The sequence below is a fragment of the Bradyrhizobium sp. S69 genome (genome assembly GCF_009766005.1).
In the GTDB taxonomy this organism is placed as follows: Bacteria; Pseudomonadota; Alphaproteobacteria; order Rhizobiales; family Xanthobacteraceae; genus Bradyrhizobium.
In genome coordinates this window covers 1-50,148 of the sequence record NZ_LMUK01000002.1, presented here as the reverse complement: position 1 = coordinate 50,148, position 50,148 = coordinate 1, and the positions used below count along the sequence as shown (strand labels likewise).

Here is a 50,148-nt window from a genome sequence, read left to right as displayed (position 1 = left end):
CCCGCCGATGCCAACGCCGACGTTGCTGAAGACGAAGCGCAATCGCGGCCGACCCAGGCGGTGCAGGTCCAGGGCGCGGTTCAGGTCGCATCCGCCTCTTCCGAGCCCACCGTGCTGCCGCCGACGCGTTCGATCGCGAGACCCTCCGTCCTCGCCGCGGCCGCCGCGGCGATGCCGCCGGCCCAAGCCAAGTTCGATCACGCCAAGCTCGATCAAGCCAAGCCCGAGCCGGCGCCGTTGAGCAGCGGGGTTATTCAAAGCCAGTCAATCGCGGCCATACCGGGTTCGTCCGAGCCGATGAAGCCGGTCAAGGTCAAGACCGTCCAGATCAAGGCCGGACAGGTCAAGGTCGCCTCGGCCGCCACGCCGTCGCAGGCCGGCGCGCCCGTCACCAATTCAATTTCGTCGATGGCGCGTCCGGATGTGCCGGAGACCTCAGGCGCGGTCGTCTCCAAGGCGGAAACCGCCCGGGTTGACGCGGCCGAAATGCCGCCGCAGCCGGCAAGGTTCGGCACCGGAAACGGCGTGCTCGGCGTGTTGCCGGCATCGAGCGTACCGGCCTCCCCGCCCTCGCAGGCGATGGCTTACGCCGCGCCGCCGCAGCCGCAAGCGGTTCAACAGAACGGCGCCATCAGGCCGGTCGCCGCCCACACCGGGTGGATCATCCAGGTCGGCGCGCTCGAGAGCGAAAGCGAAGCGCGCGAGCGCATCGATGCGGCGCGCAGTCAGGCCCGTGGCCTGCTCAGCAAGGCCGACCCGTTCACCGAAGCGGTGGTCGCCAAAGGCGATCGCAAGCTGTTTCGCGCCCGCTTCGCCGGCCTCGACCGCGATCAGGCCGAAGCCGTGTGCCGGACCCTGAAGCGCTCCGAGATTTCCTGCATCACCGTCAAGAACTGATCGCAACGGCTGCGATCGCAGCCAACAAAACACGCGAAAGAACACAAAAGTCGTCTGCGCCTCGCGCCAGACGACTTTTGCGTTTGAGGGGCGGCTTTGTGTTCAACGGTTGAATCATGCGCGTCGGCTATCGCCTTGTTTGCGCATGATCTCCCGGCAAACGCTCCGCGTTTAAGCGGCAGGAAAATCGATCATGCTTAAGGGAAATCCCGGAGCGCAAACCTCTCGTCAAGATTTGGCGGCTACAACTGGAGACACGAAAGATCGACCACGCCGGACAACGGCGGGCGGTAACGGGGCATCGACAGAGCGGAAAGCAGAAGCAACTCTCGGTTTGTAGCGTTTGATAGCGTTGCCGGAGTTATCTGTGATGCGTGCGAAGCAAAGTATCCTTGGCCTCGTTTACCCGGGCAGCGAGATACGTCGAGCCCCCCTGGTCGGGATGCAGTTTCTTCATCAGCCCGCGGTGCGCCCGGCTGATTTCGTCGCGCCCCGCTCCCGGCTGCAGGCCAAGGATCTGATAGGCCTCCTCGTTCGTCATTTTGCCGCTCGCCGCCGCGCGGCCCTGCCCCCCTGCCGCGTTGCCCTGCGCGTTCTGACGCCAGGCGGGAAACCGGCGGTCCAGATAGCTTTCAAATAACGCCACGCTTTCGGCGTCGAAGCCGGAGATCATCGCCGTCAATTGCGGCAGGTCGAACTCGTCCAGCGAATGACCGGCATATGGCCCGGCCACGATCTGGCCGTTCAGCTGGCCGCTGTCGTGGTCCAGCGTCATGTCGAGGAACTGGGATCGCACCCGCGAGGCCTGCCCCGCCGAGCGCTTTGCTCCTAAGCCGCCGAACAGCCTGCCGACCGGACCGAACACCGATCCGCTCATCGGTGCCCAGCCGAGCAGCCCGGCGCCGAACAGGCCGATCGGGATCGCGACCGCAAGCTCGCCCCGCAGACCGGTAAACGCCGCCACCGCGAGCGCCAGCACGCCGCCGGCGATCTTGACCGCCCGCGCCAGCACGGCCGGATTGGCCGCCCGGAACATCTGTAGCAGCGAGTAGAGCAGGATAACGGCGACAGCGCCGGCGATCAGGGTGGGCATGGCCTCAATATAGCGCGGCCAACGCTAAAAAGCATACCGGCTGCGGCGACGTTGCCGCAGGCCCTGGGTCACTTCATCTGCCCGAGCAGCGTGGCCGCTCCGTTGGCGGTTTTCGCCAGCCGGAGCAGCGCCTCACGGCCACCCGCGGCATAGGCCGCAGCCGCGCGCAGCAGGTCGCGCAACTGGGCGGCGGCGCCGGGATCGAACCTGCACCACGCGCCGCCGGTCAGGCGGGCGATCTCGCGAAACGCCTGCTCGGCCGCACCGTCGTGACCCTCCTGGAACATGAAGACGGGAACCTTGAGCAGGCCAAGCTCGCCCGCTTTGGCGCAGAGATCGTCGACCGCCTCCTCCATCGCATCGCCGACGAACACCACCGCACGGATCGCGGAGGCCACCGCCTCACGCCGCGCTTCGGACAGCACCTTGCCGATCTGGGTATTGCCGCCCCGGCAATCGATCTTGCCCATCAGCCGGGCCAGTTGCGCACTGTCGGAAATCCATCCGGAGGCGCGGCATTCGTTGAGGCCGCGATAATAGACGAGACGGATGTCGAGACTGCCGAGCGCTGCCGCCTCGCGAAACATGTCAGCCTGCAGCGCACAGGCCATGTCCCAGGTAGGCTGCCGGCTCATAGTGGCGTCGAGCGCGAACACCAGCCTTCCCTTCGCCCCGGTGGCATGCGGCGACATCGCGCGCGCCCTGGCGACAAAGGCGGCGATGTCCTCCGAAGCCGACGGCAGCGATGGGTCTTTGCCGGATGCCAGATCCTTGCCCGACGCGAAGCCTTTCGCAGCCGACGACTGGTTTGCGGATCTGGGTTTGACGGGTTCGCTGGACATGCCGCACTCGCTGATGGCTGCATGCCTATGTGGAGAGCGGTCGGGCGGCGGTCAATGCGCGGGCGGCCCGCCAATCGTTCCAGGCGAGACGTTTCCGTTCAGCAGACCTGGAAGCAAAGCGCTTCGGATCAGGATCGACCGATGACGCGGAGCGTCGGTTCTTGACGTGGGCGCGGAGCGTCAGTTCTTGACGGGCGAGTAGAGCGCGACCGGCCCCGGCTCGGTGATCTTGGGCATGTCCGTCAGCACCGGCTTGAGCGGGCTGTCATCCTCCAGGAACTTGTCGAGCTGCCCCTGGATATTCGACTTGACCTCGTCCGGTCCGCGATCGCTCATCCAGGTGTGCTGGTAGGCGGTCTGCACGATGGTAATGCCGGATTTCTCGCAGATAGCTTCGTCGGGCACGACGCCAGGATCGGGCTTGAACACCGGATCCTTGGAGCGGAAGGAAAGGATCTTGAACTTGGCGTCGGTCATGAACGGCACCCGCAGATTATCCAGCGTCACGACCTTCTTGATCTCGTCGGGATACATCTTGGCGAAATACATCGTGATATCGCCGCCGTTGGAATGTCCGACCATGGTCAGATGATCATAATCCGCATTCGGCTGCATTTGCTTGATCTCGTCGATGGCAAACCTGATGTTGGCGACGGCGCGCTGATATTGCGGCAAGCGCCCGGCATAGATCTCGCCCACCTTGGTCACCATCGGCGCATCGGTCGGCAGATCGTGCTGAATGCTCACGACGAGATAACCGCGCGCGGCGAAGACGTTTGCGACGAAAGAATATTCGGTGAATTTGACGGTGTTGCCGTGGTTGAGTATTGCGACCGGCAACGTGATCATGTCGGCGTTCGCCAGCATCTCCTTGTCGCGGCGTACCGCGATATCAACTTCGACCGGGCGGTTGTTGCGCGCCGGATCCATCCAGGTGATCGTCTGATGCCGGATCGCCCATTTGCTCGCGGTGAAATAGGCGAGCGTGACCAGCACACAAAGCGAAAGCAGAACGGTTATTCCACGTTTCATGTTCGTCCTCGACGTACCTGGCGAAAACCCGTGTGCGGGGCTTTCAAATCCAAGAACTTCAAACCCAAGAACTTCCCAACCTAAGAAACTTCCAAACCCGCTTGCGGGACCTTGCGATCCGCTGGCACTCGTAAACTATACGTAACAGCGACGTGACAGGAAGGCTAAATGTTGTGAAATGACCGCCTGATCGTTGTGCGATGCACCCATTCCTTGTGCAGGTGCACAATCGACCGATTTGTACTGCCTAGCCTCCAATCCTTAGGACGCCGCCTATGAAGGTTGGGTTCAAGTCTTCAGTAAATGCCGGGTAAAACCCGTCGCGACATATTTAGTTACACAAAACGCCCGGGATATGCGGGCATTGTTCGGCGCTGCAGCAATCTTCGCACTTGCGAAAAGACAAAGGCGGCACGCGGAGCGGCCTCTAAAATGGCCCACGGCGGACTTCAGCGCCCCGCCTGTCCCGGCGGCCTTTGGCTCCAGCTAATTGCCAAGAGGGGCAAGTGACGCGTGGCGCGTCACAGCGGCACCACCATCAGGATAGCGACGTTTCGCGAATCGAGGACGACGATCCGCGCCGCGAATTTCGCCGCGCCTGCGTCGAGCACGACCTCGTCGAGATACTTGCCGGTCGCGCACAGGTCGATGAGCGTCACGGCGATCGGCGTAGTATCACCCGATCAGGCGCCGATGATGTCGTGCAGCTCGAGCGGCTTGTCGAGCTGATTGAACCACTCGGCGCGGTTGGCGGCGCGACGCCGGCCACGCTCGTCGAGCGGCAGCTTCAGTTGACGCAGCAGGCTGGTGACCTCTTCGCGGGCCGTGACATGGCCCATGCTCGGGCGCCTGCCCAGGGTGGCCTCATCGAGATCGTCGAGCGCGGTCAGCCCGCGCGGGAAAAACTCGCGATAGACCACGCGCTCGGCAAAACCGTCGATCGAACGGAAGCCGAGCCGGAACGACAGGTCGTTGAGGCTGTCGGCGACGAGCTGCTTGTTGCGCGATCCCAGCATCGACAACCGGTTGCGGACCACGATCCAGTCGCAGCTTACGCCATCGAGCTGACGGCGCTTGCGCCTGGTATCGCGCACCATCTCGGCATAATGGCTCTCGCCGGTCACGGAATAATTGGCGGGATCGACCGTGCCCAGCACGTCGAAATCGAGGAAACTGTCGTTGATCGGAGTCACCAGCGTATCGGCCATCGAATGCGCCAGGCGCATCAAATAGGAGTCCGAACCCGGCGTATCGATCACGAGGAAATCGAAGGTCCGTTCGATCGCGCTCACCGCATCCATGAACTGCTGAAACTCGGAGGACTCATTGTCGGCGATCTGCATGGTCTCGCCGAGCTTGATGCAGCGGTGCACCGGAACTTCGAGATCGAGGCCGGTGCGGCGCGCCCAGGCACGCCGGTTTTCGATGTAGCGGGTAAAGCTCTGCTGGCGGCAATCGAGGTCGATGGTGGCCACGCGCTGGCCGGCTTTCATCAGGGCGACAGCGATATGCAGCGCGGTGGTCGATTTGCCCGAACCGCCCTTTTCATTGCCCAGCACGACCACATGAGCCGAACCGGACCGCCCTTGCGTAGTCTGCACCAACATGTTTCGGCCCCGGTGGATATCTTCAAATTACGCGCGACGCCGGTCAAGTGAAATGCACGACGAAGACCTCGAAACCTCGACTACCCGCCTTAATCATGAATCGCGGGCGCCGGCTGCGACCCGATTAGCATTGCCATGAGCAGTATGTGTGTGACATCGCCGACAGTCCGCTTGGCGAGGCCGCGTCCGCCTTGATAGAACGGGCCTCCCCGCCCGCGAGCCAGAACCGGCCGCGTTCCCGAGACCCCAGAGATCGAGCCCCTATGTCGCGAAGCCCCATTGTCGCCCGCAATATCCCCGCGTTACATCGCGCGCTCGATCATCTTCGCTTGCGAAAGTCGACGGTGGCGCTGGTGCCGACCATGGGAGCTCTCCATGACGGCCATGTGTCGCTGGTTCGGCTGGCCAAGCGCCGCGCCGCGAAGGTCGTGGTCTCGATTTTCGTCAATCCCGCCCAGTTCGCACCCTCAGAGGATTTTGGCTCCTATCCACGCACCTGGAAGTCCGACGTCGCCAAGCTCGCCGCCGAGGATGTCGACCTGATCTGGAATCCGGACGTCAAGACGATGTACCCGGACGGCTTTGCCACGCGGGTGGTGCCGGAGGGTCCGGCGGTCGCCGGGCTGGAGGATCGCTTCCGCCCGCATTTCTTCGGCGGCGTCGCCACCGTGGTCGGCAAGCTGTTCACGCAAGTGCGGCCCGACTTCGCGATCTTCGGCGAGAAAGACTACCAGCAATTGCGGGTGGTGGCGCGGATGGCGCGGGATCTCGACCTCGGCGTCAAGGTCGTGGGATCGCGAACCGTTCGCGAGCGCGACGGCCTCGCGATGTCGTCCCGCAACGTCTATCTGTCGGCGCAGGAACGGCAGACCGCGCCGGTCTTGCACCGCGCCATGAAGGAAAGCGTCCGGCGCTTGCGGGCCGGCGATGATGTCGCAGCGGCCATGGCCGGCAGCGCCGAGATGATCACGCAAGCAGGCTTCACGCTGGATTATTTCGAGGTGCGCCACGCCGAAACCCTGGCGCCGGTCGGTTCGTTGAAAGACGGACCGATGCGGATTCTGGTCGCGGCAAAACTCGGCAAGACCCGGCTGATCGACAACGTCGCGGTTTAGGGGCTGCCGACACACCGCGCTGCTCCAAGGCGCTCGCGCGGCCGACACTCAGAGCGATGGGTTTTTGGTTTCCAACTCGGGGAGAAGCGCATGCGGTTTCGTCTTCTGGCTTGTGTCCTATCAATCCTTGCAGCTCAGGCTACATCACCGGCAAAGGCCCAGCAGGCCGCCCAAAATCACGCGGCAAAATGGGGGGCGATGTTCCAGTCTCAGGTTGGACGGTGCTGGAAACAGCTCGATGGCGTCAAAGATGGCCCAAGAATCGACGTCGCCTTTGAAATAAAATTGAAGCCAGACGGCACCCTCGACGGATCGCCGGTTCCCGATCCAAAAACAGCGGCATCCCAACCACGCACGTTGCTGGACAGTGCCGTGCGGGCGATTATCGAGTGTCAGCCCTATAAGTTACCAGCGGAGTATTACGACGAGTGGAAATACTTTGCCCCGGTATTTGTCTATGGACAAATAATTCACCGGTAGTCCGGCAGCGGCGAACGTTTTTTGGTCTGCCCGAAGCCGTTTCAAGCCCAAGCGAACGCTCTAAAGCAATCCGAGATCGCGCAGTTCGCGCCGCAACGGCTCGGGCATCGCCGCGACGCCGGCGGCCGCCGAGCCGAGATCCGGCGGGACGTCGTTGTGGGCGAAATAGCGCCAGCCCTGGAACGCCCGCATCGGCCGCTGCATCACCGGGATCACCTTGGGCTGCATCACCAGCCGGCAGCGTCCGATGCCATCCTTGTCGCGGAACGGCTCGATCGCGATGAGCTTTTCGCGCGCCGCGATTTCACCACGGATCACCCAATACAGCGAGCCGCCGTCGAGCACCTCGTCGACGCGCTTGGGCGTCATGCGGGTGATATGAATGTGATGCGGCGGCAGGCCCTTTTGCTTGGCGGTTCGGATGCGCTCCGCGACCCAGCTCTTCAGCTCCTTGACGGACTCACAACCGACGGCAAGCTTGATGATATGAAGCGGCATTACTCTTCTTGTGAATTGAGATTTCGAACCAGCCGAACGTTAACGATCGGCACCGGCGATGGAAAGCATCAATCGTTCGAGGCCGCGGGAGTCGTCGCCGGCGCTGGCGCAGGAGCCGGCGCAACCTGAACCGGTGGACGCGGCTTCGGCGGGGGCTTTTTCGCCACCGCTGCCAGCGTTGGCGCCGCTCCGGGGGCTGCCGCCGGACGCGGTGCTGCGGCTGGCCGTGTCGACGCCGTGTTGGCCGCCGCTGCCGCGGCCGCCGCGCGCGCCGCAGCCTGGCCGGGACTGGGCTCCGGGTTCATGATGCTGACCGGCGGGGTCGAGGCCGCGCTGGGGAATTCGGCATTGGTGGGCTTGCCCGTCGGCATCGATGACGGCAACGCCGCGACCACTCCAACCGGCGCGGGCGCGTTCCACGACGCCGCGTAACGGACGATCAGGCCGTCATAGACCCGCTCGTCCATGTTCGCCACGATCTGGTTGTGGTCGGTCAGCGCCCGGAAGGCCGCGCAATCCGACGGCGTGCAGTGATCGCGGGCAAGCAGCACGTAAGCTGCCAATCCATAGCGGTCGCGCTCGATCGAATGGCGCAGCGCTTGCAGTTCGGGCGTCATGTTGCGGTTCGCGGCGGCGACATCGCCGAGCGCGGTCAGCCGCGTCAGCCGGGATGCCGCATAGGATACCGCCGCGGCGGTCGACTCAGCCGATCCGAACAAGGTCTTTTCGCAGGCCGCCAACACGGTTTCTCCCGCGATATCGTCGACGCAGGACAAGGCCGGCAGCGCGGCGGTGACCTGTACCGCCGATGGCGGTTGCCCGGCAGCGCCGGCTCCGGCCGCGGGACCGAGCCCGCGAACGGTGGTGGCCCATGTGATGCCGATGGCGAGCAGCGCGATCACGGTCAGCGCGCCGTTGGCGACGGATTTATCGGCGCGCAGCAGCGTGACCAGAACGATGATCCCGAAGAATCCCGCCGCGGCCAATGTCAGCCACATCGGAAATGCTGGCGAGCGCCAGACTTGATCGAGCGAAGTTGCCCAAGCCCAGTTCATGTGCGGTGTCCCTCAACGCAGCATCGAACGCATTCTGCGAAACTGAATGTCGATTGTAATTAAGCATAAGCAGAATGGGGCTCCGAACCGGGCCTTTTGACGGCGGTGAAACGGCAATCGCTTCACCACGCCGTCAGTAAACGAGCCGCGCGGTCAGGACATCGCGAGCTGGCTTTCCTTGGCCACCCGCTCGAACGCCTCGGTCGAGCTTTTGATCCGGTACTGGCAGTCATCGCCGTCGGTCGGCAACAGCCGGATCACCTCATAGGTGCCGGTGGCGGCCGGACGCGCGACATTGCTGGCAGTAAAATAGACGGTTTCTCCAACGGTGAATTTGTGTGGCAACGCCCTCTCCATACGGCTGAGAACGCCGGTCAAGCTCACGGTCCCGCTGCTGTGGCCGGCTGAAAAACCCCGCCATAATCTAGCCGATGCCGGCCAAATTGGCCAGTTACATCCGGGCATAGCAAATGCGCGAATTTTGCAGGTTTTTCAGTGCGATAATTGCGTTTCCGGGGGTTCCGGAGGAATCCGCTGGCGGCCCTCCGGAACGGCCCAAATCGGTGGCCTCAGGCGGACGCCGGGAGATGGCCATTGGGGCTCGCGCCGTCGACCGCCTTGGGCAGCATTTGCGCCAGAATCGGACCGAGCTGATCCACCGGAATGTTGAACCGCGCGGCCAGTTGCTTGACGGTGTCGCTGCCCAGCACCTGCTGCAATTGCTCGGCGGTGATCGGCAGGTTCTGGCCGTTGCCGATCCAGGATTTGACCTGATCGCCGAGGCCGGCCTGCTGCAGCTTGGCGACGATCGCCGAGAGCCCGCCCTGGCTGTTATTGCCGAGCACTTCGCTCAACACGGCGGGAAGCACCGCCCCCTCGAGCTGGCCAAGCAGGCCCTTGAACGCGTCCGAGTTTTCCAATGAATCGAGAATTCCCATGGTCAAAGTCCTTTTCGCGTTAAACCGCTTACCGGATTCAGACCGCTTTAGCGGCGATCCGTCAAGGCATCATGACGGCGGGCGCCGTGGTACCGGGCTACGAAAGCCGGCCTCACACCGTCTCGAATTTCTCGATGACGATGGTCTCGGCAAGGCCTGCCTGGGTCCATTCCTGGAAGGCCGGCAGCGCCATCATGGTCTTCATGTAGTCCAAAGCCTGCGGCGCCAGCTCGATCGCAAAGGTGCGAAAACGATGCACCACCGGCGCGAACATCGCGTCGGCGCCGCTGAAGGCGCCGAACAAAAACGGCCCGGATTTTCCATAGCGGTCGCGGCATTCGATCCAGATCTCCTCGATGCGCGCAATATTGGCGCGCGCATCGGCCGACAGCGCTATCGCTTTGACCGGGCGGTGGAGGTTCATGCCGCATTCGCTGCGCAGCGTCACAAAGCCTGAATGCATCTCCGCCGAAATCGAACGCGCATAAGCGCGGGCGGCGCGGTCCTCCGGCCACAGCCTGGCTTGCGGAAACCGCTCGGCGGCGTATTCGATGATGGCGAGCGAATCCCAGATCGTGATGTCGCCATCCACTAGCGCCGGCACCTTGCCGGAAGGCGTCACCTCGAGAATCCGCTGCTTGTCGGCCTCCCCGGTATAAAGCGGGATAAAGACCTCCTCGAAGGCGATGTCATTGGCGCGCAGCGCCAGCCACGGCCGCATCGACCACGACGAATAGTTCTTGTTGCCGATGACAAGCTTCAGCGTCATGTGAAGGAATCCTGTTGCGGCCGATATCATGCCATGCGGCTCACCGGGCATTCAAGCCTCTCCCTTGCCTGGCGCGTTAGAGCATGATCCGGAAAAGTGGAAACCGGTTTTCCGAAAAGATCATGCTCAAACAAAAAGATAGAGCGGGATGACGATTCGAAGATAAGTCATCCTGCTCTGCCGGCCGTTGCCGTGAAGTGTCCTCTCGTGGCAGCATTGCGGCTTCGGGGGACAGCGATATGGCGGCATATACGGTCGATATTCTGGCGGTCGGCTTCTTCATCCTGGAATGGACGGTCTACGCCGTGACCTTGGAGCATTCGGCCTATGGGCGCGACAGCCTGTCCGCGCGCATGCATGTCTACCGCGAGAAATGGATCCGGCGCCTGCTCGACCGCGAGGCCCGCATGGTCGATACGCAGATCATGGCCTCGCTGCAGAACGGCACGGCCTTTTTCGCCTCGACGAGCCTGATCGCAGTCGGCGGCGGATTGGCGCTGTTGCGCTCGACCAACGAGGCGCTGGGGGTGCTGGGCGCGTTGCCGATCGACCTCAGGCCTTCGCCTGCGCTGTGGGAGCTCAAATGCGTCGGGCTGATCCTGATCTTCATCTACATCTTCTTCAAGTTCGCCTGGGCCTACCGGCTGTTCAATTACGTGGCCATCCTGATCGGCGCGATGCCGCTGGCCCAGCAACGCGACACGCCGGAAGCCGAAGCGCATGTCATGAGGACCACCCGATTGTTCGAAGCCGCCGGCCGGCATTTCAACCGTGGCCAGCGCGCCTTCTTCTTCGCGCTCGGCTATCTCGGCTGGTTCGTCAGTCCCTGGGTTCTGTTTCTGACCACCGCCGCCGTGGTGATCGTGATATGGCGACGGCAGTTCGCCTCGAGCGCCTGGCGCGCGATGGAGAGCTAGCGCGGGGTGAGGCTAAGCAACGTTCGAAGCGAAGTACGCGGCTTCGCTGGGTATTAACCGAAGCTATTTATCAGGATCCAGATCGGGGTAGAGCCGTATAATAGGCAATAACAACACCACGCCGCCTGCCATTGCCTCTCCAAGAGGTATTTTAAACTTCTTTTTCAGCGCCTCTTCCGCGATATGGGCTTCGATCAAATCGTTCAGGCGACTGAGATTCTCTCCGATCGCCAATAGTTCATGGACCATTTCTTCCGCTAACGCGCGTTCCATTTTTCTGCTTTCGTGATGCGGCGGCGTACGTTCGCCGTCTCTTGCGAATTAGAACAAGACACCTCAATGTTCGACCCGGTACAGGCGCCATCGCTTGGGCACGCCTTTGAGTTGGTGCGTGCCGCGATCGGTGAAGCGGATTTCGGATTGCGACATCAGATCCTTGACCGCGCTCGAGACCAGGATTTCGCCGGCCCGCGCTTTCGCGGCGACGCGGGTGCCGATGTGGAACGCGAGACCGAACACCTCCGTCCCGCTCACTTTGTATTCGCCCGCGTGCAGCCCTACCCTGATCTCCAGCCCCAGCGTGCGCACGGCCTCGCGGATCGCGGTCGCGCAACGGACCCCGGCAGCCGGCGCGCCGAACGTCGCCAGCAGCCCGTCTCCCGTCGTTACGATTTCCTTGCCGCGCACGGTCTTCAGCTCTCTGCGGACGGCGGCGTAATAGTGCTTCATCACCTGCGTCCAGCGCGAATCGCCGAGCCGCGCGGCTTTCTCGGTGGAGCGGACGATATCGACGATCAGGATGGTGGCGAGCGCTTGTTTGAGTTCGGCGCTACGATCGGCGGTCTTCCGCCGGTTCGCGATATTGCCCGTCAGCGGTTCATAGCGATGGTTGCGTCGCCGCGCGATGGCGTTCTTTGCATAGTCCGTGGCACGCTGCACCGTACCGCAACGAACCGTCTTGTCCCGCGGCGGAAGCGTCCAGTAGACCTTTCGTCCATCGCCGACGCCATGGACCTCGACGGCGCCCCACTTCAGGAAAACCGTCGAGCCGACCCGGCGAATGCACCATGCCTTCGAGGTGTATCCGGAAACGTTCGACTGATGCAGACCGATGCGAAGGAATTTGGGCATGAACGTGCGGCCGATCGACCGTTTGGGTCTACCTGTCGCAAAACCTAGTGATACATTCCCGCGTTGGCAACAGCACGTCCAATCGAAAATTTGCCCATCGAAAATTTTCCCATGGCTCTCGTGTCATCTCGCGTTCGCCATCACTTCAAACTTGTGGCGACGATGGTATGCCGGCCGTCGGCGGTATTGAGGCAGGCTAACTGACCACGCGCGTGGTTCGGATGGCACGTCCAGTCCGCGCTCAGGCCCAAGACGCCCGAGGCCTGAAGTCCGCCTTTTTGTTTGGCATGTACCGCCAAACCAGTCATGCCGAGCATCATGATCGAGATCGCGACAATGATTGCCGTGTCGAGATGCGTCCAAACAATCCTGTTCATCGCCATCGCTCCTGTTTCGATCGCGACAGGCTAGGCCATATTCAGGATGATCTCCGTGAGGTGGATCACTGGGCGCGCGCAGCTTAGGACGCGCCGCCGAAATCCTGCGGCGTGAAGCTGAGGTCGAGCACCTTCCATTCGCTGTATTTGTCCGCTGGCAGCATCGCGTAGGGCTGGCACGACTGTAGCGCGCTGATCGCGTTCTGCATCAACAGCGCCCTTCTCACGGATGCAGAACTCGTAGCAGCGATTGCTTCTGCGAGACTGAACCGGCGACGGCGCAGATTTCGACGAACGATGCTGATCATGCCGGGCCGGATTAGAGCGGCGGATTACGCTCCACTAATCCGCCCTACGGGCTTCAGCCGCCAGCCCCGGCCATGCGGCATAATCTGGCCTTCGGCATTCATGCCAGCGTCGAGAGGGTCGACCCGGGTAAGCCGACCGAGGTCGACCGGGCGGATACCGACGCTGCGGACCCCTCCGCGCTGATCTGACCTGTCGCATAATTGACCAAGAATGTGATCGACGACGATTGGGCGTTCACCGAGCTTGTGGAGATCGAGCCGGCCGATGACGAGGATATCGAGGCGCTGCTTGCAGTGGCTATGTTCCGGGTGACTGTGACGGCGTCCAGGGCCTCATTGTTGTTGACCTCTGCGGTGCTGACGCCGACGCCGGGAGCGGCCCCGGTACCACCGCCGGCTTCGTCCTCCGACCCGAAATGCTTGTCGAGGACCAGAGTGCCGTTGCCACTGAGCGCGGTCCCATAAAACTGCGTGCTGGCGTTGGTATCGACCGTCAGGGTGAAGCCATCGACGGTCAAGCTGTTCGACAGGCTCTTGCTCGGTACGAATGACTGGAACGGCGGCGGTTCATTGGCGTTGGCGAGCGTCTTGATCTGCGCCACAATCGCTTCAACGTTCGAGCCGGTTGTCGGCTGTGCGCTCGCAGGCGGTGTGTCCGTCGATTGCGCCACTGTCTCAAGGATACTCTGCAAGCTGACGGGCGCGCCTGTCTTGGTGCCGGCGTTGTTAGCGCGCTGTTCATCGACATAGGCTTGCAAACGGGTGGCCGCGTCCTGATCGGACTGGATCTTGGTGGCGGCTGCCGCTTTCGCTTGATCGGATAGAGTGACGAAGACTGCCGCTCCGGAGTCGGCGCTCGGTGTCGCCGTGGACGAGGAAGCAGAGCCAGTGCTGGTGGCTGCCGGCGCCGGGGGCGTGCTGGAACCGCCGGAAATCAGCTGAGCCAGGAGATTACCAATCGATGGCGCCGCTGTGGAAATCGTCGCCAAGAGCCCTACTCCCCGCAGATTGCGCAATGCAATGCCGGGTGCAGCTTCATGGAATGGAGTTAAGAATGTCCAAACTTTTGCCAGTCTGCAATCCCTGGCACTACAGTTACTCTTAGCATTTGACGGGTTTGGCGACGCCGCATTAATTGATGAATCTGATGAATCGACCTAAAATAACTCCCCTGCCATCGCCAGACGCAGGTTTTGGACTTACCGGTGTGGGCCATGATCGCCGAGGTGCCCAGGCCATCACCACTCAGCAGCACAATACGGGCTCGCCAAACGTGCTTCTGCGGGCGCCGGGGCGCCGCTGCGATCTCATTCAATCGCTGGCGGTCAGCGGCGGATAGGGTGAAATTGATGCCATCGCGCATCCACCCGGACTCGCACATCAGCGATCCGCTGAGAATCCCCTTTCGGACTCTTTCGTCCCGGTCAATCCACTAGGACGCGCCGCCGAAATCCTGCGGCGTGAAGCTGAGGTCGAGCACCTTCCATTCGCTGTATTTGTCCGCCGGCAGCATCGCGTAGGGCTGGCACGACTGTAGCGCGCTGATCGCGTTCTGCATCAGCAACGCGCCTTTCGCGGATGCAGTGCCCTCGATCAACTGCGGGTCCGCGGCGAGCCGGCCATCGGGCCGCATCATCACGCGCAGCTTGATCGCGACCTTGTCGGAAGGCCCGACCTCCTTCGGCAAGGTCGAACAGGTCTTGATGTGGCGTCTGAATTCCGCGATCGGACTGGATGCAACATCGGCATTCTCGATGGCCGGAGCATCGTAGGTGTCGCTGTGCTTGTCCTGCGGCAAGTCCAGCGGCAGGCCGAGCACGACGCCATATTTGATCGAAAGATCAGGCTGCGCGGGAACGTAGGCGGGCACCGGCGCCGGCGGTTCAACTGATGACGCCGGCGAAGCTTGCCGACCGGTCGCGGGCGCGGGAATTGGTGCGGCGATTGACGCCGAACCTGACGCAGGATTCGACAGGGTATTCGACGCAGGACTTGTAGAAGGACTTGTTGCCGCAGGACTTGTCGCGGAACTTGCGTCGGGACCTGGTTGGGGCGTTGGCGCCACGCTCGGCTGCGATAACGCCGCCTGCTGTTGTGGCGGCGTTGTCGGTTGCGATGGGCTTGCGCCCGGTTGCGAGCCGGCGGGCGCTGGCGCGGCAGCCGACGACGCACTCGTGTTCACCCCGGTCGCGGACGGGTCAAGCGAGTCGGACGAACCTGACTTCGATGTCGGACGTTGCTCCGAGGCCTTTTCCGTCACCTCGTCCGGCGCCACGATATCGACCGCGATGGTTTCAGCCGTGACCGCACCGAACGGATGAACCTCGGCAAAGAAGATCACAAGCGCCAGCAACGACAGATGGACAACCGCCGATGCCGTGATTCCCGAACGTAGGATCTGCTGCGCTTCCACCGTACTCAATCGACGTTTTGATGCCGCCCCTGCCCGCCGGCACCATATCTCAATCCCATTTCGGTGCGAAACCGAAATTGGTCAGCCGCCCCTCGGCGCTCCCCATCGCGGAAAGCTCGGCCATCTCCTGATCCGACAGCGCAAAGTCGAAAATGTCGATATTTTCCGACAGCCGCTCGATCCGCGAGGTCCGTGGGATCGCAGCCACGTTCTGTTGCACCAGCCAGCGCAGGCACACCTGCGCGGCGGTCTTGCCGTAAGCCTGCCCGATCCGGGCCAAAGTCTCATCGTTCTTGATCCGGCCCTTGGCCACCGGACTATAGGCCACCACCGCCATACCGTTCCGCGCGCAGGCCTCCCTGACCTTGGTCTGGTCGAGATACGGATGGAATTCGACCTGATCGCACACCAAAGGCTCCGGACAGGCCGCCACCGCCTCCTCGATCAGCGCCACGGTAAAATTCGAAACGCCGATGTGCCGGGCCAGACCGACTTGCTTGACATGCGCCAGCGCGCCCAAAGTCTCCTGTAGCGGCACCCGTGGATTGGGCCAATGCAGCAGCAACAGATCGACCGCGGCAAGATGCAGCTTGCTCAGGCTCTCTCGGGTGGAGCGTTCGAGGTCATTCGGCGCGAAATGCGTGGTCCACACCTTGGTCGTCACGAACACTTCGTCGCGCTTGATCCCGGAGGCGCGCAGGCCCTCGCCGACCTCGCGTTCGTTCTCATAGACTTGCGCGGTGTCGATGTGGCGATAGCCGAGCCGCAGGGCCTGCTCGACCAGACGCGCGCAGGTTCGGCCACGCAGTTCCCAGGTGCCGAGCCCGATGGCCGGGATTTTGGCACCATTGGCTTCGATCACGTTCATGCCGCCCATTATGCGCTTCCGGGCCGGCGCTGCCAACTCAACCCCGCGTGGGTTCAGTGGACAGCGCAACAGCCCGCATAGTCCGTTCGGTCGCGCCAGAACTCTAAGCGGCGATGCCGTCCGATCTCGGCCGGGCCCCCTCCTCGCCCCGCCGGCTCTCCGGCTCAGGCCCGGCGAACCGGCGCAAGGCTTCCGCCATCCGCACGCGCCCGCCGACACCGGTGATCACCACATCGACCATGGTGTAGGACGAGTGCATCTGGCCGCGCGCGTTAAAGTGCTCGACCGGCACACCGGCGGCCGTGAGCGCCTGCGCGTAAGCGATGCCCTCGTCGCGCAGCGGATCGAACTCGCAGGTCACCACGAACGCCGGAGGCAGCCCGGAGAGTTTGCCGCGCAACGGCGAGGCGCGTGGATCGGTGCGGTCGCCAGGCGGACAGTACATGTCCCAGAACCACGTCATCAGCGACTTCGTCAGGAAGTAGCCTTCGGCGTTGTCGCGGTAGGAGGCGCGCTCGAAATCGCAGTCGGTGACCGGGCAGACCAACAACTGGCCTGAAATCTTCGGGCCACCGCGGTCGCGCGCCAACTGGCAGGTGACGGCGGCGATATTGCCGCCGGCGCTCCAGCCCGCGACCATCACGGGTTCCGGTCTGCCGCCGAGATCGGCGGTGTGCTCGGCGATCCATTTCGCCGCCGCGTAGCCATCCTCTGCCGCCGCCGGGAACGGGTGTTCGGGCCCATGCCGGTAACCGACGCTGACGAAGATCATGCCGGTGCGCCGGCACATGTCGCGGCAGAACGGATCGTCGGACTGCTCGTCACCGAGCACCCAACCGCCGCCGTGGAAATAGACCACGACCGGATGCGGCCCCGGCGTCGCCGGCCGGTACAGCCGATAAGGCAACGGGCCGTCGGCGCCCGGCAGTGACCCATCGACAACTTCGCCGACCGGCCGCCCGGCGGGGCGCCCGGCATTGAATTGAGCCACAAAGTCCCGCGCACCTTGGGCGCCCATCGTTTCGATCGGCGGCAACTTCATCTCCGCCAGCATGTTCAGCACCAGCCGCACATCCGGTTGCAGGCGAACGATCTCGCCATCGTTGCATTGCTGCGCGCCATTGGCGCCGGTGAGCCGGAAACCGAGCATGCCGCGGCCGACGATCTCGTTGCAGATGCTGCGGTACGGACCGACGCCGCCGGTATAGGGCATTACGCCTTGTGCCTTGCCGGGAACGTTGGCGCCGGTGTACCAGGTATTGGCCAGTCGATGCAGCGTGATCGTCGAACAGTCGGCCATGTGTTGTGCCCACGCGGCCTGCGCCGTCGCGGTCGGCTCGATCGTGGAGAACCCGGCCTCGCGCATCGCCTGGAGACGGTCGACCACCCAATCGACGTGCTGTTCGATCGATACCGCCATGTTCGACAGCACCGACGGGCTGCCCGGGCCGGTGATCATGAACAGGTTGGGAAAGCCGGCCACGGTGAGCCCGAGATAGCTTTGCGGACCCTTGGCCCAGACGTCGGACAGCGATTGTCCGTCGCGGCCGGTGATCGGATGCACGGCCATGATCGCGCCGGTCATGGCGTCGAAGCCGGTGGCGAACACGATGACATCGACGTCGACGCTGCGCTTGCCGGTGTTGATGCCGGTGGCCGTGATCGATGTGATCGGTTCCTGCCGCAGGTTCACCTGCGTGACGTTGGGACGGTTATAGGTCGCGTAATAATTGGTATCGAGGCAGGGACGCTTCGAGCCGAACGGATGATCGTTCGGGCTCAGCGCCGCCGCGGTCGAGGGATCCTTGACGATGCTGCGGATTTTCTCGCGGACCAGTTCGGCGACCAGCGCGTTGCCGTCGACATCGACGCCCTGGTCGGCCCACAGCTGGGTCATCATGTGGACGAGATCGCCGGCGGCCCACGCCTGCTCGAAGCGTTCGCGGCGCTCGGCATCGCTCAACTGCCAGCTCACCGCCGTTGCCGGCGGCAACGGTACGCCCGCCAACGACCAGCGGGCCTGCTCACGGTAGCCGGCGCGGTCGCTTTCCACCAACGCCGTGCGATCCGCCGAGGCAGGGCCGTTGTGGGCGGGAAGCGCAAAACTCGCGGTGCGCTGGAACACGGTCAGATGCGCCGCCTGCTCGGCGATCAACGGGATCGCCTGGATCCCGGACGATCCGGTGCCGATCACCGCGACGCGCTTGCCGGCGAGCTTGACCTCGTGGTGCGGCCAGCGGCCGGTGAAATAGATATCGCCCTTGAAGTCCTTGACGCCCTCGATTTCCGGCGGCTTGGGCGTGGAGAGACAGCCGGTGGCCATGATGTAAGTGCGGCAGGATATCGCCGCGCCGGTGTCGGTGGTGAGCCGCCAGCGCTCGGCGGCGGCGTCCCATGTCGCGTTTGTCACCTTGGTGCCGAAGCGGATGTCGCGCCGCAGATCGTAGCGGTCGGCGACGAAACCAAGATAGCGCAGGATTTCCGGCTGGGTTGCGTACTTCTCCGACCATTTCCAGGCGCGATCGAGTTCCGGATCGAACGTGTAGCTGTAGTCGATGGTCTGGATGTCGCAGCGTGCGCCGGGATATCGGTTCCAGTACCAGGTGCCGCCGACGTCGCCGGCCTCCTCGATCACTTGTGCGGTGAAGCCGGCCTTGCGCAGCCGATGCAGCAGGTAGAGACCGGCGAAACCGGCGCCCACCACCGCGACGTCGACCTCGTGCGCCGCACCGCCGCGCGCGGCCATAGAAGCAGAATCCGCAACCATTGCGTCTGGCATGCCATTCCTCCCATTTGTTTTATTGTCCAGGAGGCTATCGCCGCCTCTGCCGTTTGTCATTCATGCACTGCACGCGCGACGCCTGCGTTTTGACGCATTTGCATCGTTGCGAAGCCGAAAGGCGCGCAGCCGCAAATGTTTCTGGATAACTCCGGCATGCTTTGCGAACGCGAAAATCCCAAAGAACGCTGCCGCGCCTTTACGGAAGCTTGAAGTTTACACGCGTGGGAGGCGCATTCGTTCCGCAGAACGGTCACGACCGATAAAAATTTCGCCAATTCGCGATGAAATAAGCATCACGTTCTCTTCGCTTATGATTTGTTGGGAGTCCCTCGCGCGGCAGACTCAAGAATCATATCGCAATCGTCACAACCTCCCGCAATTTTGAAGCGGTTGCACAACGGACTAGCTTTCCTTTCGTCCTCGCGCGAACTATCGTGCCTCTGCATCGGTTGGAAGGTCGCATGATAGTCAAGCAGTTCGTCAAAACGTTTGCGATCGTCGGCGTTTTTTTCCTTCAGCAGATCGCGGCTCCGCCAAGCGCGCACGCCGAGCCTGATCTCAGCGGCCTCTGGCTCCCGGACATCAAGGATCAAAAGCGCCAGGAGGCTTCGAACATGCCGCCCTGGAAGCCTGACATCCTGCAGCAGGTTCAGCACCTTGTCGCCGAGGAAAAGGCAGGACGGCCGTTCCTGGTCCTGAGCCATTGCCTGCCGCACGGCATGCCAAGTTGGATGCTGATGACGCACAACGCATTCGAGCTTTTGGTCACGCCTGGCCGGATCACCATGCTTGGCGAGGTCGACGGCAACCGGATGCGGCGTATCTACATGGATGGCCGCAAGCCCCCGGAAGATCCCGATCTGTCGCTGCACGGCTATTCAATTGGCCATTGGGATGGCGACACGCTGCTGATCGACACCGTCTCGATCGTGCCGCAGGCCTATATCGCGATCAGCGAAGCTGTAGGAATTCCCAATAATGGCGACATGCACGTCGTCGAGCACATTCATCTCGCCGAATCCAACGTCATGCACGACGATCTAGAGGTCACGGCGCCGAACGTTCTCACCGCGACCTGGAAGACGACGCGAATTTTCCGCCGCTACCCCGACCGCCATTATGAAGTGACCGAGGGCGAGTGCGCGCAGGAAGATCTGGTGCCGGGCAAGGACGCCAACGGCAACGACATCTTCGTCCCCAACGCGCAAGGCGCGTTCGGAACGGTTCACACCAAATAAGGAAAGATCGAGATGTCGCCGAAGGCCATGTTTCTTGCCGCTTGCCTCACGCTGGGCTTTGCAGGCATCGCAGCCGCGCACCATTCCAACGCCGCCTATGACAGCGACCACCCGCAGACCGTCCAGGGCACCGTCAAACAGGTCAACTGGACCAACCCGCACATCTCCTTCGTGGTCGAGACTGACGTCAAGGAAGGAGCACAGGCCGGCACCTGGGTATTCGAAGTGTCGAGCCCCGGCGTGCTGACGCGATCCGGCTGGACCAAGCGCTCGCTGCAGCCCGGCGATCACGCCACCTTCGACTATCTGCCGCTACGCGACGGCAAACCCGGCGGCTTCCTGCGCAAGGCGGTTCTGCAGGACGGCAAGGAACTGACCTACAGCCTGACGCCGGACGAGCAGTAGGATCGCATGCTGACGCTGACCGGGTTTTCCAAATGGCTGGCGGCGACGTCGCTCAGCCACACCATCCAGACCGTCACCTGGATCATCCCGACGATCCAGACGATCCACATTCTCTGCGTGGCGATTGTCTTCTCTTCCGCGGTGCTGGTCGATTTGCGGATCTTTCGGGTGTTCGAGCGCGACGAACCGCTGCGCGAGGTCGCGCGGCGCTTTCTGCCTCCGATCTGGCCGGTCCTGCTCGTCCTGCTGGTGACCGGCAGCCTGTTGATCATCGGCGAGCCGAGACGCTCGCTGGTCAACACCACCTTTTATCTCAAGATGGCGCTGCTGCTGGTCGCCATCGTGCTGACGGCGACGTTGCAACGGATGGCGCTGGCCTCCCCTGGCGTGTTTGAGGATCGCAGCCGGCAGATGGCGGGCCGCGCGCTGGCAACGCTGTCGATCCTGGTCTGGTGCGGCATCCTGTTCGCCGGACGCTGGATCGCTTACACGCAGGCCGGATGATGTCATACCTCCAGGACCTGATCGCCTTCTTCGAGGACAGCGGGATTGCCGACAGCATTCGCGAGAACGACATACTGTTTCCGACGATCGAATCGGTCCATGTCATTGCGATCTGCCTTGTGATCGGGTCGATCCTCGTGCTGGACCTGCGGCTCCTTGGCTTCGCCTCGACGAACCGGCCCGTCGGCCGGCTGTCGCGCGCGGTGCTGCCGGTGACCTGGGGCGCCTTCGCGATTGCGGTGAGTTCCGGCTTCCTGCTGTTCATTTCCAACGCCACCAAATATCTCGCGAATGGCTACTTCGACGCCAAGCTCGTCCTGATCTGCGCGGCGGGGCTGAACATGATCGTCTTCCACGCCATCAGCGCGAAGGATCTGCCGCAATGGGAGAAGCAAAAATCACCGCCGCTGCGCGCGCGCATCGCCGGCGCGCTGTCCATCCTGCTCTGGATCGCAGTCGTCGCCTGCGGGCGCTGGATCGGTTTCACCATGCAGGTGCTGTGATGATGAAGAGATGCCGAACGCGCGCCAGCCTTGCTGCCGCGCTGATCTTTTGCGGCCTCGCCGCCTCGCCATCGATGTCGGAGACAACGCAAGCGTTGCCGCCGTTCCAGGCCCATGTCGACATGAAAACATTCATGGACCACGTGCTGACACCAGCCGCGAATTTGATCTGGAAGGTCAACGGCTCGGTGATCGACACCAGCGGCGAGCACGACCTCGGGCCCAAGACCGACGATGACTGGGAAAATATCACCAGCGGCGCCGCGACGCTGGCGGAAGCCACCAACGCACTGATGATCCCGGGGCGCGCGCTCGATCCGGAGTGGAACGCTTACGTGAAAAAGCTCGCGGATGCGGCCGACCGGGCCTATCAGGCCGCCGAGGCGCATGACCTGAAAACCGTCGCCGACGTCAGCGACCATCTCGACGGCATTTGCGCGGCCTGCCATCGTCACTACGGGCTGGAGTAAGTCGTTCTCACCGGATTGCCTTCGTCAGCCGCGAAGGCTGCTGCCGTACCTTCCGAATTGCCGTGTGTCTTGAAGTCGCGCATGGTCTGTCATCATGGCGACGTCGGAAACGCTGCTCACCGTCATTGCGATCAGGCTCGCAACGCTCGTCGTTGTCGGCCTCATCGCGAAAGCGGCTGCGGCCGATCATTTGGATCACGACACGGCCTGTGTCCCCGCGCGGACGGTCGTCGTCGTGCAAGCGCCTCCAGCTGTAAAGACGGAGACGAACGAAACGCTGCGCGACATGATGCTGCACGACTGACCGGAGCACGGGCGATCGCAGCGGCGAATTACGCCGCCTCCCCCTTGGCCTCCTTCAAGTTCGGCAGCATCGCCGTGAGAATGCCGAGCGCCGGGAGAAACGAGCAGACCTTGAAGACGAACTGGATGCCGGTCCAGTCGGCCAGCGTGCCGAGTATCGCCGCGCCGATGCCGCCGACGCCGAAGATGAATCCGAAAAAGATTCCGGCGACCATTCCGACGCGGCCCGGCATCAACTCCTGCCCATAGACGACGATGGCGGGAAACGCCGAGGCGATCACGAAGCCGATCACCACGCTCAACGCGGCGGTCAGCGCAGGGCCCGCGTAAGGCAGCATCAGCGTGAACGGCAAAACGCCGAGGATCGAGACCCAGATGACGAACTTGCGGCCGAGCCGGTCTCCGATCGGACCGCCGGCGACGGTGCCCGCCGCCACCGCCGCGAAGAACAGGAACTGATAGATCTGCGCATCCTTTGTCGGCATGCCGAAGCGGTCCATCAGATAGAACGTGTAGTAGCTGGTGAAGCTCGCGAGGTAGATGTACTTCGAGAACAGCAACGCGATGAGAACAGCCATCGCCTTCGACACCTGCCCCTTCGACAGGGTCGGATGCCGCACCGGCGCGTCGCTTGACGGCTTGCGCGCGTGACCGTTGGCGCTGTACCAGCGCCCGAGGCCGGTCAGGACGATGATGCCGGCCATGGCGGCGAGAGCGAACCAGGCCAGTCCGTGCTGACCGCGTGGCAGCACGAAATAGGCCGCCGCCAACGGGCCGAGTGCCGAACCGAAATTGCCGCCGACCTGAAACAGCGCCTGCGCCAGGCCGTGCGAGCCGCCAGACGCGAGACGCGCGATGCGCGAGGATTCCGGATGGAAGATCGATGAGCCCAGGCCCAGCAACATGCCGCCGACCAGCAGCATGGCGTAATTCGGTGCGTAGGCCAGTGTCAGCAGCCCGACGAGCGACGACGCCATGCCGAACGGCAGCGAATAAGGCAGCGGGTGGCGATCCGTGTAGTAGCCGATGAAGGGTTGAAACAACGATGCCGTCACGTTGTAAACCAAAGTGAGAAAGCCGATCTGCGCGAAGCTCAGATCGAAGTCGCCGCGCAGGATCGGATACACCGCGGGCAGCATGGCCTGCATCAGGTCGTTGAGCAGATGGCAGAAGCTGGCGGCCCACAGGACGGGAAACACCGTCTTCGAGCGCCGGAGCGGCATGGCTTGAACTTGGGCGGCTTGAACTTGGGCGGCTTGAGCTTGGACGGACACGTCGAATTCCTTTTGCCTTTTGTTGTTCGGGGTCGGGCGGCGCGGTTGCACTCGACCCCGACTTCGGAGTATTCGACCACCATTTCGCCCACCACCAATGCTGGGCCTTATTTCTACTAGAGTGGGCCAAACGCGATGCAGGAAATGCATATCGACAGCGTCGACCATTTGGCCCGCTCGATCATCGCCCTCGGCACGCGCTATCCCGACGGGCACATCATCGAACCGCATTATCATCGGCGCGGCCAGCTGATCTCCGGCGCGACCGGCGTGGTCGTGCTGGCGACGCCGCAAGGCACTTACGTGATGCCCCCGCAACGCGGCATGTGGATTCCGCCGGCGACCGAACATCATGTGCGGACGGTCGGCGCGGTGCGGATGCAGAGCTTGTATTTGGAGCCGGGCGCGGTGCCCGGCATGCCCACGCACTGCCAGGTCGTCGGCATCTCGCCCTTCATGCGCAGCCTGATGACGGAAGCGCTGGGCTTGCCGATCGAGACCGAGCTCGATAGCCGCGCCGGCGCGCTGATGGAATTGATCGGTCACGAACTGCAAAAACTGCCGGTGCTGCCGCTGTCTCTGCGCTATCCGGCCGAAGGAGCCTTGGCGGCGCGCTGCCGCAAGTTCATCCAGAAGCCGGAGATCCACGAGACCATCGACGACTGGGCGGCGGATCTGCACATGAGCCGCCGTGCGTTCACGCGTCTGTTCCGACGCGAGACCGGCCTCAGCTTCATGGCATGGCGTCAGCAGGCGTGCCTGGTCGGCGCGCTGCCGCGGCTCGCGGCGGGCGAGCCCGTCACCACGGTCGCTGTGGATCTGGGCTACGAAAACCCCGCGGCGTTCACGCTGATGTTCAAGCGGGCCTTCGGCAGTCCGCCTCTAACTTATCTGGGGATGAGAGGCGGCCACGCCAACGCGAGATGATTGTACTCGGCACCTTTCGAACCTGCCGGGCACGCCGAAAGATGTCCGATCCCGGGGGAAAAAAACGGATGTGGAGCAGATCGGGCGGCGACTCTGAACCCGCCAACAGGTGATGCGGTCGAGAGGGTAAGAGAGGGCGTTGCCTCCTATTTCCTGAAGTACCGGTGGATCGGCGTTGACTAAAATTTAGAAAGGCTGCATTTTTTCCTTCACGATCCTTTTGGTTGATTATTTTGAAAGTCATTGAAGATGGCCGCTGGGCTCAGTGTCCTGAAGACAGACGTCGCAGGTCCCGCGCCGTACATAACATGCTGTCGATATATCTGTTTATGGTTCGCGGCAGCAATGTGCGCGCTTTCGCCAACTGCCGCATCGGCGCAGGCAAGCCTTGCAAATCTTCAAGATACATTGAAAACGTTTACAGCGCCGCTATCGCCGGCGCCGCTTGCATTGGGGCCGCTCGATGGCGTCAGAGACACCGAACGACAAAATAAATGCGTTTCGAGGAATGCCCCACGCGCGAAAGAAATTCGCGCCGCCCAAATCGACAAAGCGCGCAGGAAGAAAGGCAGGATACTTGCACCTGTGGTCTTCAACTGGAATTGCCGTACCGCGCAACCGACAAATGTATCGCTCAGTCTGCCGCTAAATCCGACCTGGGAATCGAACGTCCTGAAAAATTCTTCGAATAACAGTCCAGGTTTTTCGATGGGTTTTGGAGGTTCCGCGACGATCACGACGGCAGGACTCGAAGGCCATCCATTCGATCTCGCCGCCTACAGTGTTTCGTCCGCTTCGGCGCGATACCCGAGTATTATCTCAAAGAGTGTCGATGCAATAACCGAACAGGCCGCCTACCAGATTTTTCTTGGAGCGGGCTATTACGGGACAGATGGCAAATACAAGGGGTTCGGTTCGAAACCCCAGGACATTCCCAAGGACCTTCCCGCCGCAGCTAACCAGATCACGTACGACACCCTGTCAGTCGGCTTTCAAAACCAGACTGCTTTTCTCCCCGGACTACGCCCCGAGACCGCGGACCTCTTTACGCCTCAGGTGACGCTCGGCAGATCAAACATTTCTCTGCTCGGAGGATCCGGGAACAACGTATGTCAGACTGAGGCGCAAAAGCCCGACCCGGACGCGCCAAAGCCGGACACTTCAGGATTTTGCCACTATCTCGATTTGTCGCTGACGGCCGGTCAGACGCTGTCGGATGTATCGACTCAGCAGAATACAAACTTCACGGGTTCTGCGACGCCTGGATGGAGAATCGACGGCACGGATTGGAAGGTCACTGTTCCAACCGTGGTAACGTCCCGGTTCTACAATGAGGTCGTCGGCGGCAGGCGCGATGTTCTGTTTCAGATCGGGCCGGCCTTGTCCTATAGCAAGCCAGGGGTGGTGGCTGGTCAGCCATCCGTCAGCTTTTCGGTCGCAGCTACTTACAATCAGAATTTCTCCACAGTCACGACGTCTTCCTGGCGTGGCGTCATCATACAGCCGACTCTAACAATCGCCTTCATTCCGGAGCGGCCAGCGAAGTGAGGGCTCTACAGGACCCGTACGGTGGATTGCTGCGTCACTAAACCCTCATCCTGAGGAGCGGCGTCGGAGTTTATTATCGGGCCGCGCTTCGCGCGGACCCGTTGGCCGCGTCTCGAGGGATGGCCGCGAATCTGTGTGTTGCGTCCCCAGTGTCGATATCCCGGGCCACATCCTTCGAGACGCCGCTTCGTGGCTCCTCAGGATGAGGGGATAGGCCAGTTGTGACGCAGTAAGATTAGAACGGGATGGTCGGTTACGGCTGCGCCGACCCCGCCCCTACGAACTAAAGCTTCAGTTTGTAACCGAGATGCGATGGCTGGAAGCCCAATCTGTCGTAAAAACGATGCGCTTCCGTTCGCGTCTTGTCGGTTGTCAGTTGAACGGTCCCGCACTGCTCGCGTCGACATTTTTCCACAGCCCAGTCGATCATCGCCTCGCCGATCTTCTCACCGCGCCGATCACGCGCCACGCGAACAGCTTCAATTTGACCGCGCTTCAGTCCCCGGCTGGCCAATCCGGGGATGAACGTGAGCTGAAGGGTCCCGACAATCTTGCTCCCGTCGTCCACAACCAACAGAAACTGGCTCGCGTCCGCATCGATAACGCGAAAGGCATCTAGATATTGCGGATAGCTTTCTGTCCCCGTTGCTTCCCGCGACGAGCCCAGGACGTCATCCGCGAGCAGCCCAATGATAGCAGGGACGTCGGCCTCGGTTGCGCGACGGAAAATCAAGTCAGGCATAAGCGATCCTCTCTGTTGGCCGTGTCGGGCTCCTGGCGTCCGAGCCGGGCCGATGCTTCGGGTGATACATCAGAATAAACCGAATCCCGTTTGTTGCCCTCAGTGTATTCCGCGCGAATAAACTGCTGTTCGTCCATTAGCGCGACTTACGACATCAACTCGATTCCAGTCGCCGTAGTGGCATTGCGGCGTCCTATAGTCGTATTCGCGAATCTGCTAGATCAGCGGCTGTACCCGTTTTGCAACACCGCACAAGCATCGGTTCCGTATGTGTGAAAAGTGTCTATATCGGGCTGTCGACTAAGGTACGCTGGAATCGCAGCAGCCACATTAAGTGAGGTGCGGCGATATTTCCGCCGCGATGCAAATGACTTTTGATGAAATATTTTTAGCTGGCATCCGCTCCCGATGCCGCTGGACACTTTCGGCAGGAACGGCATCCAAGCTTAGTTCGCTGGGCCGACGTCGTTCGCTCCGAACGTCGGCACTCGCCGCTTTGCTTGTCTCGGCATGCAGCGGCTTGGTTCTCGTTCCCCTGACCGCGATCGCCGCTGATGGCGATGGTGGCAAGGGCGGTAACGCGGCGTTAGGCAGCTCCGGCGGGACCGGCGGCTCGGGATTCACCGGCAATCCGGGCAATCCGGGCGTTGACAGTGGCAGTGGCACCGGTGGCGGTGGCGGCGGTGGCTCCGCTGGCGGCGGCAATGGCGGCGTTGGAGGCCACACCGGTGGCGCCGGTGGCCCCGGCGGTTCGGCCGGCGGCGGCAATGGCGTAGACGGGACGGACGGCGCCGGCCTTGGTCAAGGCGGAGGCGGCGGCGGCGGCGGCGGCAACGGCGCCAGCACCGCGAACCTCAACAATTCCGCGACGCTCCAAGGGGGCTCTGGCGGCAAGGGCGGCGACGGAGGCCATGATCTCGGCAACAACGGCTCGGCCGGCGGTGCAGGAGGTGGCGCTGGCGGTTACGGTGCCGTCGTTACAGGCTCCGGCGCCAGCCTCAATAACGTCGGCGCTTTGCTTCAAGGCGGCATCGGTGGCGCGGGCGGGCAAGCAGGCGGCACCCAAAGCGGCATCGGTTCCGCCGGCGGCGGCGGCGGCAATGGCGGCGTCGGCATTCAGTTCGCCGCCCCCGGAGCCATCTTCACCAATCTCGGCGCCGTCCAGGGTGGCAACGGCGGCGCCGCAGGGGTCGGCACCGATGGCAACGGCGGCCCAGGCACCAATGGCGCGCAAGGCTTGGGCGGCACCGGCGTCGTTGGCGCCGGCCTGACCATCGTCAACTCCGGTACGATCAGCGGCGGGTTGGCTGCCGACAACGCGACCCGCGCTGACGCGATTGATTTCACAGGCGGCGCCAACACGCTGACGCTCTCCGGTGGCTGGACCATGATCGGCGGCATCGCCCTCGATACAGCGAGCACGTCGGTGAACTTCAGCCAGAGCGCCCCGCAGACTGTTGCGAACCTGATCACCGGAAGCGGTTCAGTGGCCCAGAGCGGCACCGGCACGCTCGTGCTGTCGGGCGCCAACACCTATTCCGGTGGCACGACGATACGCACTGGCGCCACCCTACAACTCGGCGTCGACACGGTCCTTGTCCACCCTGGTCAATTTAATTCAGGCATCGTCTCTTCGGCGATCGGCACCGGTACGCTGACCTTCGACGGCGGCAAGCTGCAGGCGTTTGGCGGATCCAGCGAGCGCGAAATTGCGAACGCGGTTCAGATCACGGCCAATGGCGGCACCATTGACGCCCAGGGCGGCTTCTTCCGCATCACCAGCAATATCACCGATGCGGCGGGATCGAGTGGCGGCACACTCGTTCTGGAAAGCACCACCGGCGGCATCGAGAGAGAGATCATTCTCGCCGGCAACAATACCTATTCGGGCGTCACTTCTGTCGCTTCGGGCTTTGTGATCGCCAATTCGTCAACCGCGCTCTCTCCCAATTCGGCGTTCCAAGTCGGTTCGGCCGGAACGGTGACGCTGAGCGGTTTCAGTAACACGATCGCATCACTGGCCGACGGCGTTGGCGGCGGCGGCGTGGTGCAGAACGCTGCGGCCAACGGAACGGCTGCCTTGACGATCACGGGTGCGCAGGGTGGCACGACGACGTTCTCCGGCGTGCTGCGCGACGGCACCGGCGGCGAAGGCGGGAATGGCGGCCCCGTGCTTGCCCTTGTCAAGGACGGCACCAGCACGCAGGTTTTGTCGGGCACGAACCACTACACCGGCACCACCACCGTCAATGGCGGCGCGCTCCAGGTCGACGGCTCGATTGTGTCCTCCAGCATGACGACCGTGAACGCCAACGGCGTATTGACCGGCGCTGGTGCTGTCGGCAACGTCACGATCGCCGCCGGCGGTACGCTGCTGCCCGGCAACGGCATTGCGGGCTCGTTCCTTTCGGTCACCGGCAATCTCGCATTTCAGTCCGGCGCGCTTTACCTGGTGCAGGTGACCCCGGCGATATCGACATCGACCAAGGTGACGGGCACCGCGGCGCTGAACGGCCTCGTCGGCGCGACATTCGCGTCCGGCACCTACGTGGCCAAACAATACAACATCCTGAGCGCAGCGGGCGGCGTCAGCGGCACCTTCAGCGGCATTCAAACGCTCGGCCTTCCCAAGGGATTTGCCACCAGCCTGAGCTACGATGCCAAGGATGCCTACCTCAACCTGACTTTGAATTTCACGTCAGGTCCAAACTTCGGCGGTGGATTGAACGCCAATCAACAAAACGTCGCCAACGCGCTGACGAATTTCTTCAACGCGACCGGCGGCATTCCGATGGTGTTCGGCGGGCTGACGCCGGCCGGCCTAACGCAGGTCTCCGGCGAAACCGCGACCGGATCGCAGCAGACCACGTTCGATGCGATGAACTTGTTCATGAGCTTGATGACCGATCCGTTCGTGGCGGGACGCGGCGATGGAACGAACAATGGCAACGGCGCGACCGGATATGCCGACGAAGCCAATGCCTACGCCGGCAAGCGCAAGCCGAATGACGCGCTGGCGGCGATCTACACCAAGGCCCCCGCTCCGGTGCAGAGCTTCGAGCAGCGCTGGAGCACCTGGATCGCGGGCTATGGCGGTTCGCAGACCACCAGCGGCAATGCCGTGCTGGGATCGAACAACACCACCTCCAGCGTTTACGGCACGGCCGTGGGCGCCGATTATCGCTTCTCGCCCGAAACCATTGCCGGCTTCTCGCTGGCCGGCGGCGGGACCAATTTCAACGTGGTTGGATCAGGCTACGGCCGATCCGATCTATTCCAGGCCGGTGCATTCATACGGCACAACGAAGGACCGGCCTACATCACGGCAGCATTGGCCTATGGCTGGCAGGACATCACCACCGACCGCATTGTCACGGCGGCGGGCGCCGATCATCTTCGCGCCGAGTTCAACGCCAATGCGATCTCCGGGCGCCTCGACGGCGGCTATCGCTTTGTGACGCCGTTCGCCGGTGGCATCGGCATCACGCCCTATGCGGCAGCCCAGTTCACGACGTTTGATCTGCCGGCCTATGCCGAAAACGCCCTTGCAGGGTCGCCGTTGTTCGCCTTGAGCTATGCGTCAAAGAGCGTCACCGACACCCGCAGCGAACTCGGTATTCGCACCGACAAGTCTTTCGCGATGACGAATGCGATCCTGACGCTGCGTGGCCGCGCGGCGTGGGCTCATGACTACGATCCGGATCGCTCGGTCGCCGCGACCTTCCAGGCGCTCCCTGGCGCAAGCTTCGTCGTCAATGGCGCAGCGCAGGCCGCCGACTCTGCGCTGGTCACGGCATCGGCCGACGTGAAGTGGCTGAACGGGTGGTCGACCGCAGCCACATTCGAAGGCGAGTTCTCGAATGTCACGAGCAGCTACGCCGGCAAGGGCGTTGTGCGCTACGCGTGGTAGCGAGCGGCTTTCCGCATGGGCACTTTTTTGGACATGGGCCCTGCCCCACCTCAAGTCCGCCATCTGGACAACAGCAGGACCCGTGGGGTGGATTAGCCGCAGGCGCAACCCACCGTTTCGGCGGGCGGAAAGAGGTGGGTTACGGCTGCGCCTAACCCACCCTACGAGCTAAAGCGTCATTTTCTGACTAACATGCGATGGCTGGAATCCCAATCTATCTTAAAAACGATGAGCTTCCGTTCGCGTCTTCTCGCCTGCGCGACGGAAAATCGAGTCAGGCATAACCGATCCTCTCCCGGAAAGAACGGCTAGGCTCACACGGGCCGGTTTCAAAGAAATCCCCTTGCGGGCCGTGAGGCCCGCAAGGGTTCCAAATGCGGATGCGTTCTTGTCTCCGGCCGATGGCCCTAGCCGCGGTCGACTAAGTCACGCTTTCTTCGTCGCGCCTTTAATTCGCTCGGTGAGTTCGCCGATCTCCGGGGCGAACGCCGCGTAGGATTGGGTTGGAAATACGTACAAGCCGACCCAAACCGAGCCACCGCACAAGACGTGGAGAAAATTGCCGCCTCCGTCGATGGCCGAATTTTCGATAAATGAGCTAGTGGTATCGAGCGACCACAAGCTGAGGGGGATATGACCGAGTGCAATCGTTACCGCTTCCGCATGAAGAACAGCAGCCAGAAGCGCATCGTTGTAAACAACCTGGAACAGTGTTGGAATTACAATGGCGGCAAATCCGTAGGCGGCCATGACGAGATGGTCGCGGCGGCTAACACTTAGGGAATTCAACCACTTGATCATAGGCATGAGAATGCTCCAAACAGCCTAACCATGAAAAAATGAAGAAGGAGGGTTGGAAGAGTGCGATAGATCGCTCGCCGCACCTCAACGGTGGGCCGGTGCGTGCCAGATCAGCATTTCGCACATCGTGCAGAGCTTATAAACGAGCCGAAGGGATATTTCAAGTAGCAGCGCGCTCGGGGCGGGCCGACTGCGTGTAAAATCACAAGCTGCACCCAGACGTTCCACGAAGACTGAAACCGCAGCGCCACACCCTTGACAAAGGGCCTCGATAATGCAACTTGTGCGAGCATTTCGAAATCGCGCGTAGCTTGATGATCGCGTAGCTTGATGATCGCGTAGCTTGATGATCGCGTAGTTTGATGATCGAGATGTCTGGTGCGAGGTTCGTCAGCCTCTAGAGATCGGCTCGGTCGTCCATGAAGCCAAAGTCCATTCTTATCGGCTTGATCTTTTCGGTTCTCGCGGCAGACGCCGCGTTTTCTCAGGTTATTCCAGGTAGCGACTTTGCTCTCGTCTATGACCTTAGCGGCGTAGCCGTGTACTTCAAACCCACCAGCGTACACGAGCAGTCCGGCGTCCTTGTCGCGACGATCAGGGCTTTCGAAAAAGGTCAGAACACTCTTTCAAATGCGCCGGATAAATTTGCTGCCACCGACTGCAAGCAACTGGGCTTATCCGCGACGCCATTTGGCACAGCGCCACCTTCCTTGGAGCCGGTGACGGACCCCAAAATGCAGCTCATCGTACGGGCGATCTGTGCCCAGTCCGGCATCCGCAGGTGACCTGCGAGGCGATGATCAAGCAATACCTTGAGCATCGCTTGGAACCAAAACCGAGCGCAGATTCCAAGATGAACCCAGACGCGACGCTCCGGCAACGCGTATTCAGACTTTCTGTGCACCAAGCCCTACTCACCGCGTTGGCCGGTGCCGTTGAGTAGCCGAGGATAAACAAGATGAGAGGTCGTTTATCAGCGATACACGTCCTGTCAGCTTTTGTTTTGCTTTCCGCAATTGCCTGGACCGCCGGCGGTGCGGCCGCACAAACGCTGGCGGCAGCGGATACTTTTAATAACAATTACCCTCAAAACCCGCCTTCGCCGGCGCAAGAGGACTTCAATACGAATACCGGGGTGGTTGCAGCGGAAATCTATAAATACGGGCGAGATGGCGAATGCGGCGGAACGAACCGCAATAAATATAACGAGATGTACCATGCAACCGGCGTCGTCGTTCCGGAAGCGCAGATGCAGGAATATGAGAGGGCCGGGCGGATCATTCGTTGCGCGCGATGCGGCGCAGAAGCAGGCTCAGACAAAGACAGGGCAATCTGCTGGCTCAAACCGAAACTCACTATCGACTTTTCAGCGATCCCGTTACCGTTGAGAAAGCGACTCGAGGACGGAAGTTGCTGGCCCGATCCCGTCCCAGGATCTCCGACGAACATCCAATGCGCGCCAATTGACACGCATCCAAATAGTGTACCTGCCGTCCAGCGCACAGTCCCACAGAACAACGGGGCCCCGATTGTCTGGAACTATTATTTTATCAACGGAATGAACGCGCCTCCCAAAGGCAGCAACTATGGAACCTATGAAAATGGGTGGAATCTGATCGCGAGTCATTTGGTGGGCCCAATGCAAGACCATGCGACGCCGGGCGAGGTTCATCGCATGGTGCCGGGCGTTGGCTACAACAATTCCGGCCTCAATCCTCTGGCGATCGACGGGCCTGCCAGTATGCTGGTCACGGGATGCATCATGGCCACCGCGGACAAACTGCATATACCTCAGTGCATGACCGACACAGCGAGGAAAACCGTCGATGAGGCTGTTGCGAGATGCAACATTGCTCGTTGCGGAGCGATGGAATTCACGGACGCGAACAAACAGAAAGTTACCGGTAACTCCGCGGGAGGCGATCTTATAGAGTCAGCCCGCCAATCAATACGGAACGATTGGTTGAGCGCCGTGCTATCTGTCTTGGGGATACGGACCGGCGTCGATTATTCGAAGAATTCACCTCTCGCTGGCGATATCGTGAATGATATGAAAGCAAAGATCAGCAACAGTCCGGGGACGACTCAATATTTTGTGGTCGTCGCCCACTCGCAAGGAAACCTTTTTGCAGAAGGGCTGCTGGCTAAACTTCACGATGAACATCCCGATCTTTTGTCCCGCACTGGGGTGCTCGGTTTGGCATCGCCGACAAACTACGGTGCCGTGAGCTACGCCAAAGTCAGCACCGGCACACGGGCGGACGACCTCATTCTGTCGATTTCAGGTAAAATTGCAGGCGTGCAAATTACCAGTGTCCATGCGCTTGGTAATTTGGCCGCGCTGCAACCGCAAAATGTGGTGTTGCTCGAGCATTTCAAGATAGATCCCACGACACCTTTTACGAAGGGTCTTCAAAATGCTCTTACAGGCCACTCAAATCCAGCTCTCGATGGCGACAACGTACCGAATTTGAATGCACATTTGATCGAGAACTATCTTGACGACGCTCACGTTACATCGCGGTTTCCTGGGGCGGCGACTGTCAGCGGCAAGATCGTCGAGCAGTTGACCGCGCTGGAGCAGTCTCTAAAAGGCAACGCGGCATATAGATCAATGAAGTAAGGCTCATGACTGAGAAGCTAATTACCTTTTCACGCCTTAAAACGGATCGTGCTCCAGTCCGCAGTCGCACACAATTTCGGTGGCGCAAGTCCCCTCCCCTTCCCGGCACGACCCCTGATTTGCCTGCCGTGGCAAGCCCCAAAAATAAAAATATTTCTGTTTTTCCGAAATGCAAATCACTGTAACAATCTGACCGTCCTACCCGACAAGAGGGGCGGCTCGCGATCGTCACGAACGTGCGGTGGGATGCGGTGGACGTGAAGCGCGCAACCGACGAGTGCGCGTGACACGGACGGCGAAGTCGTGTGGTCCTGACGCCCCAATGGCAGGTGTCAAGTTCTTGAGAAGCTCACGCTTCTTGGGGGCGACGGTGACAAACAAGCTCTGGTCTCACCGGGGAGAGCACGAAATAAGCTGTAAAACCATTGCGCAGGGAAGGCCGGAGTGTTTCCGCTGAACCTGTATGCTCGTGTGCGCTTTTTGCTACGTGCATTTGGCACGCGAGACCGCGGGTGCAGCGCGCACCCGGTCTTCCCTGCGCCCTCTTTATTGCGAGAGGGTGAAACGAAATGCAGAGCTCGGACAGATCATGTCGCGAGAACGCGGACTCACATTCCTAGATCCACTCAGGCCGCTGCGGGCTCGCTCGACAGCGCCGCGAACACCGTTTCGGGCGAATGGGCGATCACCGCGAGCAGCGCACGGGCCGGACCACGCGGCGCCCGCTTGCCCTGCTCCCAGTTGCGGATGGTTTCGACCGGCACGCCGAGCTTGGCGGCGAATTCGAGTTGGGTCAGTTGCGCGCGGCGGCGCAGGTCACGCACCGCGGGCTGCGACGCGGCCGTCGTTGCAACAGGTTGCGACGCGACAGGGTGCACCGGAGCAAGCGGGATTTCCCTGCCGTCGCGCAATTCGACGATCCGCCCGTCCGCCTTGAGCCGCAAGCGCTGCATGATGTCCCCTTAGGTAAGGAGGCATCATCCGCAAAGCGCGTTAAGGTCCGATTAACGATAAAAGCCCCGCTAGCTCAGCCCGAACCACAGCGTCGCGATGCCGAGGAACGAGAAGAAGCCGACCACGTCGGTGATCGTGGTGACGAAGGTGCCGGAGGCGACCGCCGGATCGGCGCGCACCCGCTCCAGCACCATCGGGATCAGGATGCCGCCGAGCGCACCGGCCACCAGATTGCAGACGATCGCAAGGCCTATCACGATGCCAAGTCCGGGAATCTTGAACCAGGCAACCGCGGCAATGCCGGTGATGACGGCAAACGCGAGACCGTTGACCAGACCGACCAGACCCTCGCGCACCACGACGCGAAAGGCATTGTTCGGACCGAGCTCGCGGGTCGCCAGCGCCCGCACCGCGACCGTCATGGTTTGGGTCGCGGCGTTGCCGCCCTGGCTGGCGACGATCGGCGCCAGCACCGCCAGCGCCACCATCTTTTCGAGCTGCCCCTCGAACAGGCCGAGCACCGAAGAAGCGAGGAAGGCGGTCGCCAGATTGACCAGCAGCCAGTTGAAGCGGCCCTTGGCGATGGTCCAGACATTGTCGGACAATTCTTCGTCGCTGGTCACGCCGCCGAGCGCCTTGAGGTCCTCGTCGGCCTCCTCCTCGATCACGTCGACCACGTCGTCGATGGTGATGACGCCGACTAGCCGGTCCGCGGTATCGACCACCGGCGCTGCGACAAGATTGTATTTGCCGAACAGCCGCGCCACCTCCTCCTGGTCGTCCAGCACCGAGACGCGGCGGCGGTTTTCGTCGATCAGGTCGGACAGCGGCACCGGCCGGCGCGCCCGCAACAGCGCATCCAGCGAGACCGCGCCCTGCCAATGCTGCGCATGATCGACCGCGTAGATTTCGTAAAACCGGTCCGGCAGGTCCGCCGTGTCGCGCAGATAGTCGATCGCCTGCCCCACGGTCCAGTCCGGCGGCACCGCGATGAATTCGGTCTGCATCCGGCGTCCGGCGGAATTTTCCGGATACAGCAGGCTGCGTTCGAGCGCATCGCGTTCGGACGGCGGCAGCTTCTCCAGGATCTCTTCCTGGTCCGCCTCGTCGAGGCCTTCGAGCAGTTCGACGGCGTCGTCGGATTCAAGCTCGCGAACGCCCTCGGCGACGGTCTCCGGCTCGAGTTCCTCGAGAATCTCCTCGCGGACGGAATCGTCGACCTCGTTGAGCGCCGAGAAGTGGAAATCCGAGCCCGACAACTCCACCAGCTTGACCCGGTCGTCGGGCTCGAGCGCTTCGATCAGGTTGCCGAGATCAGCCTCGTGAAGTTCCGCCACGGTGGCGCGGAGCAATTGGATATCGGCCTGGTGAATGGCGTGGGTGATTTGCTCGACGAATTGGTGGCGAATTTCGCCATCTTCATCGCGCATGGAAAGGCGGTCGGACGCCAATGCATCATCCGGCTGGGCCGTATCCGTTTCCTCGGCCATGCCGCGCCTCGCCGGTTTGACAGAATTGGGGAACTGGTCTGTGCTGTCTCTTCACGCATTACCCAAAGGGTAAGGGCAAGCGCAATGATAAATGTGAGCCGCTCGAAATCGACCCCGAGGCCGATCTCGCTCGGCCTCGCGCTGGTCGCCGCGGTGATCTGGGGTCAGGCCGCCCATGCAGCCACCTGCCCGCGCAAGGATGCGCTCGGCACCTCCCGCATTCTGAGCGTCGACGCCGCCACCACGCCCCGGGTCGGATTGAAGAGCTTTCCGCAGACCTTGCCGCTGGAGGACCATGAGGTCGTGCTGACCTTCGATGACGGCCCGTGGCCCGCGACCACCCCGAAGGTGCTGGCGGCACTGGCCCGTGAATGCGTGCATGCGACATTTTTCCTGATCGGCAAACCGGCCTCGGAACATCCGGAACTAGTGCGCAGGATCGCCGCCGAAGGCCATACGGTCGGGACCCATAGCTGGACCCATCCGATCCTCTCGCAGATCAAGCCGGAGGACGCGGTCGACCAGATCGATCACGGCATTTCGGCGGTGGAAATGGCGCTGCATGGCACGGCCACGACGACACCGAGCACGCCGTTCTTTCGCTTCCCGGGCTTTGCCAGCACGCCGGCGACGCTCGATCTGCTGCAATCGCGCGGCATCGTGGTGTTCGGCGCCGACCTGTGGGCCAGCGACTGGAATCCGATGACGCCGGCGGAGGAATTGAAGCTGCTCACCGGCCGGCTCACGGAAGCCGGCAACAGGGGCATTATCCTGCTGCACGATCCCCAGAAACACACCGCGGACATGGTGCCGGCGTTCTTGCAGTATCTGAAGGACAACCACTACCACGTGGTGCATCTGGTGCCGGCTGCGGCTGGTCCCAAGCCGGAGGTCAAGCCTGAGGTCAAGCCTGGCCCGAAGGCTGACGCCGCGCCTGCCAAGGCCACGCCTTGAACACAAATCTCCCCTTGAACCCAAAGCATTGGACCGAAGTCCAACGGTTAAGGCGCCGTTCATGGCGCGGTGTTTATTTACGGTGACGAAAACGGGCGAAAACGGGAATGACGGTGTTTCATGATCGGTAAGGCTTCGGCAGGGTTTCGGACGCGATCCCGGGCCGTTTTATGCAGCACGCTATTCCTCGGACTGCTGACCTGCGGCACCGCGCACCCGGCGTCGGCCGCCGATTGTCCCGGCCATCCCGACGCGCTGGGCACCTCGCGAACCCTAGTGGTCGATCCCCGCGAGCATACCAAGCTCGGCACCATGCAATACGCCGAGACGCTGCCGTTGCGGGATCACGAAGTGGTCCTGACGTTCGACGATGGACCGTTGCCGCGCAACAGCAATCAGGTGCTGGCCATCCTCGCCGCGCAATGCATCAAGGCGACCTTCTTCGAGATCGGCCAGATGGCGCGTAGCTTTCCGGAAGGCGTCCGCAAGCTGCGCGACGCCGGCCATACCATCGGCACCCACACCCAGAACCACCCCTTGACCATGAACAAGATGCCGATCGAGCGCGCCAAGACCGAGATCGATGACGGCATCGCCTCGGTCAAGGCCGCGCTCGGCGCTGACGCCGACACATCGCTGGCGCCGTTCTTGCGCATTCCCGGGCTGATGCGCGCCGAAGCGGTCGAGAACTATCTGGCCTCGCAGGGCATCCAGACCTGGAGCGCCGATTTTCCGGCCGACGACTGGCGGCATATTTCGTCGCAACGGGTTTACGATCTGGCGATCCAGCGGATCGAGGCCAAGGGCAAAGGCATTCTGCTGCTGCACGATATCCAGGCCCGAACGGTCGCAGCCCTGCCGCGGATTCTGGAAACCCTGAAAGCGCGAGGCTATCGCATCGTCCAGGTGGTGCCGGCGACGCCGGATCGGCCCGCGACGCCGACCGAACCACAGGAATGGCAACTGCATCCGACCTCGGAGAACGTGGCGATTTCGCGCTGGCCCAAAATTCCGAATTTCGTTTTTGCCAAGGCCGATATGTTTGCGCGCCCGGCCCTGTCGGATTTCGAAGCCGCCGACGGAGAGCTGTTGCTGCGGCCTGAGCCGTTCGATCGCGTGAACCGTCATGTGCGTGGCGTTCCGCTGCCGCAGGAGGCGCCCTGGCCCCGCGAATGGCTGCTTCCCGCGAGCAGCGCCGCGGTTGCGCTGCCGGTTCCCGCCTCGACCGTGTTCGAGCTTCCGGAACTGCCGCGCCCGACCCCGGAAGCGGTCGCCCGACTCGCGCCCCGCGCAAAACCGGTTGTCGTGGCGATGCGTGAACCGCCGCCGGAGGCCGTTTCAGCGCGGGTCGGCAATTCTCCCCGCGCGCTTCGCGGCAAGAACCGCGTTGGCCACGGCAAGCAACTGAGCGTGTCTCACAAGGGCCATCGAGGAACGGCGGTCGCAGCACACAAAGGTCCAAACGTGGTGCACGCCCGCCGCGGCGGCGCGGCCAAGCATCTTGCCCAGGTCAAGAAAAGAAATGTCTGATCGCTCAATCCGTCACGATCTTCGAAATGCATAACAAGACGACCAGCGCCAGAAACAAGAGGTCGATATAGGATTTCCTTTCGCCGTCACGCCGCAGAACCGAGACGTTATTGACGATCTGCTTGCGCACGGTGGCAGCCGCCGGGCCTTCGCCGGTCAGAACCGCCAGGCGGGCGGCCTCCAGTTCGAGGCGCTCGATGCGCTGGAAGAAGTAAAACGAACGAAATGCCGATGCCGCGCGCATCCCGGCATAGACCAGCACGAGAATCCCAAGGATCGCGCGCTGCTGATACTTCTCCACCAGGTTCAGGCTGTAATAGACCAATGCCAGAAAGGCGAAGTTGGATACGAACCGATAGATAAGCCCCACGAATTGCATGCACCCACTCCGATCGATAGCAGCCTGTCAGCTAGCAAACGAGGCGGGCAAATCAAGCTAAAACTCCTAAACCACCGCGTGGTCCGCGGTCGGGTTGACACCGCACGCGGCGTCGCGGCGGTGCTTGGCGTCGGCGAAGCCATGCATGCCGGTCGCCCATTGCAGCGCGACGATCGCGCCCTTGGTCGGTTGCAGCAGACCGAGCGCTGCGAACAGCGTGACCGGCAGCCAAATAGCGAGTTGCACCCAGGCCGGCGGCGCGTAGGCGATCTCCATGGCGAGAAGCGCCGGCACCACGATATGGCCGACGACCACGATCACCAGATAGGCCGGAAAGTCGTCGGCCCGCTGATGCGTATAGTCCTCGCCGCACGCCTCGCATCGGTCGGCGACTTTGAGGAAGCTGCGGAACAGATGGCCGCGCCCGCAGTTCGGGCATTTCATTGCAAAACCGCGAGCGATGGCGCGGGAGAGAGAAACCGGATGTGTCATAGCCTCGAATCCTTGACGGCTTGAACTGATCCATACAATATGCCGACAAAGCCCGGTAATCAAAGACAAAGCACCATATTGTATGGATTGGCTCCCTACACTTTCCGAATGGCCCGGTCCAACCTACCGCCGCATCGTCGATGCCATTGCCGCCGACATCGGCAGCGGCAAACTGTTGCGAGGCGAGCGGCTGCCGACACACCGCGCGCTCGCGGCCAAGCTTGATCTCGACCTCACCACGGTCACCCGCGCCTATGGCGAGGCGCGCAAGCGCGGCCTGATCGAGGCGCGGGTCGGGCAAGGCACGTTCGTTTCCGAAACGACCGCGCGCGTGCCGTCCGACCATTCCGCTCTGGTCCAGATTGATCTGTCGATGAACATCCCGCCGCAGCCGCTGGAGGCCAACCTGGACCTTCGCATTGCGCAGGGTCTGGCATCGATCCGGCAGGCCTCCGGCTTCAGCGCCTTCCTGAATTATCTGAGGCCCGGCGGCGGCGATGACGACCGCGCCGCCGCCGCCGACTGGCTGCACACGCGTGGGCCGGAGGCCGCATACCAGCGCGTCGTCATTTTTCCGGGATCGCAGGCCATTATCTTCAACGCGCTGCTGACGCTGACGACACCGGGCGACATCGTGCTGACGGAAGCCCTCACCTTTCCGGGCGCAAGGGCCGCCGCGGCGAAGCTTGGTGTCCGCCTCATCGGTGTCCCCATGGACAAGGAAGGCGTGCTGCCCGATGCGCTGGAGAAAGCTTGCCGGATCCACCAGCCGAAAGCGGTCTATCTGGTGCCCACGCAGCAAAATCCGACGACCGCGACGCTGCGCACCGACCGCCGCAAGGCAGTGGCCGCGATCATCCGGAAATTCGGCACGCCGTTGATCGAGGACGACGTCTACGGACCGCTGGAACCGTCGATGCCGCCGATCGCCGCACTTGCCCCCGAACTCACCTATCTGGCGGTGAGCGTCGCCAAGTGCATCTCGCCGGGCCTGCGCGTCGCCTATCTGCTGGCGCCCGACGCCGCGGCCGAAGCGTCGATGCGCACAGCGCTGCAGGCGACGATGCAGATGCCGCAGCCCTTGATGGTCGCGCTGATGACCCACTGGCTTCGTACCGGTGTCGCCGACGAAATCATCCGCGCGGTCCGGAACGAAGCGACCGCGCGCCAGCAGCTCGCGGCACGGCTGTTGAAGGGAATCGATTATGCGGCGCGTCCCGCCAGCCATCACATCTGGCTGCCGCTTCCCGCCAACCGCGGCGCGCCGGAGCTTTTGGCCTATCTCTCGCGCCGTGGGCTTGCCGTCGTCGGCGAGGACGCGTTCGCCGTGGACGACACCGGCCCGCGTGGAATCCGCATTTCGCTCGGTGCCGCCCGCAACCGCGCGGAATTGAGCAGCGCGCTGCAGGTGCTGTCGGGCGCGATGTCGTCGTTCGCCGCGGTCCAGATCGTCTGAGGCCGGAGCGCACGGTACGCAACGACAGGCGCGAACGCTTGCCTGCATCGGCAAAAGGGATTGTAATCGAGCCAATAAAACGAAAACAGAATTCCGGAGCAGGAAACGATGGGAGCGGCCAAAACGCATTACGAGGTGATCGTCGTCGGCGCCGGCGTGGCCGGCATCTACCAGATCAAGCGGCTGATCGATGTCGGTATCGACGCCACCGTGCTCGACTCGGCCGCCGACCTCGGCGGCACCTGGTACTGGAACCGCTATCCCGGCTGCCGCTTTGATTCCGAAAGCTACACCTACGGCTTCTCGTTCTCGCGCGAATTGCTCGACGAGTGGCACTGGAAGGAGCGCTTTTCCAGCCAGCCCGAGAATCTGCGCTACCTCAACTACGTCGCCGACAAATTCGATCTGCGCCAGCATATGCAGTTCAACTGCAAGGTCGAGGCGATGACCTTCGACGAGGCGCTCGATCTGTGGCGAATGAAGATCGGCGATGGCCGCGAGCTGACGTGCCGTTTCGTCATTCTGGCGATCGGCCTGCTTTCCGCGCCGACCATGCCGCGACTGGCGGGAATAGAGGACTTCAAGGGCCGCTCGTTCCACACTTATTACTGGCCGCAGCAGCCGGTCGATCTCGCCGGCAAGAAGGTCGCCGTGATCGGCACCGGCGCCACCGGCATTCAGTTGATAGGCGAGATCGCCGACAAGGTGGGCGAACTCACGGTGTTCCAGCGCCGGCCCAATTGGAGCGCGCCGCTCAACAACAGCGCGATCTCCGAGCAGGAGATGGCGGACATCCGCTCGCGCTATGACGAGATTTTTGCCGCGTGCACCCGCACGCCGGGCGCCTTCCTGCACGGGCCCGACGCCCGCGGCTTCTACGAGGTGACGCGCGAGCAACGGCTGGAACTGTGGGACCGACTGTATGATGAGCCCGGCTTCGGCATCTGGCTCGCCAATTTCCGCGAGATCTTCATGGACGAGGCAGCCAACGCCGAGCTGTCGGAATATATTGCCGATCGCATCCGCCGCCGCGTCAGGGATCCCAAGCTGGCCGAAAAACTGATCCCCAGGGATCACGGCTTTGGCGTGCAGCGCCTGCCGCTTGAGACGAAGTATTTCGAGGCCTATAATCGCGATAACGTGCATCTCGTCGATCTCGGCGAGACGCCGCTGGTTTGCGTCACCGAGAACGGCCTGCGTACCGCCGAGCGCGAATATGAATTCGACATCATCGTCTACGCCACCGGGTTCGATGCCATCACCGGCGCCTATGATCTGATCGATATCCGCGGCATCGGCAGCGAAACGTTGGCCGGAAAATGGAAGCATGCACCGTCCACTTTCCTCGGCATGCTGGTCCACGGCTTTCCGAATCTCTTGATGCCGACCGGACCGCAAAGCGCGTCCGCTTCGACTAATTTCCCGCGTGGCATCGAGAACGGTGTCAACTGGTGCATGGATCTGTTGCAATATATCCGGGAGCGCGGCTACACCCGCGCCGAGGCCACGCGCGAGGCGCAAGAGCGCTGGAGTGCGCATGTGACCAAGATGTACGAAATCATGCTGATGCGAAAAGCCAAGTCGTGGTTCACCGGCTACAATTCCAACGTCGCTGGTCACGAAGAGGGCACCGTGCGCTACTTCGTCTACAACGGCGGCACGCCGAAATTCGTCGGCATCATCAACGACGTCGCGGCGAAGGGCTACCAGGAGATCGAGTTCAGTTCGGGCTCGCATGCAAACGTCAAAACATCAGCGCGCTCCGGGGAGCGTGCGTCCCCGGCTTGAGAGATAGATACGCGCGGCGGTGCCGCCGAGGATATGTGCCTTTTCGTGGCGTGACAGATCCGCCAGCAAGGTCCCGGTAGCCGCGAGCCACGGCGCATAGCCGCCCGCCAGATTGACCACCGGCCAGTCGCTGCCCCACAGCACGCGCTGCGGGGAGAAGCAAGCGAGCACGTGGTCAACCGTCCGGCGCAGATCGGCAACTTGCCAATCGGGTTTCGCCTCGGTCACCAGCCCGGACAGTTTGCAGACGATGTTGGGACGTTCGGCGAGCCGCGCAATATCGCCCCGCCAGTTCGCGGTCTCGCCGCTCGCAAGCGCCGGCTTGCCGCAATGGTCCAGCACGAAGGTCAGATCGGAATGGCGATCGACGATTTGCAACAGGTTTTGCAAATGGCGCGGCTTGACCAGCGCGTCGAACACCAGACCTCCCCTCGCCATCGCCGCCAGCGGCGGCGCCAAGGCTGGACGCAGCAGCCAATCGTCATCGGCGATATCCTGCACCATCGGCCGCAGTCCCACCAACAATTGCTGCGCGCAGAGGGCATTGATGCGCGCCACGGCGTTCGCGGCGTCGAAATCCGTCCAGCCGACCACGCCGCGCACCAGCTCGGCGGTGTTGGCGATCTCCAACAGATACAGCGTCTCCGCCTCGGTCGGCGCAGCCTGCACCAGGATCGTTCCCTCGATCCCCTCCGCCGCGAGATGCGGCACCAGGTCTGGCAGGCCAAAATCGCGATAGAGCGGCGCCAGCTCCGGCGTCAGCCAGCCATAGTCACCGCGCGCCAGACTCCACAGATGATGATGGCCGTCGATCCGCATCAGCCAGCCACCGTACCCGGTACCGGCGCTTGCGCATCCAGAAGATGCTCGGCTTTCAAATCACGCCAGAGCGCGGCCGGCACCTGAGCGGACAGTGCGGCCACGTTGCGCTCGACCTCCTGCGGCGTTTCCGCTCCCAGCACCACGCTGGCGACAGCCGGATGGCCCAGGGCAAAATGCAGCGCCGCCGTTGGCAACGCGACGCCATGCGCGCGACAGACCCGTTCGATCCGCGCCACCTTGTCCAGAATGGTCGGCGGCGCGTCCTTGTAATTGTACTTGGCGCCGCTCACCGCCCCGGTCGCCAGGATACCGGAATTGAAGACGCCACCGAGCATCACACCAATGCCGCGTTGTTGCGCCAGCGGCAGGAAATGCTCGAGCGCGGGCTGCTCAAGCAGCGAATAGCGACCGGCCAGCAGCATGGTATCGAACGATCCGGTGTGCGCGAAACGCACGCACATGTCGGCCTCGTTGACGCCGACCCCGATGCCCTTCACCACACCCTCGCCGCGCAGCCGGTCGAGCGCCACATAGGCGCCGTTCATCGCCTCGGCGAACCGTTGTTCAATCGCATCGGCACCGTGGGTCCAGACATCGACGTCATGGATCAGCAGCAGGTCCAACCGGTCGGTGCCGAGGCGTAACAGCGACTGCTCCACCGAACGCATGGTGCCATCATAGGAATAGTCGACGACGGCCCGGTGCGGCTGACCTCCGACAAAGCCGGAGCCCTCGCCTCGCCCGTGAAACGGGTCCATCCAGCGGCCGACTTTGGTACAGAGCACGATTTGGTCGCGCGGCACTCGCCTGATCGCCGTCCCGCAGCGATGCTCCGACAGGCCGTGCCCGTAGAGCGGGGAAGTGTCGACCAGATTGATGCCCAGCGCCAACGCGCGCTCCACGGCCGCGATCGCCTCGCCGTCATCCAGCCGCCGATAGATGTCACCGAGCGGTGCGGTACCAAAACCCAGCGACGATACTTCAAGTGCGGTCCGTCCCAGCGGACGTCGTGGTAGTGCCGACTGCGAAACCATGTTTTTTCTTCCCTGCCGTGCGCCAGTCGCTCTGGCGAATCATTGAGAGTTTGAACAGCGTATTTTTTCCGGGTCGCAACTAAGGCAAGGAGCCGAGCCGGCTTCTTGCGAAATTCCATTCCTCACGCCGGCCCGACAACAGTGTAAGGCCGCCGCGATTGGCGGCCTCTTTCACTTGACGCGGCTACTGCGAACGATCCGAGGTCCATCCCTTGTACTCGGCGATATTGTCGCGGGTCACGAGCTTCGAGGGCAAAAGCTCGACGGTCGAAGCCGGCTTCTGCCCATTGAGAAGGCTGACGCCTATCTGCACGGCGCGGCGGGCCATGAAGAAAGGGTCCTGCGAGGCGGAGGCCTGGACTTGTTTCGCCGCGGGATCCTTCAGCGCCGCTTCGATATCGGGTGCACCATCGACCGAGGTGATGATAATGCCGGTACGTTGTTGCTGGCGCGCCGCGAGGTCGGTGCCGATGGCCTGCGGGTCGTTGATGGCGAAAACGGCGTCGATCTTGGTAAAGCGGGTCAGATAGCCTTGCGTCACGGTCAAACCACCTTCGCGCGACCCCTTGGCGTCCTGGTCATCGGACAACACCTTGATGCCCGGATTTTTGGAGAACACATTCTTGCAGCCGACCACTCGGTCGATGACCGCTGAAACGTGTGGCCCGTTCTCGATGATCACGTCGCCTTTGCCGCCGAGCTTATCGACGATGTACTGGCAGGAGATCTCGCCCGCCTGGACGTTGTTGGTGGTGACCGTGGCGTCGGCGCCTTCGGCTGCGGTATCCACCGCAACGACGATGATGCCTGCCGCCTGTGCCTTCTTGATCGCCGGCCCGATGGCCTTCGGATCGCCAGGGTTCAGCAGGATCAGGTCAACGCCGGCGGCGATGAAGTTATCGATCTGGGTCACCTGCTTGCCGAGGTCGTATTCATAGCCGACCGTCGTGATCTTCACATTGGGATTGGTTTTCTTGGCTTCGAACTCAGCGCCCTTCGACAGGGCAACGAAAAACGGGTTGCCGAGCGAGCCCAGCGAGACGCCGATCGACTTAAGCTCTTTGGCAAGAGACGGTGCGGAGCTCAGGACCAGCGCCACGGCGGCGCCGGCAAACGAGATCGTCTTCAACATTGGCTTCCTCCCTGGTCCTTTTTGAATTCCCGGCACGGCGGACCAGTTGCCGTAACGGAATCTTGTTTTCACGTGCGAGCCGAGCCCTGCAGCCGATAGCGGTCGAGCGCTACGGCGCCGATGATCACCACGCCCTTGATCACATATTGCCATACGTCGGAAACACCGGTGAGGATGAGACCATTGGACAAAACCGCGATGATCAGCGCGCCGACCAGCGTTCCCCAGATCGAGCCGATGCCGCCGACGAAGGAAGTGCCGCCCAGGATAACGGCGGTGATCGCGTCGAGCTCGTAGGATTGCCCGAGTTGCAGGCCGTTGGCGGCATAGAGGCGCGCCGCCTGCATGGCTCCGCCGAGCCCGGCCAGCAGCCCCGAGACTCCGTAGACGAAGATCAGCACGGCGCGGACCTTGATGCCCGCCAAACGTGCCGCACTCTCGTTACCGCCAACGGCATAGATGTGCACCCCGAGCACGGTTCGTCGCAGCACCAGCCATGACACAAGGATGACGAGCAATGCGATCACCGAAAGCCAGGGAATCGAAACGACACCGGGAACGAGCGTCAGGGAAGCGTTACCGATAAAGGCGTAGGGAATGGCGGAGTTGAAGACCGTGGTGTCGGCGCCGAGCAGGCGCGCCAGACCGCGCACCGCGGTCAGCGAACCGAGCGTGACGATGAAGGGCGGCAGGCGCAAGAGCGCAATCAGCGCACCGTTGAAGACGCCGATGACGAGGCCCGTGAGCACCGCGGCCGGCAACCAAAGTAACTCGATATCGGGAAGCGTGGAGACGATCAGCCCGGCCATCGCGGAAGCGGCCAGGATGGAACCGACCGAGAGGTCGATGCCGCCGGTGAGGATGACAAAGGTCATGCCTGCGGCCAGCACGGTGTTGACCGCGGCTTGCTGCAGCACGATGCCGAGATTCTGGCCGGAGAAGAAACGGCCGTCCGACAGAAAATGAAAGCCAACGCACAACAGAAGCAGTACCGGCAGCATGCCGGCCGCACGTATGATCATCCTGGTGCGCTGACGCTTGGTCTCCGCGGTCGCGAAGCCCGGCGTGCCCGAAGTGGCAGTCGTGGCCTCTTGCGGTGAAGGATTGTCAGGAGGCATCGAGTTGCTCCATTCCGGTAGCGAATGCCATGATATCCTCCTGGCTGAACGGCGATGTCGCGGTTCGCTCCATCTCGCCGGCGATGCGTCCTGCGCGCATGACAATGACGCGGTCGCAGATGCCGACGATCTCGGGCAGATCGGACGAGATAACGAGTATAGCGGTGCCGGATTTTGCGAGATTGTCGATGATCGAGTAGATTTCCGACTTCGCCCCGACGTCGACGCCACGGGTCGGCTCGTCGAGAATCAAAACCTTCGGCTTGGTTGCAAGCAAGCGCGACAGCAGCACTTTCTGCTGGTTGCCGCCAGAGAGTGCGCCGGCCGCGACGCTTGTGTCCGCAGCGCGGATACCCAGCGCTGCGAAGGCCTTGCGGGCACGGTCGCGGCCCTTGTCCCGGTCGAGGATGCAGCCGAGCTTGGTATCCCTCCCCAGTACCGCGAGGTTGATGTTGTCCAGGCAGGACATGTCCAGGAACAGGCCGAGCGCCTTCCTGTCTTCGGTGAGATAGGCGATGCCGGCATCGAGAGCCTCGCCAGGTGTGCGTATGTTGACCGCACGGCCTTCGATCTCGACATGGCCGGAGGTCTTCGGTGAAGCCCCGATGATGAGATGCGCTAGCTCGGTGCGGCCCGCCCCGATCAGGCCCGCGAGCCCGACGACCTCACCGGCATGCACGGTCACGGAGCACCCCTTGACGCGCCGCCCATCGGCGATGTCGATTGCGGCGAGGACGGCGCCGCCGCGGCTCGCTCGGGGGTCATGGTCTTTCTTGTAGAAGGACGAGACCTCGCGTCCCACCATCAGCCGAACGATGGTGTCGGCGCGGATCTGCGGCTTGTCGAGCGAGCCCACCAGCGTGCCGTCGCGCAGCACCGTGACCCGGTCGCCGAGCGCATACACTTCATCCATGCGGTGCGAGATATAGATGATGGCGAGACCTTCAGCGCGCAGCTGGCGGATCAAGGCGAACAGCCTCTCGCTCTCACCCGCCGAAAGGGCGGTGGTCGGTTCGTCCATGATCAGAATCTTCGATCTGGCGTGCAGCGCACGCGCAATCTCGACCAGCTGGCGTTGACCCATCGACAGATGGGCCACCAGGGTCGACGGCGTGAAATCCGCGCCGAGCCGTTCGAGCATCGGGCCGACGCCGGCGCGCATGGCGCCGCGGTCCAGCAACCCGGCACGTGAGATTTCGCGGCCGAGATAGATATTCTCCGCCACGGTCAGGTTCGGGGCGAGCGAGAGTTCCTGGTAGATGATCGAGATGCCGGCCGCGCGACCGCCCAGCGGGCCGTCGATACGCACCGGCTTGCCCTCGATGCGGATCTCGCCCCCCGGATCGGGCCGGTAGGCGCCCGACAAGATCTTCATCAACGTCGATTTGCCGGCGCCGTTCTCGCCCATCAAGGCATGGATTTCGCCGGGATAAACCGTCAGGTCGACATTGCGCAACGCCTTGATGCTGAAGAAGGACTTGGAGACCCGGCGCATCTCCAGGATTGGATCGCTCAATCGTGTCTCCTCCCCGGCGCTCTCGCGGCGCTATTTTTTCCGCGTCTCGTTTTCAGCGCAACGCGGTTTGCTCATTAAACAAAAGGCCGCAGCGCAGGGCAATAGCGAACGAACCTCAGAACGGTTCCACCGATCCGCAAACTGCGACATCGCTTTGTGGAACCGGCTAGGCCTGGTTCGGAAGGTCGTGATCCATTGACCGATTCCGCAGTGGATTTTCGGACCAACAATTCCAATCATTGCAATGACGTTGATGAAGATGTTCCACCCACCGCCGTCGTCCCCGCGCAGGCGGGGACCCATAACCCCTGGCGTTCATTGGTCTGAAGGCATCTACCAACTGCCGAAAACGCGAGTCCTCACCGCCGCGATGAGCGCAATTGCGCTCACGCTGGGGTCCCGGCGCGGAGGCCGGGACGACGTGAGTGGATCTTTCGGATTCATCGAACAACGACGCGACTCACAACTCCGTGTTCTCGCGACGGCATTCGCCCGAGGTTTGCAAAATCATTTGCCCTCAAAAATGAGAGGGCGCAGGGAAGACCGGGTGCGCGCTGCACCCGCGGTCTCATGTGCAAACAAACATAGCAAAACGCACATGAGCATACAGGTTCAGCGGAAGCAGTCCGGCCTTCCCTGCGCAATGGTTTTACAGCTTATTCCGTGCTCTCCCCGGTGAGACCAGAGCCTGTTTGTCACCGTCGCCCGCAAGAAGCGTGAGCTTCTGGCGAACTTGACCCCTGCCATTGGGGCGTCAGGACCACACGACTTTGCCGTCCGCTTCACGCGCCGTTCGTCAAAAGCGCATCCGCGTCCATCGCTCCCCGCCCCAACGTCAGTGACGATGGCCAACGCCCCCTCTCTCGGGGACGGGATGCGGAGATTAAGCAGCTGAGTTGGGTCAAGAGTCAAGGACAATTTCTGAAAATCAGAAATTAACTCCGAGCGGCTCACGTCATCCCCGGGACGAACGCAATTGCGTTCGCCCGTGAGGTGCGAGCTCTTGCGAGCCTCGAAGGATGGGTTGAACCTCCTCCGAATTAGTGGACACCTGTAGTAGGCTTTAAGAGCCAGGAGGTGTCGAATGGTAAAGCATAAGCGACGGGCGTATGC

Annotated in this window: 48 protein-coding genes and 2 pseudogenes; 19 read left to right on the top strand and 31 right to left on the bottom strand. The window is 62.3% G+C overall.

Features of this window, described 5'->3' with window-relative positions; all coding sequences use genetic code 11:
- A partial coding sequence (locus GSQ88_RS00350; RefSeq protein WP_174247875.1) for an SPOR domain-containing protein occupies positions 1–897 on the top strand: 897 nt, incomplete at its 5' end.
- 361 nt (positions 898–1,258) lie between these two features.
- On the opposite strand, the gene GSQ88_RS00345 is transcribed toward GSQ88_RS00350, so the two are convergent.
- From GSQ88_RS00345 to GSQ88_RS00325, 5 genes and pseudogenes are all read right to left on the bottom strand, one after another.
- A complete protein-coding gene (locus tag GSQ88_RS00345; protein WP_159005238.1) occupies positions 1,259–1,990 on the bottom strand; it encodes a DnaJ domain-containing protein in 732 nt (243 codons plus the stop codon).
- A 68-nt stretch (positions 1,991–2,058) separates the two neighbouring features.
- Complete coding sequence (locus GSQ88_RS00340) at positions 2,059–2,832, bottom strand: VWA domain-containing protein (RefSeq protein ID WP_246735008.1); 774 nt, start codon at positions 2,830–2,832, stop codon at positions 2,059–2,061.
- 180 nt (positions 2,833–3,012) lie between these two features.
- Positions 3,013–3,918 (bottom strand): annotated as a pseudogene (locus GSQ88_RS00335) (alpha/beta fold hydrolase); the annotation flags it as partial.
- Between the two features lie 467 nt (positions 3,919–4,385).
- Positions 4,386–4,523 carry a hypothetical protein gene (locus GSQ88_RS00330; RefSeq protein WP_159005236.1) on the bottom strand — a complete coding sequence of 46 codons (138 nt, stop codon included), beginning with the start codon at positions 4,521–4,523 and terminating at the stop codon, positions 4,386–4,388.
- Between the two features lie 24 nt (positions 4,524–4,547).
- A complete protein-coding gene (locus GSQ88_RS00325; RefSeq protein ID WP_159005235.1) occupies positions 4,548–5,471 on the bottom strand; it encodes a division plane positioning ATPase MipZ in 924 nt (307 codons plus the stop codon).
- Positions 5,472–5,734: 263 nt separating this feature from the next.
- Here GSQ88_RS00325 and panC point away from each other — a divergent pair, with 263 nt between their 5' ends.
- The gene (panC, locus tag GSQ88_RS00320; protein WP_159005234.1) at positions 5,735–6,586 is read left to right on the top strand and encodes a pantoate--beta-alanine ligase; all 852 of its coding nucleotides are present in this window, start codon (positions 5,735–5,737) and stop codon (positions 6,584–6,586) included.
- 90 nt (positions 6,587–6,676) lie between these two features.
- Complete coding sequence (gene tolA, locus GSQ88_RS00315) at positions 6,677–7,066, top strand: cell envelope integrity protein TolA (RefSeq protein ID WP_159005233.1); 390 nt, start codon at positions 6,677–6,679, stop codon at positions 7,064–7,066.
- Between the two features lie 60 nt (positions 7,067–7,126).
- On the opposite strand, the gene GSQ88_RS00310 is transcribed toward tolA (GSQ88_RS00315), so the two are convergent.
- From GSQ88_RS00310 to GSQ88_RS00290, 5 genes are all read right to left on the bottom strand, one after another.
- Positions 7,127–7,564, bottom strand: a complete 438-nt coding sequence (locus tag GSQ88_RS00310) for a DUF1489 family protein (protein ID WP_159005232.1) — start codon at positions 7,562–7,564, stop codon at positions 7,127–7,129.
- 68 nt (positions 7,565–7,632) lie between these two features.
- Positions 7,633–8,619 carry a hypothetical protein gene (locus GSQ88_RS00305; RefSeq protein ID WP_159005231.1) on the bottom strand — a complete coding sequence of 329 codons (987 nt, stop codon included), beginning with the start codon at positions 8,617–8,619 and terminating at the stop codon, positions 7,633–7,635.
- Between the two features lie 153 nt (positions 8,620–8,772).
- The gene (locus tag GSQ88_RS00300; RefSeq protein ID WP_159005243.1) at positions 8,773–8,976 is read right to left on the bottom strand and encodes a hypothetical protein; all 204 of its coding nucleotides are present in this window, start codon (positions 8,974–8,976) and stop codon (positions 8,773–8,775) included.
- Positions 8,977–9,188: 212 nt separating this feature from the next.
- The gene (locus GSQ88_RS00295; protein WP_159005230.1) at positions 9,189–9,557 is read right to left on the bottom strand and encodes a YidB family protein; all 369 of its coding nucleotides are present in this window, start codon (positions 9,555–9,557) and stop codon (positions 9,189–9,191) included.
- A gap of 112 nt (positions 9,558–9,669) precedes the next feature.
- On the bottom strand, positions 9,670–10,326 hold the full coding sequence (locus GSQ88_RS00290; protein ID WP_159005229.1) for a glutathione S-transferase family protein: 657 nt from the start codon (positions 10,324–10,326) through the stop codon (positions 9,670–9,672).
- A 239-nt stretch (positions 10,327–10,565) separates the two neighbouring features.
- On the opposite strand from GSQ88_RS00290, the gene GSQ88_RS00285 reads away from it, so the two are divergent.
- A complete protein-coding gene (locus GSQ88_RS00285; protein WP_159005228.1) occupies positions 10,566–11,243 on the top strand; it encodes a DUF599 domain-containing protein in 678 nt (225 codons plus the stop codon).
- Positions 11,244–11,306: 63 nt separating this feature from the next.
- Here GSQ88_RS00285 and GSQ88_RS00280 read toward each other — a convergent pair whose 3' ends face one another.
- The 9 genes and pseudogenes from GSQ88_RS00280 to GSQ88_RS00250 form a co-directional block, all read right to left on the bottom strand.
- The gene (locus GSQ88_RS00280) at positions 11,307–11,516 is read right to left on the bottom strand and encodes a hypothetical protein (RefSeq protein WP_159005227.1); all 210 of its coding nucleotides are present in this window, start codon (positions 11,514–11,516) and stop codon (positions 11,307–11,309) included.
- A 63-nt stretch (positions 11,517–11,579) separates the two neighbouring features.
- A complete protein-coding gene (locus tag GSQ88_RS00275) occupies positions 11,580–12,374 on the bottom strand; it encodes an adenylate/guanylate cyclase domain-containing protein (protein WP_159005226.1) in 795 nt (264 codons plus the stop codon).
- A 140-nt stretch (positions 12,375–12,514) separates the two neighbouring features.
- Complete coding sequence (locus GSQ88_RS00270) at positions 12,515–12,751, bottom strand: hypothetical protein (protein WP_159005225.1); 237 nt, start codon at positions 12,749–12,751, stop codon at positions 12,515–12,517.
- Between the two features lie 83 nt (positions 12,752–12,834).
- Positions 12,835–12,960: a hypothetical protein gene (locus tag GSQ88_RS35925; protein ID WP_283810654.1), complete on the bottom strand. Its 126-nt coding sequence runs from the start codon at positions 12,958–12,960 to the stop codon at positions 12,835–12,837.
- Between the two features lie 197 nt (positions 12,961–13,157).
- Positions 13,158–14,048 carry a hypothetical protein gene (locus GSQ88_RS00265; RefSeq protein ID WP_159005224.1) on the bottom strand — a complete coding sequence of 297 codons (891 nt, stop codon included), beginning with the start codon at positions 14,046–14,048 and terminating at the stop codon, positions 13,158–13,160.
- A 182-nt stretch (positions 14,049–14,230) separates the two neighbouring features.
- Positions 14,231–14,422: pseudogene (locus GSQ88_RS35455) on the bottom strand (helix-turn-helix domain-containing protein); the annotation flags it as partial.
- Between the two features lie 69 nt (positions 14,423–14,491).
- Positions 14,492–14,929 carry a cell envelope integrity protein TolA gene (gene tolA, locus GSQ88_RS00260; RefSeq protein WP_159005223.1) on the bottom strand — a complete coding sequence of 146 codons (438 nt, stop codon included), beginning with the start codon at positions 14,927–14,929 and terminating at the stop codon, positions 14,492–14,494.
- A gap of 592 nt (positions 14,930–15,521) precedes the next feature.
- The gene (locus GSQ88_RS00255; protein WP_159005242.1) at positions 15,522–16,340 is read right to left on the bottom strand and encodes an aldo/keto reductase; all 819 of its coding nucleotides are present in this window, start codon (positions 16,338–16,340) and stop codon (positions 15,522–15,524) included.
- Positions 16,341–16,443: 103 nt separating this feature from the next.
- Positions 16,444–19,119, bottom strand: a complete 2,676-nt coding sequence (locus tag GSQ88_RS00250) for a flavin-containing monooxygenase (protein ID WP_159005222.1) — start codon at positions 19,117–19,119, stop codon at positions 16,444–16,446.
- A 464-nt stretch (positions 19,120–19,583) separates the two neighbouring features.
- Here GSQ88_RS00250 and GSQ88_RS00245 point away from each other — a divergent pair, with 464 nt between their 5' ends.
- From GSQ88_RS00245 to GSQ88_RS00220, 6 genes are all read left to right on the top strand, one after another.
- Positions 19,584–20,360, top strand: coding sequence for a hypothetical protein (locus GSQ88_RS00245; RefSeq protein ID WP_159005221.1), 777 nt, complete (start codon positions 19,584–19,586; stop codon positions 20,358–20,360).
- Positions 20,361–20,372: 12 nt separating this feature from the next.
- Positions 20,373–20,765 (top strand): DUF6152 family protein, encoded by a 393-nt coding sequence (locus tag GSQ88_RS00240; protein WP_159005220.1) that lies wholly within the window; start codon positions 20,373–20,375, stop codon positions 20,763–20,765.
- Positions 20,766–20,771: 6 nt separating this feature from the next.
- Positions 20,772–21,269 carry a DUF6644 family protein gene (locus GSQ88_RS00235; RefSeq protein ID WP_159005219.1) on the top strand — a complete coding sequence of 166 codons (498 nt, stop codon included), beginning with the start codon at positions 20,772–20,774 and terminating at the stop codon, positions 21,267–21,269.
- On the top strand, positions 21,218–21,772 hold the full coding sequence (locus tag GSQ88_RS00230; protein WP_210253720.1) for a DUF6644 family protein: 555 nt from the start codon (positions 21,218–21,220) through the stop codon (positions 21,770–21,772). Before GSQ88_RS00235 ends, GSQ88_RS00230 begins: the two co-directional genes overlap by 52 nt.
- A 2-nt stretch (positions 21,773–21,774) precedes the next feature.
- Positions 21,775–22,242 (top strand): hypothetical protein, encoded by a 468-nt coding sequence (locus tag GSQ88_RS00225; protein WP_210253719.1) that lies wholly within the window; start codon positions 21,775–21,777, stop codon positions 22,240–22,242.
- A 94-nt stretch (positions 22,243–22,336) separates the two neighbouring features.
- A complete protein-coding gene (locus tag GSQ88_RS00220) occupies positions 22,337–22,546 on the top strand; it encodes a hypothetical protein (RefSeq protein WP_159005217.1) in 210 nt (69 codons plus the stop codon).
- Between the two features lie 28 nt (positions 22,547–22,574).
- On the opposite strand, the gene GSQ88_RS00215 is transcribed toward GSQ88_RS00220, so the two are convergent.
- Positions 22,575–23,768, bottom strand: coding sequence for an MFS transporter (locus tag GSQ88_RS00215; RefSeq protein ID WP_210253718.1), 1,194 nt, complete (start codon positions 23,766–23,768; stop codon positions 22,575–22,577).
- Between the two features lie 186 nt (positions 23,769–23,954).
- Here GSQ88_RS00215 and GSQ88_RS00210 point away from each other — a divergent pair, with 186 nt between their 5' ends.
- Positions 23,955–24,746: an AraC family transcriptional regulator gene (locus tag GSQ88_RS00210; RefSeq protein WP_159005216.1), complete on the top strand. Its 792-nt coding sequence runs from the start codon at positions 23,955–23,957 to the stop codon at positions 24,744–24,746.
- Positions 24,747–25,091: 345 nt separating this feature from the next.
- Positions 25,092–26,294: a hypothetical protein gene (locus GSQ88_RS00205; RefSeq protein WP_159005215.1), complete on the top strand. Its 1,203-nt coding sequence runs from the start codon at positions 25,092–25,094 to the stop codon at positions 26,292–26,294.
- Between the two features lie 283 nt (positions 26,295–26,577).
- Here GSQ88_RS00205 and GSQ88_RS00200 read toward each other — a convergent pair whose 3' ends face one another.
- Positions 26,578–27,036, bottom strand: coding sequence for a GNAT family N-acetyltransferase (locus GSQ88_RS00200; RefSeq protein ID WP_159005214.1), 459 nt, complete (start codon positions 27,034–27,036; stop codon positions 26,578–26,580).
- A 520-nt stretch (positions 27,037–27,556) separates the two neighbouring features.
- On the opposite strand from GSQ88_RS00200, the gene GSQ88_RS00195 reads away from it, so the two are divergent.
- The gene (locus GSQ88_RS00195) at positions 27,557–30,946 is read left to right on the top strand and encodes an autotransporter outer membrane beta-barrel domain-containing protein (RefSeq protein WP_283810652.1); all 3,390 of its coding nucleotides are present in this window, start codon (positions 27,557–27,559) and stop codon (positions 30,944–30,946) included.
- 426 nt (positions 30,947–31,372) lie between these two features.
- On the opposite strand, the gene GSQ88_RS00190 is transcribed toward GSQ88_RS00195, so the two are convergent.
- A complete protein-coding gene (locus tag GSQ88_RS00190; protein ID WP_159005212.1) occupies positions 31,373–31,753 on the bottom strand; it encodes a hypothetical protein in 381 nt (126 codons plus the stop codon).
- A gap of 413 nt (positions 31,754–32,166) precedes the next feature.
- On the opposite strand from GSQ88_RS00190, the gene GSQ88_RS00185 reads away from it, so the two are divergent.
- Together GSQ88_RS00185 and GSQ88_RS00180 are read left to right on the top strand one after the other, a co-directional pair.
- On the top strand, positions 32,167–32,532 hold the full coding sequence (locus GSQ88_RS00185; RefSeq protein ID WP_159005211.1) for a hypothetical protein: 366 nt from the start codon (positions 32,167–32,169) through the stop codon (positions 32,530–32,532).
- A 173-nt stretch (positions 32,533–32,705) separates the two neighbouring features.
- On the top strand, positions 32,706–34,370 hold the full coding sequence (locus GSQ88_RS00180; protein WP_159005210.1) for a hypothetical protein: 1,665 nt from the start codon (positions 32,706–32,708) through the stop codon (positions 34,368–34,370).
- Positions 34,371–34,996: 626 nt separating this feature from the next.
- Here the strand turns inward: GSQ88_RS00180 and GSQ88_RS00175 are convergent.
- Together GSQ88_RS00175 and mgtE are read right to left on the bottom strand one after the other, a co-directional pair.
- Positions 34,997–35,323: a helix-turn-helix domain-containing protein gene (locus tag GSQ88_RS00175; RefSeq protein WP_159005209.1), complete on the bottom strand. Its 327-nt coding sequence runs from the start codon at positions 35,321–35,323 to the stop codon at positions 34,997–34,999.
- 69 nt (positions 35,324–35,392) lie between these two features.
- A complete protein-coding gene (mgtE, locus tag GSQ88_RS00170; protein WP_159005208.1) occupies positions 35,393–36,814 on the bottom strand; it encodes a magnesium transporter in 1,422 nt (473 codons plus the stop codon).
- Between the two features lie 84 nt (positions 36,815–36,898).
- On the opposite strand from mgtE, the gene GSQ88_RS00165 reads away from it, so the two are divergent.
- Together GSQ88_RS00165 and GSQ88_RS00160 are read left to right on the top strand one after the other, a co-directional pair.
- Positions 36,899–37,768, top strand: coding sequence for a polysaccharide deacetylase family protein (locus GSQ88_RS00165; protein ID WP_159005207.1), 870 nt, complete (start codon positions 36,899–36,901; stop codon positions 37,766–37,768).
- Positions 37,769–37,888: 120 nt separating this feature from the next.
- A complete protein-coding gene (locus tag GSQ88_RS00160; protein ID WP_159005206.1) occupies positions 37,889–39,298 on the top strand; it encodes a polysaccharide deacetylase family protein in 1,410 nt (469 codons plus the stop codon).
- A gap of 4 nt (positions 39,299–39,302) precedes the next feature.
- On the opposite strand, the gene GSQ88_RS00155 is transcribed toward GSQ88_RS00160, so the two are convergent.
- Both GSQ88_RS00155 and GSQ88_RS00150 read right to left on the bottom strand, forming a co-directional pair.
- Positions 39,303–39,677: a hypothetical protein gene (locus tag GSQ88_RS00155; protein ID WP_159005205.1), complete on the bottom strand. Its 375-nt coding sequence runs from the start codon at positions 39,675–39,677 to the stop codon at positions 39,303–39,305.
- 66 nt (positions 39,678–39,743) lie between these two features.
- Positions 39,744–40,169 (bottom strand): DUF983 domain-containing protein, encoded by a 426-nt coding sequence (locus GSQ88_RS00150; RefSeq protein ID WP_159005204.1) that lies wholly within the window; start codon positions 40,167–40,169, stop codon positions 39,744–39,746.
- Positions 40,170–40,251: 82 nt separating this feature from the next.
- Here GSQ88_RS00150 and GSQ88_RS00145 point away from each other — a divergent pair, with 82 nt between their 5' ends.
- Together GSQ88_RS00145 and GSQ88_RS00140 are read left to right on the top strand one after the other, a co-directional pair.
- Positions 40,252–41,625 carry an aminotransferase-like domain-containing protein gene (locus GSQ88_RS00145; protein ID WP_159005203.1) on the top strand — a complete coding sequence of 458 codons (1,374 nt, stop codon included), beginning with the start codon at positions 40,252–40,254 and terminating at the stop codon, positions 41,623–41,625.
- A gap of 108 nt (positions 41,626–41,733) precedes the next feature.
- A complete protein-coding gene (locus tag GSQ88_RS00140; RefSeq protein ID WP_159005202.1) occupies positions 41,734–43,413 on the top strand; it encodes a flavin-containing monooxygenase in 1,680 nt (559 codons plus the stop codon).
- Here GSQ88_RS00140 and GSQ88_RS00135 read toward each other — a convergent pair.
- The 5 genes from GSQ88_RS00135 to GSQ88_RS00115 form a co-directional block, all read right to left on the bottom strand.
- Positions 43,378–44,232 (bottom strand): amidohydrolase family protein, encoded by an 855-nt coding sequence (locus GSQ88_RS00135; protein WP_246735007.1) that lies wholly within the window; start codon positions 44,230–44,232, stop codon positions 43,378–43,380. The two genes, GSQ88_RS00140 and GSQ88_RS00135, sit on opposite strands and share 36 nt — an antisense overlap.
- Positions 44,232–45,269: an aldo/keto reductase gene (locus GSQ88_RS00130; protein WP_159005201.1), complete on the bottom strand. Its 1,038-nt coding sequence runs from the start codon at positions 45,267–45,269 to the stop codon at positions 44,232–44,234. Before GSQ88_RS00130 ends, GSQ88_RS00135 begins: the two co-directional genes overlap by 1 nt.
- Positions 45,270–45,453: 184 nt before the next feature.
- Positions 45,454–46,401, bottom strand: a complete 948-nt coding sequence (locus GSQ88_RS00125) for an ABC transporter substrate-binding protein (RefSeq protein ID WP_159005200.1) — start codon at positions 46,399–46,401, stop codon at positions 45,454–45,456.
- Positions 46,402–46,469: 68 nt separating this feature from the next.
- Positions 46,470–47,519 (bottom strand): ABC transporter permease subunit, encoded by a 1,050-nt coding sequence (locus GSQ88_RS00120; RefSeq protein ID WP_159005199.1) that lies wholly within the window; start codon positions 47,517–47,519, stop codon positions 46,470–46,472.
- Positions 47,509–49,035, bottom strand: coding sequence for a sugar ABC transporter ATP-binding protein (locus tag GSQ88_RS00115; protein ID WP_159005198.1), 1,527 nt, complete (start codon positions 49,033–49,035; stop codon positions 47,509–47,511). The genes GSQ88_RS00120 and GSQ88_RS00115 overlap by 11 nt, the downstream gene beginning before the upstream one ends.
- Positions 49,036–50,148 lie beyond the last annotated feature (1,113 nt).

What these genes read in the sequence shown, in the direction of transcription:
- GSQ88_RS00345 (WP_159005238.1), bottom strand. Translation starts at nt 1,990, where the DNA reads ATGCCCACCCTGATCGCCGGCGCTGTCGCCGTTATCCTGCTCTACTCG.
- GSQ88_RS00340 (WP_246735008.1), bottom strand. Translation starts at nt 2,832, where the DNA reads ATGTCCAGCGAACCCGTCAAACCCAGATCCGCAAACCAGTCGTCGGCT.
- GSQ88_RS00325 (WP_159005235.1), bottom strand. Translation starts at nt 5,471, where the DNA reads ATGTTGGTGCAGACTACGCAAGGGCGGTCCGGTTCGGCTCATGTGGTC.
- panC (WP_159005234.1), top strand. Translation starts at nt 5,735, where the DNA reads ATGTCGCGAAGCCCCATTGTCGCCCGCAATATCCCCGCGTTACATCGC.
- tolA (WP_159005233.1), top strand. Translation starts at nt 6,677, where the DNA reads ATGCGGTTTCGTCTTCTGGCTTGTGTCCTATCAATCCTTGCAGCTCAG.
- GSQ88_RS00310 (WP_159005232.1), bottom strand. Translation starts at nt 7,564, where the DNA reads ATGCCGCTTCATATCATCAAGCTTGCCGTCGGTTGTGAGTCCGTCAAG.
- GSQ88_RS00305 (WP_159005231.1), bottom strand. Translation starts at nt 8,619, where the DNA reads ATGAACTGGGCTTGGGCAACTTCGCTCGATCAAGTCTGGCGCTCGCCA.
- GSQ88_RS00300 (WP_159005243.1), bottom strand. Translation starts at nt 8,976, where the DNA reads ATGGAGAGGGCGTTGCCACACAAATTCACCGTTGGAGAAACCGTCTAT.
- GSQ88_RS00295 (WP_159005230.1), bottom strand. Translation starts at nt 9,557, where the DNA reads ATGGGAATTCTCGATTCATTGGAAAACTCGGACGCGTTCAAGGGCCTG.
- GSQ88_RS00290 (WP_159005229.1), bottom strand. Translation starts at nt 10,326, where the DNA reads ATGACGCTGAAGCTTGTCATCGGCAACAAGAACTATTCGTCGTGGTCG.
- GSQ88_RS00285 (WP_159005228.1), top strand. Translation starts at nt 10,566, where the DNA reads ATGGCGGCATATACGGTCGATATTCTGGCGGTCGGCTTCTTCATCCTG.
- GSQ88_RS00280 (WP_159005227.1), bottom strand. Translation starts at nt 11,516, where the DNA reads ATGGAACGCGCGTTAGCGGAAGAAATGGTCCATGAACTATTGGCGATC.
- GSQ88_RS00275 (WP_159005226.1), bottom strand. Translation starts at nt 12,374, where the DNA reads ATGCCCAAATTCCTTCGCATCGGTCTGCATCAGTCGAACGTTTCCGGA.
- GSQ88_RS00270 (WP_159005225.1), bottom strand. Translation starts at nt 12,751, where the DNA reads ATGAACAGGATTGTTTGGACGCATCTCGACACGGCAATCATTGTCGCG.
- GSQ88_RS35925 (WP_283810654.1), bottom strand. Translation starts at nt 12,960, where the DNA reads ATGCAGAACGCGATCAGCGCGCTACAGTCGTGCCAGCCCTACGCGATG.
- GSQ88_RS00255 (WP_159005242.1), bottom strand. Translation starts at nt 16,340, where the DNA reads ATGAACGTGATCGAAGCCAATGGTGCCAAAATCCCGGCCATCGGGCTC.
- GSQ88_RS00250 (WP_159005222.1), bottom strand. Translation starts at nt 19,119, where the DNA reads ATGCCAGACGCAATGGTTGCGGATTCTGCTTCTATGGCCGCGCGCGGC.
- GSQ88_RS00245 (WP_159005221.1), top strand. Translation starts at nt 19,584, where the DNA reads ATGATAGTCAAGCAGTTCGTCAAAACGTTTGCGATCGTCGGCGTTTTT.
- GSQ88_RS00240 (WP_159005220.1), top strand. Translation starts at nt 20,373, where the DNA reads ATGTCGCCGAAGGCCATGTTTCTTGCCGCTTGCCTCACGCTGGGCTTT.
- GSQ88_RS00235 (WP_159005219.1), top strand. Translation starts at nt 20,772, where the DNA reads ATGCTGACGCTGACCGGGTTTTCCAAATGGCTGGCGGCGACGTCGCTC.
- GSQ88_RS00225 (WP_210253719.1), top strand. Translation starts at nt 21,775, where the DNA reads ATGAAGAGATGCCGAACGCGCGCCAGCCTTGCTGCCGCGCTGATCTTT.
- GSQ88_RS00220 (WP_159005217.1), top strand. Translation starts at nt 22,337, where the DNA reads ATGGCGACGTCGGAAACGCTGCTCACCGTCATTGCGATCAGGCTCGCA.
- GSQ88_RS00215 (WP_210253718.1), bottom strand. Translation starts at nt 23,768, where the DNA reads ATGCCGCTCCGGCGCTCGAAGACGGTGTTTCCCGTCCTGTGGGCCGCC.
- GSQ88_RS00210 (WP_159005216.1), top strand. Translation starts at nt 23,955, where the DNA reads ATGCAGGAAATGCATATCGACAGCGTCGACCATTTGGCCCGCTCGATC.
- GSQ88_RS00205 (WP_159005215.1), top strand. Translation starts at nt 25,092, where the DNA reads ATGTGCGCGCTTTCGCCAACTGCCGCATCGGCGCAGGCAAGCCTTGCA.
- GSQ88_RS00200 (WP_159005214.1), bottom strand. Translation starts at nt 27,036, where the DNA reads ATGCCTGACTTGATTTTCCGTCGCGCAACCGAGGCCGACGTCCCTGCT.
- GSQ88_RS00190 (WP_159005212.1), bottom strand. Translation starts at nt 31,753, where the DNA reads ATGCCTATGATCAAGTGGTTGAATTCCCTAAGTGTTAGCCGCCGCGAC.
- GSQ88_RS00185 (WP_159005211.1), top strand. Translation starts at nt 32,167, where the DNA reads ATGAAGCCAAAGTCCATTCTTATCGGCTTGATCTTTTCGGTTCTCGCG.
- GSQ88_RS00180 (WP_159005210.1), top strand. Translation starts at nt 32,706, where the DNA reads ATGAGAGGTCGTTTATCAGCGATACACGTCCTGTCAGCTTTTGTTTTG.
- GSQ88_RS00175 (WP_159005209.1), bottom strand. Translation starts at nt 35,323, where the DNA reads ATGCAGCGCTTGCGGCTCAAGGCGGACGGGCGGATCGTCGAATTGCGC.
- mgtE (WP_159005208.1), bottom strand. Translation starts at nt 36,814, where the DNA reads ATGGCCGAGGAAACGGATACGGCCCAGCCGGATGATGCATTGGCGTCC.
- GSQ88_RS00165 (WP_159005207.1), top strand. Translation starts at nt 36,899, where the DNA reads ATGATAAATGTGAGCCGCTCGAAATCGACCCCGAGGCCGATCTCGCTC.
- GSQ88_RS00160 (WP_159005206.1), top strand. Translation starts at nt 37,889, where the DNA reads ATGATCGGTAAGGCTTCGGCAGGGTTTCGGACGCGATCCCGGGCCGTT.
- GSQ88_RS00155 (WP_159005205.1), bottom strand. Translation starts at nt 39,677, where the DNA reads ATGCAATTCGTGGGGCTTATCTATCGGTTCGTATCCAACTTCGCCTTT.
- GSQ88_RS00150 (WP_159005204.1), bottom strand. Translation starts at nt 40,169, where the DNA reads ATGACACATCCGGTTTCTCTCTCCCGCGCCATCGCTCGCGGTTTTGCA.
- GSQ88_RS00145 (WP_159005203.1), top strand. Translation starts at nt 40,252, where the DNA reads ATGGATTGGCTCCCTACACTTTCCGAATGGCCCGGTCCAACCTACCGC.
- GSQ88_RS00140 (WP_159005202.1), top strand. Translation starts at nt 41,734, where the DNA reads ATGGGAGCGGCCAAAACGCATTACGAGGTGATCGTCGTCGGCGCCGGC.
- GSQ88_RS00135 (WP_246735007.1), bottom strand. Translation starts at nt 44,232, where the DNA reads ATGCGGATCGACGGCCATCATCATCTGTGGAGTCTGGCGCGCGGTGAC.
- GSQ88_RS00130 (WP_159005201.1), bottom strand. Translation starts at nt 45,269, where the DNA reads ATGGTTTCGCAGTCGGCACTACCACGACGTCCGCTGGGACGGACCGCA.
- GSQ88_RS00125 (WP_159005200.1), bottom strand. Translation starts at nt 46,401, where the DNA reads ATGTTGAAGACGATCTCGTTTGCCGGCGCCGCCGTGGCGCTGGTCCTG.
- GSQ88_RS00120 (WP_159005199.1), bottom strand. Translation starts at nt 47,519, where the DNA reads ATGCCTCCTGACAATCCTTCACCGCAAGAGGCCACGACTGCCACTTCG.